Genomic DNA, 57,671 nt, shown 5'->3' on the forward strand with positions numbered 1-57,671 from the left:
ATTCAGGGAGCGCCCATTTGCCTTCCCATTCAGCAAAATGCCGCGCTTTTTCCTCTTTGTCGCTCAGCAACTGCTTGACTATAGCAAGCAGCCGGTCCGGCGTAATCGGCTTGACCAAATATTCTTTGGCGCCAAAACGGATCGCCTTCTGCGCATATTCAAATTCCCCGTGCGCCGATAGGATTACAACCGGAATCGACGGGTCTTCCATGAAAATGTTCTCGATCAGCTCGATGCCGTTCATTTTCTCCATTTGAATATCGGTGAATACGAGATCAATCTTCTCCAAATGAATAAAGTCCAACGCTTCGAATCCATTATAAGCGATAAATACCTCAGAGATGTTCAGGCTCGACTGGCGCAAAATCGTCGCCACACCTTTACAAATCATCGGTTCGTCATCCACAACCAAAATATTATACATGTCCTCACCCCGACAGCGGCATTTGTATACCAATTTTAGTGCATGAAGCGCCGTTTTGACAGGATGAATATTACGATAATAAAAAAAGGCACCTCCGATAGACTCATCGAAAGGGGCCGTATTTCTCATTTTGAATTTGATTAAAAGTTTTAGTCAAATCGGCATAGCGAATCTCGAACTCCGCATGTCCGCCGGCGGCATATCCGACACCAATGCTGATGCCGAGCGCTTCCTTCGTTAAATAGCTGAATGTATCCGATTGATCTTCCGTACCCATACGATCCAGATCGTCGGCGCGCTGGAACATGCGCACCAGCTCGTCTTTGGACAATTGCTCGTGCAGGCTCGCCATTAAGGGATTCAACGCTTTGAACCGGCCGCGCTTGAATTTGTGCACGAGCCTTCTGTCAATCGGCACGAGATCTTCCAGCCTCAGCCTGTTGCCCCGCACCAAATCCACATTTGTCGTATAAAACAAAGGATTTGGGTGTGCGGCGCCTTCCACGTAGCCGCTCCCTCGATATTGAACGCTCAGCAGCTTCGAACTCCGCAACGTGACAGTAAAATCAATGTCCAGCGTGTAGGGCTGCGTCGTATCCTTATCATACAGCTGCCCTTTCAGCGCCTCCGCTCGGAGCAAAGCATTGATCATTTGCTGCCGCTCCGGTGGCGCGTTCAGCTGCCTAAGCTGTGGATACCGAATGTGGATCGCGCCGTTTTCATAGTCTTCTGAAACGACCTCGTATTCTTGGACAGCCGCCTGGTTGGCCGGATTCAGCGCCTGTACAGTCACGCCGTTTGGACTGCATCCCATAAAGACAAAGGATAAGACAAGTAAGAGACCTGCTTGCTTGCAGATGCGGGTTGTGCTCATGTGGAGTCGCCATCCTTGGAACAAATTAGGATTTCTTTCGCATAGGATGTCCAATTGCGCACAAAAAAAACACCCGTCCCAACGCTGCAATTCAGCGAGAACAGGTGTTTGTATGAAGCTTGCAGCACTATTTCATTTGCTGCAGTAAATTAACGCGGTAAGCCTCGCTTTCGAGGCCTTGAATTTCTTTATATTCCTCTTCGGTTAACCGGCGTGGTGTGCCGACCGATTTGGCGATGAGGTAGATTTTGGCGCTTTCTTCCATCACTTCTGTGCGATAGTAGGCTTCGCGCAAGTTTTTGCCGGTCGTGACGAGACCGTGGTTTTTGAGCATAATGGCACTGTAACGATCCGCTTGCGCCGCAACCAGATTCGCCAGCTTATCTGTCGTCGGCACGACATAAGGAACGAAGGCGACATCGCCGACCAGCGCCGCCTGATCCGGGAACAGCATCGGTAGTTCGTCATCGACGAGCGTCAGCGCGATGCAGTACGCGGGATGCGTGTGTACGATCGCTTGCATCGCCGGGTTCACGCGATAGCAAAACAAGTGCATCAGCACTTCGGATGAAGGCCGATACGTTTGATCCAAAATATCGCCCGATGGAATGTGCACCGGTACCCATTGTTCGGGTTCGATATCCTCCAGCGCAAAACCGCTCGGCGACAAATACATCACATCCTCGAATCTGGCGCTGATGTTGCCACCGGGACCGACGACGAGCCCCTTCGCGACACTTTTGCGCGCATACTTCGTCAGCTCTTCTCTCGTTCTCTGCTCCGACATCTATGTTCAGCTCCTTACGGATTTCTTATGAATAACTTCTTTATACGTCTCAAAAGCTTCCCGCCACTGCGCGCTGTCCTCAGGCTCATAACGATCAGGCGGGAACGAGTCTATCACTACCTGACGGATTTGTTCCAAAGACTGTACCTCGCCGTGCGCTTTCGCCTGCATCATCACGTTACCGATCGCCGTCGCCTCGACTGGCCCGGCAATGACCGGACGGCCGGTCGCATTGGCCGCCAGCTGGCAGAGCAGGCGGTTCTGAATGCCGCCGCCGACGATATGGATCGCGGTGAGCTTGCGGTCCAGCAGATGCTCGATTTCATCCAGCGTCTGCCTGAACATCATCGCCAAGCTGTCGACGATGCAGCGGACTAGCTCCGCTTTCGTCTGCGGCACTTGCTGCCCGGTCTGAAAGCAGTAATGGCGAATCCGCTGCGGCATGTTGCCCGGTGCCAGGAAGGCCGCGTCCGCCGGATCGACATAGCAGGTCAGCCCGCGTTCCAGCTTTGCCATTTCCTGCATCTCGGTATACGAAAGCGCTTCGCCTTCGAGCTCCCACTGGCGCTTGCATTCCTGCAAGAGCCATAAGCCCATGATGTTTTTGAGCATGCGAATTTTGCGTTCTGCGCCGCCTTCGTTCGTAAAGCCCCAGCGTCTGGCATGCTCATTCATGATCGGCTCATCGAGCTCAACGCCCATAAGCGACCAGGTTCCACAAGAGATGTACGCATAATCGCCCTGCAGCGACGGAATCGAGACGACGGCTGACGCCGTATCGTGCGAAGCTGTCGCCACAATCGGAATGGGGCCAACCTGCAGCTCTTCGGCGATGTCTCGGCGAAGATGGCCTTCAGCCGTACCGGGCATGACGATCGGCGTGAATAAGGAGGAAGGGGCTGCAATCTGGTTCAGCAGCTCTCTGTCCCAATCTCGCGCTATCGGGTTCAGCAGGCCTGAAGTGCTGGCAATGGTATATTCCGTTGAGCGAACGCCTGACAAATAAAAGCGGAATAAATCCGGCATAAACAGCATGCGGGTATCGGCGTCTACTTGCAGCGCGTTCTCACAGGATTCCGCAACGAGTTGAAAAATGGTATTAAAAGATAAGGACTGAATGCCCGTACGGCCGTATAAGGACTCATCCGGGAGCTTGCTTAGCAGTTCTTCCATCGCCGGCACGTTGCGCGCATCGCGATAGTGATATGGATTACCCAGCAGCTTGCCTTTGCCGTCCACGAAGCCGTAATCCACGCCCCACGTATCGACAGCGATGGAAGCCGGGCTGCCTGAACCGTGCTGCTTATAGGCGTGAATGCCTCGTTTCAGCTCATGAAACAGCCGCAGGAAGTCCCAGTGCAGACTCGTTCCCAGCTGAACCGGATCGTTGGCAAAACGGTGGATGTCTTCCACCGTAAGCCGGGAGCCGTCCCAGCTGCCGAGTATCGTTCTCCCGCTGCTTGCTCCGAAATCAACGGCCAGCATATGCATATGGTTTGTTCCCAACGAAGTCACCCCGCTTTTTTCGTACGATTCCCTTTACTTATACAGCGGTCCAAAATTGCTGCATGCGCGGAAATCGGCGCCTTCCGGATCCTTCGTGCCGAAATTGCTCCATACGCGCGGACGGAACACTTTATCGCTCGGTACGTTATGCATGGAGACCGGGATGCGTAAAATAGCTGCCAATGTAATCAGATCGGCGCCAATATGGCCATAGCTGATCGAGCCGTGGTTCGATCCCCAATTGTCCATGACCGAATATACGTCGGTAAAGGAATCTTCGCCAGTCAAAATCGGCGCGAACCAAGTCGTCGGCCAAGTCGAATCCGTCCGCAGATCGAGCGTATTGTGGACGTCTTCCGGCAGGTCGACGGTGTAGCCTTCAGCCAGCTGCAGGACAGGACCTAGACCCTTGACCAAATTAATGCGTGACATCGTCACCGGCATGCCGCCTTTGGTCAGGAAGTCGGTCGAGTAGCCGCCGCCACGGAAATATTCCACGGATGCAGGGCGCCAGGACGTTGCTTCCAGACACTGCGTCACTTCTTCGTCCGTGATTTCCCAGAACGGCTTCATCACCGGCTGTCCGTCCCGCGATTGCTGGCCTGTTCCGTCCAAAGCAGCCGGACCGGAATTGATCAGATGGAGAATGCCGTCTTTAGCAGCTCCGGTTAATGTATGACCGGTCACGCGTTCAACCGCATCCGGACTCCAATACGTTCTGACATCGGCAAAAATTTGCGCTGTATTCGTCAGCAAATTGCCGAACAGCATCGCAACGCCGTTCAAACTGTCGTTCTCCGTGGCGACGAGATAAGGCGCGCGCTTGCCGTTCCAGTCAAACGATGTGTTCAATACGGCTTCCAGGAAATCCCCGTTCGGGAAATGATCCGTCCAGTGGCGCTGCCCTTGGAAGCCTGACAGAATCGCATTGTGACCAAGCGCTTCTTCGCCGAACTCCAGCTCGGCAAGCTTGGGATTCCCGACCATCAGATCGCGCACGATCAACGACATTTTCACAACCGTTTCCCAATCTTGATCTTTGCGTTCACGGGAGGTCTGGATTTGCGGCGGGTTATTGTCCGGACCTTCCTTGCAGTTCTCTTTCACCCAATTCAGAGCAAGGCGGTATTCTTCCGGATCAAAAATTTCTTCATCGATTCGGCGCACAAGCTCCGACATGTCCACATACTCATTGCGCATACCCAGGTAGTTTTGGAACAGCTCTTCGTTCACGATCGAGCCCGCGATGCCCATGGATACGGAACCGATGGACAGGTACGATTTGCCCTTCATATAGGCCGCCGCAAGTCCAGCTTTGGCGAAACGGATCAGCTTCTCCTGCACGTCCTGCGGAATATCCGTCGTGCCCGCATCCTGCACGTCTTTTCCGTAAATGCCGAATGCCGGAATGCCCTTCTGCGCATGGCCGGAAAGGACAGCTGCCAAGTACACCGCACCAGGACGCTCCGTCCCGTTGAAGCCCCAGATCGCCTTCGGCGTCGTTGGATCCATGTCCATCGTCTCTGTGCCGTAACACCAGCATGGTGTCACTGTAATTGAGACGCCTACGCCCGACTTGGCAAATTTCTCCGCTGCTGCCGCTGATTCAGCCACACCCCCGATACAAGTGTCGGCTATGACGCATTCCACCGGCTCACCGTTCGGATATTTCAGCGTTTCGCTAAGCAAGGCGGCAACCGCTTTGGCCATGTTCATCGTCTGCTCTTCAAGCGACTCGCGCACCCCTTTTCTTCTGCCGTCTATCGTCGGCCGAATACCGATTTTCGGAAAACCTTGTTTCCATCTGTTGTCATTGTTTGCCATATTTATTAGCCTCCTTCGTCTATTAACCGCTTGATAGGGTAGAGTTATCGATAAATCAATAGGTAAAATAAAAAGGCTTCCTTTCGCTATGTTCACACCTAGCTGATTACGCCTTTTTTCAAAATGATGTTCGCATATAGCGCTTTTTCGCTCGTGGCCACAATGGCATAAGCTTGCTTCGCCCGCTCGTAAAATGCAAACCGCTCCATATGTTCGGTGGCCGGTTTCATGTGCCGGCTGATCAGTTCTTCATAGGTGCGCCAAATCGGCGTCTCCACCTGATCGCCTGGCACGACCGCCATGAGCGCAACGGGCTGCTCACTATATGTATCGAGCGGGAACAGCTGTAAAACCGCTTCCAAAAGTTCCGGAACGCCATGTCCGTCACAGCGCAATAACCGGTTAGCGTGGCTGGCCGCCGGGAAATTGCCGTCTGCGATGACGATTTCATCGCCATGCCCCATCTCCATCAGCACCTTCAACAGTTCAGGTGACAGGATACTGGGTATACCTTTTAGCATACTGCTTCCTCCTTTGACGTCTTGCCGCAAAATGTCTCGTTCAATCATACGCTTGGAAAAGCTAAAATATTCGTGTTACCGATAACTCAAAATTAACAATTAACTGCCTTGCTGTCAATTGTTTTTTTCTATACAATAGACAAATAACTTACGTGGGAAGGTTACTGTACATGGTTACTATTTATGATATTGCTGAAAAAGCAGGCGTCTCCGCGATGACCGTATCGCGAGTTATCAATAACACGGGGCGAATCAGCGAAGCGACGCGCAAGCGTGTCCGCAAAGTGATGGAAGAGCTCCATTACATCCCGAATTCAATGGCCCGCAGCCTGGTGCTGCAAAAGACGAAAATACTTTCCCTGCTCATTACGGATATTACGAATCCGTTCTATACAACAATCGCGCGCGGTGCCGAGGATGCGGCGAAGCGCTCGGGATATCGCTTGCTTTTTGGCAATAGTGATGAGGATTATGTCAAAGAAAGGGATTACGTCGATATGATTTTATCGACTCGCGTGGATGGCGTGTTGTTCGCGCCGACGGGAGATCAGTCGCTTGAACATCTGCAGCAGCTGCAGAAGCATAATATCCCGTTCGTCGTACTGGATCGGGAAGTGCCGGGCATCGAGGCGGACGTCGTGCTCGGGGACAGCAAGGAAGGCGCGCGCAAGCTGGTCGAGCACCTGATCGGGCTGGGGCACAAGCGGATCGCGCTCATTAACGGCTCGCAGGATGTATCTACGGCGCGCCTGAGGTATTTGGGCTACCGCGAAGCGCATACGCTGAGCGGAATGGCGCCGGACGACACGCTGGTCGCCCACTTCAGTTACCGCGACTTCCACGACGAGTCGGCGTTAGACGCTTTGCTCGGCCTGGCTTCGCCGCCGACCGCTATTTTTGCCGCGAATAACATGCTCGCCGTCGGCGTTATTCAGGCATTGCGCAAGCGCGGCCTGCAGGTGCCGCGCGACATCTCGGTTGTATGCTTCGATGACTTCGTCCATGCCGAAGCAATCAATCCTTTTCTGACGGTGGCTGCACAGCCGGCGTATCAGTTTGGCTCGCTCGGCATGCAGCTGCTGATCGAGCGGATCGAAGGCGAAGCCGCCCGGGAGCAGCGCAAGCTCATCTTGCCGTGCGAGCTGCTGATCCGGGCGTCGACGCGCGCGGTGTGAGCGCGCACTTATGATATTCGCTCCGACACGGCAGATGGCCTCAAACCCGCTCCTCAACGCAGCATGCGCAGCACGACGGCTTCGTACCATTTCCACGGCAGCAGGCTCCGGCTCCACAGGCCGAGGCGCACGCCGCGCCCCAGCGGGTAGCGAAGCTTGGGGCGTGAACGGCCGGCGATGCTCACGATCGCGTCGGCAACTTCCTGCGGGTCCGGCGCTGAGCCGGCCGTTTGCTTGACCATCTGGAGCAGCTTGCTCAGCCGGCTCCAATAAGGCGAGGCTTCGGTGGTATATACACCAGCGAAGCCTTTGCTCCAAATATCCGTCCGGTACGCACCTGGCTCCACCAGAACGACACGGACGCCGTACGGCTTCATTTCCAGCCGCAGCGATTCACTAAAGCCCTCGATAGCGAACTTCGAGGTACTATATGGCGCAAAACCCGGGTAAGCCGTCAACCCGCTTACACTGCTTAAATTAATGATGCAGCCCGAGGCTTGAGCCCGCATATGCGGCAGCACTGCTTTGGCCGCGGCGATGACGCCGAATACGTTGGTCTCCAGCTGCTCCTTCCACGCCTCCATGGGCACATCCTCCACATATCCGCCGATGGCATAGCCGGCATTATTCACGAGAACATCGATCCGCCCGTGCTTACGAATCACTTCCCCTACTGCCCGGTCAATTGACTCGTGCACGGTCACATCCACCTGCATAATCTCCAAGCGCTGTTCAATGCCGGCGCCCTCAGCCAAAGCTAGTAATGGGCTCTGCTTCGCCGGATCACGCATGGTCGCGATCACATAATATCCATTTTTGGCCAGCGCAATGGACGTCAGCATACCAAAACCGCTCGAAGCCCCGGTCACAAGTGCGACTCTCTCGTCTCGATTCATCCTCAGGCCTCCCTCCCCGTAAACGTCCATCATATAAAGTCGATTCTGTTGTATATGCTAGCCCATGATTCCGGCACACATGACACATGGCGTTATAAAAGTTTGTGGTTCTAGCGAGGATCTACCCAATTATAATCTTCCCTTCCGGATGCCGGTACAGCTCCTTGCCCCGCTTTGTCAATAAAGCATACGCAAGTGTCACGAGACCGATACGACCGATAAACATCATGATGACGATGATCACTTTGCCGGCGGAGGTCAGATCTTGTGTCAGCCCCATGCTTAAGCCAACTGTGCCAAATGCGGATGCCGCCTCGAACAAGATCATCAGAAAATTCTGATCCTGAAAAACACAGAGCAGCAGCGTAGCCGTAATCAGCAAAATCACAGCCAGCAGGCTAAACGAGATGGCCCGGTATATATCCCCTTTGGAGATGCGCTGCTGGAACAGGACGACGTCTTCTTTGCCCCGGAGCATCGCTCCCACTGTTGCGAACAGGACGACAAATGTCGTGATTTTGATACCGCCTCCCGTTGAACCTGGCGCAGCACCGATAAACATCATCACAATCATAAACAATTGCGTACTTTCCCGCAGTCCGCCGATGTCAATCGTATTCACACCCGCAGAACGCAGGGTAACTGATTGAAAAACAGAAGCCAACAGCTTCGTGTCCCAGCTGAGTGGTCCGAGCGTTTTCGTATTCGTGTACTCGAACGCATAGATGACGACTGCGCCTAGAACTGTCAAAATGGCGGAGCCCGCTAACACGACTTTACTGTGTAAGGATAGCTTTCTTACTTTGGGATATACAATCAGATCCGAAATCACGATAAACCCCACACCGCCGAGAAAAATAAGCATAATGGACACGATATTCATGCCCACATCGTCAACGTAAGGCGTCAAGCTGCGAAACCCGCCCAGCAGTTCAAAGCCCGCATTATTAAAAATAGAAACCGAATGAAAAATGCCAAAATACAAAGCTTTGCTAAACCCTAGATCCCGCGACCAATGAATGGCAAAATAAAGAGCCGCCGCAGCTTCGATCGCAATGGAGTACAAGAAAACTTTGCGTGTCAGCGTAATAATCCCTTCCATCTTACCTTCATTCATCGACTCCGTTAAAATGAGGCGCTCTTGAAGAGAAATTTTCCTCTTCATAAAAATCGAAATCCAGGTAGCCATCGTCATGAAGCCGACTCCCCCAAGCTGGACCAGGGCTAGCACGACAATCTGGCCGAACAAAGAGAAATGTGTGCCAGTATCAACTAAAATAAGCCCCGTTACGCAGGTCGCCGACATCGACGTGAATAAAGCGTCCATAAAGCCCATGCTGTGCCCGCTGACTGATGCGAGAGGCATGTACAACAGCATGGTGCCAAAACAAATGATAAGCAAAAAGCCTCCGGCAAGCGCTCGGGGCGGCGTTATTTTGATCGCAGTTGTTGCATCGCGCATGATATCACCTCAACCACTAGAATACCATTATTTAGGTGAAAATAACATCAATCGACAAAAAAGACCCCTCTTCCAATTACATAAAGAGGAGCCTTGATGCATGAATGTTTAATAAGCGGTGTAATGTCCTATGTACAAGTTCGCCGAACTGTCCGAGCGCGTATTTCCGTGCACAATGGCCGTGCCGCCGACAGCGTTCACAACATAACCGACCCCATCGAGGTTGACATGAATTCCTCCTCTAGGTATCCATTTCATATAAGCGCTTACAAGAGAAAGTATAGCGGATGGTCCTCCTTTCATGTGCAAAGCTATTGCTATGAAGTTGCACGTTATTGCTGTCCTGAAAGCAGCTGCGAGCGGTAAGATTTGGGCGTCAGCCCCAGCATTGTTTTGAACACCCGGCAAAAATAAGAACCATTCAAAAAACCAACTTCCTGCGCAATGTAGCCGGACGTTTTGGACGTTGTTTCGAGCAGGAGACACGCCTCTTTCAATCTGCGGTTGGTAATAAATTCCGTAATAGAGCTGCCAGTGGACTGCCTGAACGTATGTGATAAATAGTAGGTCGATAAATGCAGATCGTCGGACATTTGATGCAGATCGAATTTTTCCTTGAAGTGAAGCTCGATCCATTCGATCATTTGTTCCACGGTGTGACTGTAGCGGGGTTTAAACTTATGTTCGCTGTGTGGGGCAATCCATTCTTTTTCATAAGGTTCTAGATGCTTTAAAAGAAATAATAGACAAAGCGTGAATTCCTCCTGGTGTTTGCCCGGATGAACGTCTTTGAGTTTGCGGTTCAACTTCTCAAAAAGAGGCGCCAGCTCGTGCTGGCCAGGGATGGCTTGCATCGCAAGCGGCCCTTTCCAGAGTGTGCCGAACAGTTTGCGCAAACTGCCAAAAGCATGCAATCCGTTATCCAGCAGATACGGATCAAACATCAGCACCGTGCGTATGAACGTACCCTGCATGCGGATGCGGTGCTGCTGAAACGGCTGAAAGACGAGCAGCGTACCGGGCTGAACCGGGGATTGCTGCTTATGGACTTCCACCGTCCCCCTGCCCTCGTACACATACAAAAACTCCATGCTCTGATGGGCATGATGCACTTCCCAATGCTGCTGTCTGTCCGACTTGTAATGATTCAGGTGAAACGGCTCTTTCTTCACATTCACACTTGTGCTTAATTTCATTCGCTATCCCTCCACAGATGCGGATATTTTTGGAAGCGGTTTCTTCGAGACGACTGTATCACAGATTGGCGGAAGCGGATTGTGAATTTTATAGGGAAGCTTGTATTTTCTCTATGTAAAAAGAGGACGAAAAAAAGACAGCCGATCGTGAACTGCACCCCATTGGTTATCCACAACTAACAATGGAGGTGTAGTTCATTTTCGACTGTCTTTGTATTCGCTAGCCTAAATCGGGCCGGTCGCTCAGTTCAATAACCGGTCGCTTCGTTTCGTGCAGCTCCAGCACGACGATCTCGTTTGCACCTGATCTTAAAAGCGGTGCCGGTACATACAAGGTGCGCTGCGGCCCTCTATCCCAATAGCGGCCAAGGTTAAAACCGTTGATCCAGACGACGCCTTTGGTCCACCCTTCCAGCTTGACGAAAGTATCTCCCGCCTCTTCCACATGGAAGACACCTTTGTAAAAGGCAGGTCTGTTATCACTTGTTTTTTGGATCGCATCCGGCTCTGGGGTATATTGCAGATGCGAGACTTCTTCGAGCGGGAGCGGATAGATCGTCCAGTTGAACAAAAACTGATTGTTCAACCGTACGCCTTCCGTGATGCCTTTATGATCGCGCAGTTTCGGCCCGTAATTGACGCGCCCCATATTTTCCACGACAATGTCAAGTTTAGCCCCGCCAGCCGGAATGTCCACCTGCAGTGGACGCGCATCCCAACGTTCGACAACACCTTGAAAAACGCCGTCCAAAAACACCTGTGCGCGATCATGCACATCCTGGATTGTCAGCTTTTCGGCGGTACGCGGACCGGAAACAAATGTCGAGTAGACGATAAAGCCGTAATTTTGACCCAGCTTTTCCATCGGTTCTGGGTAAACGCGCTGTACCGGCTGTGCCAAAAGTGACAGCTGTTCCAGCAAATCCGCTTTTTCGTTCAGCAAAATAGGGCCGTAGCTTTTCTTGGCTATTGGCGCCGGGAATGCCGGTAATTCTGCTGGGTTTACACCCAAATAGGCTGTCAACTTCTCACGTACCGCTCTGTATTTGTCCGTCTCATCCCCGCACTCCGACAAAGGCGCATCGTAATCGTAGCTGGTAATGGTCGCTTCATATTTGTCCTGGAAGTTAGCGCCGTTATAAAAGCCGAAGTTCGTCCCGCCGTGGAACATGTAAAAGTTCACCGAAGCGCCAGCCCGAAGCATGCGCTCGAAAACATCGGCGACATCGCCGGCATCGCGGGTGTGATGCGGCTTCAGCCAATGGTCGAACCAGCCGTTCCAATATTCCATGCAGACCAGCGGATCATCGGAGCGATATTCGCGGAAGGTGTGGAACGCTTCCTCCGGCTTAGAGCCGAAATTCACGGTCGCCAGCGTCCCCGGAACGGTTCCGCCTTGCAGCATGCCGTGCTCAGGACCGTCCGATGTGAAGAGCAGTACATCCACACCTCGTCGGACAAGACCATCGCGCAGATAAGCGAGATAGGCCTGATCATTCCCATAGCTGCCATATTCGTTCTCGATCTGCATGGCGATGATCGGGCCGCCGTTCGTGCTAAGCCGCGTTGTCAAGCGAGGGATGAGCTCGTCATAGTAGCGATCGACTTTGGCCAAATAGCTGCTGTCCAGGCAGCGAAGCCGCATGTCCGGATATTGCAGCAGCCATGCTGGCAGTCCGCCGAACTCCCACTCCGCGCAAATGTACGGACTTGGCCGCACGATGACATGCAAGCCTAAGGCGCCCGCCGTTTGGATAAAGCGTTCGACATCGGCCATACCTGCAAAGTTGAACTCCCCTTCCTTTGGCTCATGCAAATTCCACGGAATGTACGTTTCCACCGTATTGAATCCGCACGCTTTCAGCTTCAGCAGCCGGTCCTCCCAGTATTCGGGCACGATGCGAAAATAATGAATGGCGCCGGAAATGATTTGCAGCGGTTCGCCATCCCATATGAATTGTTGTTTGTTGATTTGTAATTGTGTCATAGAAGTCCCCCCATATCGTTTCGTCTAGATCTATCATCGCGGAAAGAAGGATGTGACTCAATCACCAATTTGATCATTTTCTATACCAAATGTGCCGAGCGGTGCTAAAATGGTAAAAAGGAAACGAAGGGTGTGCATGCAGATCGACCATTTATTCAGCTTCCCAAATATGACAAATACGCTGCAGGTTGTAGGCTGCCATTTCGGCGTCCAACCGCCGGGCTGGCAGTTCCCCCGGCATCATCATCATTTATTCGAGCTGCTTTGCTGTCTGGAAGGCGAAGTTGTACAGGAGATGAATCGCGAAACGATTCTGATGCAGAAAGGTGACTGGCTGCTGATCAAATCGGGGCTGCGGCATCAATCCTCCAACGCTGCTGCCGGGGATTATGGTTACTTCAACGTGCATTTTGATCTCGATGATGCCGGGATTCGCAGTCTGCTCGCCGCTTCCCCCTACCGGCACATTCGCCGGGAGGCTGCGGAGCAAAGCAAGCTGCTGTTTTATGTCAGCGAGCTGGAAGCGGTGATGCGGCGGAGCCGGTCTTCACAAGCAGGCAGCGAGGCTGGGCATCAGCGGCTGGTGCTTGGTTTTGAAGACAAGCTGCTGCTGCAATCGTATACGCTGCTTATTATTCATGACGTGCTCTCGCTGCTGCAGGAGCACGATCAGCCGAAGCGACAGCCGGAGGCTGAGGGCGCGAGTGACGTTGGACGCGGGGGCGGGACTGGCGGCGAGTCTGGCGGCGAGGTGAGGGCGGTGCATGACGGTGGCGGCAAGAAGGCCACGCTATTTGCCGCCGATGTGGCGCACGCCATCGAGGAAAAGCTCTCGCACGGGCTGTGCGAAGAGGCCTCCGTCGCCGGCGTCGCCAAAGCGCTGAACTTGAGCCGCAGCCAATGCAGCAAACTTTTTTCCAGCGTGTACGGCCTGTCACCAAGACAGTACGTCAGCCGGCAAAAGCTGAATCTGGCAAAGGAGCTGCTCGTCACGAGCAATATGCCGATCGGGGGCATCGCCGAGAAGCTCGGCTTCCACTCCGCGAGCCATTTCTCGCGGCAGTTCAGGCGCTGGACCGGCCAGTCGCCGACAGCGTTCCGACCCCGCCACCAATCTGGCGGTGCAGATGCCGAGGGGGGACTTAACGTTGTTCCACAGCGTTAAGTCCCCCCTCGGCCCGCGCTACCGTTCGTTAGCGTCGTCAAACGCGCTTATCACACTCGCTCACGACCCCACACTTACCGATGCAGGCATGTCAGCCACCGCTCACTCGCTGACCAGCACCTCGATGCCGAGCGCCTCTATGGTGTCGATCCACTCCTTCGGACAGCCCGGATCGGTGATCAGCATGGAAATTTCCTCCAGCTTGGACACTCTAGCAAACGTCGACATGCCGAATTTGGAATGGTCGGCGATCAGAATGGCCTCCTCGGCGCGCTGCATCATTTTGCGGGAAATAATCGCCTCAGCCAAGTGAAAATCCGTGATACCGTCCGTCAGCGAAATGCCGCCAGCCGTAATAAACGCTTTGTTGACCTTGAAATGGTCAAGCAGTTGCTCCGCCAACGAACCGGTCGCCGCACGGTACTCCACATTCATCTCGCCGCCGATAAAAATGATTTTGCCCTTAAACATCTCCATCGCCATATTCAAGATCGGCACAGAATGCGTGATGATCGTCAAATTCGCATGATCAAACAAATACGGCAAAATTTCCAGCGTCGTGGTGCCATTATCCAGCATGATCGTCTCCCCATCCTGAACCAATGAAGCGGCGAGCTTGCCCATCGCCGATTTTTCCCGCTTCATCATTTGCGTCCGCTTGAGAAAAGGCGGCTCCACGTGCTCCATCCGCATTTTAACCGCCCCGCCGTATACTTTGCGCAGCCGCCCTTCCTTTTCCAGCCGGTCCAAATCGCGGCGAATCGTTTCTGTCGAGACACTGAGCAGCTGCGCCAAATGATGCACTTGTACTTTTCCTTCCATTTCCAATTGGGCAAGAATCGTCGTTCTGCGATCCTCGTAAGTTAACGACATGGTGTACCTCCTATTTTTTACCCCGAAAAGCCGCTTTGCTCCTGTGCAATAAGCCGATTAATCTTCTCCCGCTTGATCACCAGCCAAGATGGATCGTGCGGATACTCGCTGAATGTGAGCGGCGACTCGAGATCCTCTTCGATCAACGCAATCGTCCGCTCGCACCCGATGAGCGTTTCGAGCAATTCAAGCGCCCGCAGATCCTGCAGAGCTTCATAAAACACTTGCATGCGAATGGACTCAATCGGTCCCGCATCGCCCGGATATACCAGGAAAGCATCCCCCGAAGGAAAAGCGCGGTCAGCATCGGTCTGCACGAACGGGTTCAACGGCTTGCGCGAATATTGTGAATGCCAGAAGTTATAGCCCCAGTGCAAAAAGCCCCGGATATTGAATTTATACAATTGAAAGCCAATCACGCGATTGCGCTCCGAGGGGAAGGCAAAAAAGCGGTTGGAAACCTGCTTATACTGCGCACAGCAGTAATACGTCCATAAATTTTGCACGCCATGCGCTAGGAAAGGCTCGATATGATCGCTGGCCACAACCGGCGTTTTCACAAGTCCATGCCCGTAAAATTCATAGTTGGATAAGGCGTCGAACGTTGGATAATCGGCTAAAAACGCCCGCAGTCGGGCGCTGGCCTGCTTGTAGCTGTCCAAATGCTGCAAGCCGGGTTCATCCGAGACGTGAAAAAACACGCGCTCCTGAATACCCGCTTCGCGAATAAACCGGTCCAGCTCCGGCAGCAGCGCCTCCAGAAACTGTCCGTATTCCGCACCCGAGGCGTCCGTCTCCCAGCCAAAAATCCGCTTCAACTCCCCACCTTCCACAGCCATCACCTTGGGAGCGAATTGCGCCCCCCACTGTGTAAACAGATGGGAGAACTCGAAATATTGCAGCCCGCAGCGCTCACCCATCGCAATCCATCTTTGCAGCAGGCTAAAATCAAACGCGTACCCTTGTGCACTGCGCGCCACGCCAATCAGCTGCACCGTCGGTCGCTCCCCGCCTATTTCCGTATCGAGCGGTGGTGTAAAGAGCGGGGTCAGCAGCATATTGATGCCCATCTTCACCGCTGTCTGCGCATATTGCTCGATGAGCTCCCAATGCCCCTCGCTGAACACATCCACGTTGTAGTACACGGCGAGGCAGTCCGTATGGAACCATTCGGTGCGAATCAGCTTTTGCTTCGGCAGCGATGCATTCAGCACTTGCAGCTCGATGCGCTGCGCCCCAAGCAACTGGCCTTCAGCTCCATGCAGCTGCACTTCAATCGGGTATACACCTGCACTGAAGCGGTCCGCCAACTCCACGGTCACCCACACCGCATTCCAGCTCCCAGGCAGAGCTGACTCTCCCTTAGGATCTAGCGGATACAGCGGATCGGGAAACAAGCCCGGCTGATCATTGATCACATAACCGTCATGATCATCATAGCAAGGAAGCTCGCTGGGCGCTAAGCCGACTCTGCGAACCGTTACTGCATCTGACAACGACGATTGGACTGTAAAACGAATTCCTTTCAAAAGCTGTTCAGCCCGATAGGCGATCTGAAAAGAAAATACCTCATTACTTAAGGCTGTCGCCTTGTCGATCCGATAACGAGAATCGGGCTCCTGGCGGCTTGCCAGCACTTTAGCCAACGAATTGAAACAGCGCAGCTCGATTAAGGGTTTAGACATATCAAAGTCTCCTTCCGCAATTTCATCTACATTTCCCTATAGTTGGGCGGTAATTCGCTCTTTTTGCTGGAAATAAACGATCTCCTTATAACCGGATTGCTTGAGCAGCTCAGCTGCTTCATCCAGCATCATCCCAATATCGTCAGGGTAGTGCGAGTCTGAGCTCAACGTGATGGGGACGCCATGCTTGCAGAGGGCCTGGAGAAACGCCGGGCTCGGGCAGGCCTCTTTGACAGGATAGCGATACGCAAGACCTGTATTTATTTCCGTAGCCACATCAGCCAATCTGAGCGCTTGCGCAACATCTTCATACATCGGGATCAGCAACTGCTCATCCGGACGATAGTTAAATACTTTGAGATTATCCAAATGCGCGATGATATCGAACAAACCGCTGGCAGCCGCCCCTTTGACTGTATCAAACAATTGCCGGTACAAGGCTAGCAAATCTTTTTGCTGAAAAAGATGCTGCGTCTCCGGATTATCGAACCCCCAGCCATCCAAAAAATGGACGGAACCGATAACGTAGTCAAACGAGTATCGGCCAAGGAGCTCGCCTAATTCTTCTTCGCCGCCAGGAAAATAATCGGCTTCCAGCCCTAACGACACCGGATGGCCGGCTGCTTGCGCTTGCCGGACAGCGTCCAAATAAGGCTCGATGGAACCTATGCATACGCGGTCGAGCCAATACCGCTGCAGCCTGCCGAGGGGCGTGTCGTCGACGATCATATGCTTCTCGTAGTAGGCGCGAAATTCCGTAAACCGGTATCCATGATCCACCATACCGAACCGCTCAATACCTTTTTGCTTGCCCCGTTCAAAATAGTGCCCGAGCCACTCTGCATGAAAGCATCCTTGATCCATGCGGCGCTTCAGCGCGGCAACCAGCTCCTCCGCCCACGCCAGCTTGTGCTTGTGACCATCATCCGCCAGCAATCCGCTGCTAACCCGTTGCAAAGCTTGTGCTGTGCGCTGCACCCAACCTGTCGAGTACGGTCCTTCCTCCAAATGAAAATGAAAATCTACCTTCATGGCAGCCTCCTGCATATGACTGTTTGTCATGATTTATGACTATTCATGTTGTTTTCTTTCAGTCTAAATTTCCTTACCAACTTCTGTCAACCTCGATTAGAGGCGGTAAAAATACTCGTTGACAGTTCCAAAAACTGGGTATACAATGTCCACGAAACAACGATGCACGCTGTAAGGAACAACAAAATTCAACAAAATTCCACTTTACGAGGGGGCTATCTCTTGCAGCATTCACTCCGTTTTCGCCAAGATCATACGTTTACGATCACGCAATTTACCGACATACATTGGAAGGATGGCGGGGAGCTCGACCAGCAATCCCAGCAGCTGATGGACATGGTTCTCGATGCGGAGAAGCCCGATCTCGTCGTGTTCACCGGCGACATCATCTATACGGGCTTCGTTTCGCCGGGCACGCCGGAATGCGAGCATCCGGCGCAAGCTTTTGAACAAGCCGTTCATGCGGCTGCATCCCGGGGCATCCCGTGGGCGTTCGTGTTCGGCAACCACGACTCGGAGAAAGGGATCACCCGGGAGGAGCTCATGAACGCTGCTTTGTCGCTGCCGCACACGGTCGCCCGGCGCGGCCCGCAGGCACTGAGCGGCGTCGGTAATTATACGCTGCAGATTAACGGTTCAGAAGGCGAGCCTGCGGCCGTTCTGTACTTTTTGGACTCCGGCGATCACGCCGCCGTGGAGCATATCCCCGGCTACGACTGGATACGCCGGGACCAAGTCAACTGGTACGCGGAGGAAGCCCGCAACCTGCGTGATCGTTTAAGCGGCAGCCTGCTGCCTGCGCTCGCTTTTTTTCATATCCCATTGCCCGAATACAATGAAGTGTGGAAACGCGAGACGTGCTACGGGCACAAATTCGAAGACGTCTGCTGTCCCCGTTTGAATTCCGGCTTATTTACCGCTATGGTCGAAGCCGGAGATGTCATCGGCACCTTTGTCGGGCACGATCATATCAATGACTACTGGGGCGAGATGCACGGCATCCGCCTCTGCTACGGCCGTGCGACCGGGTACAACACATACGGCCGGGAAGGGTTTCCGCGCGGAGCGCGCATCATTCGCTTGCGCGAAGGCGAGCGAACCTTCACAACGTGGCTTCGCCTCGCGGATGGCACCGTCGTCACCGAACAGCCCGAGCATGCGCCAAGCGTGGAATAGCACCGCCAACTAGCACGAGACAACGAACACAGGCACTCTCTGCACCTATCATGGGTGCGGGAGTGCCTTTTTGTGTCCCAAACTGAAATTTCGATTGACATCGCTAGGTCGCCGGCATAGAATAGTCAACAAACAACATGATTTCAAATAAATCAACAAGATGTCAAAACATGAAAGGAGATGATCCACTTGCTGATTTCGCTCCTGCTTGTCGTCGCCTCCGGGCTCGCCCATGCGGTTTGGAGCTTGTTCACCAAATGCAGCCGCAATAAAAGCGTGTTTCTCTGGTCTATCGTGATGGGCTCAACGATCGCACTCCTGCCTTATCTTATTCATGAGCTGTGGCGTCACCCGCTGTCTGTTTCCGCTTACTTATTGATGCTGCTCTCAGCCGCCTTTCAGGCTGTGTACGCCCTGCTGCTCACGCAAACATACAAAATGGGCGACCTCTCCCAGGTATACCCGATTATGCGGGGCACAAGCACCTTGCTTATCCCGATCGGCGGCGTTTTGTTCTTGCATGAGTCGCTATCGCTTTGCGGATGGATCGGCCTGCTCTGCATGGTGTGCGGCTTCGTCTTCCTGAGCGGCGTCTGGAATGGCCGTCAACGCCAACTGACAGCATCGGCGACACGAAAGCCGTTCCTTATGGCCTTATGCGTTGGCGTGACAACAACCTGCTATGTTTTTGTCGATAAGCTCAATCTCCAGCATATTTCCGCGATTTCCTTGCTGGAAATCACCAACATCGGCTTCATTGCGGGACTCACGCCACTCGTCATCAAATCGTGGGAAATCCGCGCGGAATGGAAGCAAAACAGGTGGATCATCCTGCTTGGCACGATCCTCAATCCGGGATCATATCTTTTATTTTTATTTGCCATACAGCATGCTCCTGTTGCGCATATTTCCCCCGTCCGGGAAATCGGCACACTCTTCGCCACTTTGCTTGGCATTGTTATACTCAAAGAAGCACAAGGCCTGCGTCGCATCACCTGCTCCATTATCATCACGGCAGGGATTATGCTCATTGGCATTTTCGGCTGAGGCGGTGACGGGGTACATATGATTTTGATATTCAACTTTATAAAAGGAGGCTGTACAACATGCACATTCATTTTCTGGGCACGGCTGCTTTCGAAGGGATTCCCTCCCTCTTCTGCGAATGCCGCACATGCGCGCAAGCCCGTGAACGAGGCGGCCGTAACATTCGTTCCCGCACCTCGGTTCTGATTGACGGAGAGCTTAAGGTCGATTTTCCGCCGGATACGTTTTATCATTCGCTGCAATACGGAATCACGCTGAACGCAATCAAAGATTTGCTGATCACTCATGCTCACTCCGATCATTTGTATGCCGAGGACATGGTGATCCGGGCCGCAGGCTATGCACAATACGGTGGTCAACCTATCCATGTGTATGCGCATGATTTACCAATTCGCCTCAGCACCCATGCACTGATTGGGGAAAAGCACGACTACCGCTTCCATCGCGTGCTCCCTTTCGAGCCCATGCAGACGCAAACGGCGACAATCGTGCCTCTGCTGGCAGCTCATGATCCCCAGGAAACATGCCTGCTCTATCTGATCGAAAAAGATGGCAAAACCGTGCTGTACGGCAACGATAGCGGCTGGTTCCCGGAGCAAACGTGGCGCTACCTAAACGATGTGAAGCTGGATGCAGCTATCCTGGAATGCACCGTAGGCCGAAGTTCGCACCGGAGCAGCCATATGAACATTGACGCCGTACTCGAAACCAAAGCCTGGATGACAGAGCACACTGTCCTCAAGCCGAACGCTCCCGTCATTGTGACGCATTTCTCGCATAATGCACACTTGCTTCACGAGGAGCTGGTTGAGATCTTTCAGCCCAACGGCATTCAGGTCGCTTACGACGGACTCATCGTTACGATTTAATGCACCCAATATGAAAAGGGCTGGCAATCAGAGACATCCCTCTGACCACTAGCCCTTCCCCCTACACCCCTCCATTACGCCTTCGCCTTCTCCATCAGCGGCTCGGCCGGCTCTTTACTGTCCGGCTGTTCGCCTTTTTCGGCAACCAGATCTCTTGCCGAATTTTTGAACTCATGCAGCGTGCGTCCGACCGCACGCCCAAGCTCAGGCAGCTTGGAAGGGCCAAAGAGCACCAGCACTACAAAGAGAATAAGCATCAGTCCAGGAAAGCCGATATTTTGAAGCATGTATCATCACTCCATTTCTTTAGTCTTGGTTATGGTGTTTCGGGTAAACCGCTACCGCCTCGATCTCGATCAGCCAATCAGCGTTAACCAGACCAGCAACGCCCACTGTCGACCGCGCCGGTTTCACAGGATTCGCCTCCGTGCCGAAAAATTGGGCGTAAGCGTCAAACCAGCCTTGATAATCAAATTTATTATCTTTACTCGGATCAGCTATCAAATACACGCGCAAATAGGTGACATCCGCAAGGGTCAATCCTTTTTCCTTCAACTGGCTTTCAATCGATTTCAAAATGCCTATGCCCTGTGTCTTCGTATCGCCATACCGTTCGTACACGGTTTTGCCTTCCTTGTTGAGCACGGGAGGGGTCGTGCCGCTCGTAAATAGATAGGACGAGCCGGACGGTACGGATACACCGCTAGAAATCGAAGATGCCGGACTTCCATAAAATTCCACTTCATTGATCGGCTCTGCCGAATATTTGTTGGATTTCTCCGCATCGTCCGCATAAGCACTGGCAGCAATTAGGCTGGAACCTACGACAGCTGCAGCGATCAGCTTCATTTTTTTCGTTATCATCATTGGGATCGCTCCTTCTCCTCTATTCCTTCATCACGCGCTCGTGCAGTTCCGTCACGACTTTCCGCGCCGACTCGATCGCACCGGCCTGCCAAGCCGTAATGTAGCTGATATGCTCCCCAGCCAAGTAAATGCGGCCATCCGGCTTGCACAGGGTCGGATAGTACGTCTTGCGATCATCTGCCGTATAGGCGACCCAGCCGCCAAGATTATATTTGATCTTTTTCCAATCCACGGAGAACGAAGCTTCAAATTCTTTGAAATATTGCGGATGAATCTTAGCCCCTTGGCTAAGGGCGTAATCCTCGCGCTGGGCAACCGTCATTTTACCGAGCTTATCGGCATTGGCGCCGAAGGCATAATACCCGAGCAGCAGCCCTTTTTTGGCAAAGTAGTCAGTCGGCGGGTAATAAATGCTGGAAATATCCATATTCGTCAAGGTGTTGCCGCCAAAAATATGCTCATCCTCTTCCCAGAACCTGCGCTTGAATTGCAGTCCGATTTTGCCGGCAGAAGCATAGCTGATTTTGGAAATCGCCGTCGCCATCTCAGCGGAGAAGTTCGCCTTAATCTCTTTTAGCACCGATAACGGGATCGTGCAGATGCAATAATCGCCAGTAACTTCTTTCAGCGCCCCGCTGTTCAAATCTTTATACTTGACACGAACGCCGTCGGTAGACTGAATGATCTCCTGCACCTCTGCGTGGAATTGGATGCGGTCGCTGACTTTTTTCTCAAATGCCTTGGCAATCATATCCATGCCGCCTACCGGGTGGAACATCATCATTTGTTGATCATACGAATATTCGCTGCTAAAAAACTGCCCAAAACCGGAATTAATGATCGCTTTCAAGCTAAACGGATCTTTTCGTACACCGGCATCCAGTTTGCCGCCGGGCTCTTCGATATATCCGGCTCTTTCCGAGCCTTTATAGAACAAATCCGCGTTCAAATCCCCTTCCGACTTCAAAAAAGCAACCAGTTTCGCCTTCTCCTCCGAAGTTAACGGAAGGTCAAGCGCTTTTTGATTGACGGCTTTCGCCAGCATCTCGGAAACATAGCCTTTCACGTCCGCTTTCGCTTGACGCTTCGGCACTTTGACGCCCGAGAGCTCCCCGACATTTTCGTTATAGTAATAGCCGCTTTCATTCACATTGTTGAACGGTTCGATAGCAACGCCGAATTTGCGGGCATATTCCAAAGTGACATGGAATTGCGGGATCCGCATCGGCCCAGCATTAAAATAAAGGCCGTTATCAAAGCGGGCTACCTGCTTCACGCCGCCGATTTCGGTGACCGTTGTGCCCCGGCGGACCGTCCAAGCTCGCCCTCCGGCACGCGCTCTGGCTTCCAGAATCGTGCAGTCATACCCGGCACCGCCCAGCTCATACGCTGCCGTCATGCCGGCAATTCCGGCGCCAAGAATGATAATCTTTTTACCGCTGCGGCCTGATAAAGTCAGATCACCGCCTGAAGGTGGCGTGTATGCTGCAGCCTTCATCGTTTCCGGAGAAAGCAAGCCCAGAGTGCCCATGACACTGAACAGCGCAGCCGATCCCCCGATTTTGCCGACAGTCGTTAGAAACTGCCTGCGCGTTATTTGCTCTTCTCTTATCAGTGTGTTCTCCATGCTCTCATCTCCCTGGTCAAGTTTGGCGAAGCTTTACCCTAAACTTACCAACCCGAGATGCATTCGTCTATATTATGTGTAAGACTATATAACATAAATTATACTTATATTAAGATTGAAATCGTTTATTTGAACAATTCGGACGTCAATGCTACAATCATTATATTGTCAATGTCATAATTATGTTATATTACCTTACATATCTGGAGGTGGGATGATGTCAATTACGACGAAAAAAGTGATTCAGATCGGGGTGGTTAGTGAGCTTACCGGGTTAACCGAGCGGCAAATCCGCTACTACGAGGACAGGAAGTTGATTTTTCCGGACCGAAGTAAAGGACGCGTGCGCAAATATTCATTTGAAGATATCCAAAAAATTATGGACATTCACACGAAATTGACTGATGGATATCAGACTGTTGAACTGAAACGCATGTTAGCCGGAACATGAAAGAGGGGGAATTCTTATGCCCAAATATGACGCAATGACGGTCGTTGAACATTTATCCGAACTGCGCACGAGGATCATCCGCATACTCATTGTGCTCATGCTCGCCATGATTGCCGGATTCTTCCTTGCCCAGCGCATCCTGATTTATTTCAAAACGGTACCACCGGCTTCCGTAATCGCCTGGCATGCTTTTTCACCCATGGACGGCCTGCGTATTTATATGATGCTTGCTTTTGTCATCGCCTTGGCTTGCACATTGCCATTCATCCTGTACCAACTGTGGGGATTCGTCAAGAACGGATTGACGCCCGATGAACAACGTGCCGCACTCACCTATATCCCGTATACGTTTCTTTGTTTCATTATCGGATTAAGCTTTGCCTACTTCGTTGTTTTCCCGATGTGCATGAAATTTACGACCGGCATCTCCGATCGCTTGGGGCTAGTTCCAACCTATGGCGTTGCCCAGTATTTCGGCTTCATGCTGAACATCATCCTGCCCTTATCGTTGGCTTTCGAGCTGCCGATCATCGTTATGTTCCTCACCAAGCTGCGGCTGCTCAATCCGCTCCTGCTCCACAAATTCCGCAGATATGCCTACCTGGTGCTCGTCATCACAGCCAGCCTCATCTCCCCGCCAGACCTCGTGTCGCATCTGATGGTGGCTATCCCCATGTTCGGTTTATATGAGATCAGCGTCGTCTTATCACGCGTCGTCCATCGCCAGCAGCTGCAAAAAGCCCACCTGACAGCACTGATTTAGGGCTTCCCACTCATTTTAAGCTGGGAATATTTGCTGTATATTGACTACAATGCCACAAGCTATTCATGACTGGTAACAGGGGGAGACGCGTGCATGCGCATTGAACAGTTGCTGTACATCGTTGAAATCAGTCAAACCGGGTCGATCTCCTTAGCAGCCGAAAGGCTGCACGTATCCCAGCCCAACATCAGTCAAGCCATTGTCAGTCTTGAGGAAGAATTGGGCGTCAAGCTGTTCAAACGCTCGCGATTTGGCGCAACGCCGACGGAGGACGGCAGCTTGATTATTCAGAAAGCCGAGGAGATTCTGAACAAGCTCGAAGAGCTGAAGGAAACGGCCAGCCTGAATGCCTCGCAGCTGTCAGGTCCGCTCTCGATCGCCTCCGACCCGAGCTTATGCCTGAGCGTGCTGCCTTCCGCTCTTGCCATATTTAATGCCAACTGCCCTTGCGTCGAGCTGGAATTGATGGAAATGGATTTCCCGCAAATTCGCCAGGAGGTGCTCGGCGGCAAAGTCGATATCGGACTGGTTGGCGTGCCCCGGCATTACCAAGAATTGAGCGGACAGCTTGCGATGGAGCCCTTATTCGAAAGCCGTCTGATGGCCTGCGTCGGGAAGGATTCCGAGTTTGCCGACCGTGGCTCCATCACCTTCGAAGAGCTCGTCCATCACCCCCTGCTCGTGAATTCCGAGCCAATCATCCAGACGCTGCACAAATACGGCAGCCCGAACATTTTATTTAAGCTGGGCAATTCTGAAGCCGCCAAGCGAGTCATTTCTGAAGGCATTGCCATCGGCTTTTACACGGAAATCGGGCTGAAATACGACCCCTATGTGATGACGGGCAGCATGATTCCGCTTGAAATTGCAGGCAACGACGTTGATGTCATCTTCTGTTCACTCCGCCTGAAAACTCGCCACCACACCTTACCCGGCAAAGAGTTTATGAAGGAGCTCAAAGCTGTAATCAACGATCTGTAAGCCGAAGCGCCTGCCTCCACAAAACGCTCTCCTTCGCAATAAAGACCCTGCCTCAGTCCTAATCGGACAAAGGCAGGGTCATTACATTGGCAAGCCGTCAAATTAAGAAGTGATAAGCGCTAATGCTTTCAAAAACTGCTCAGCAAAAGCAGCATCTATCTTTTTGCCTGCTTGCGCCTGAATTTCATTTTCCAAGGCGTTTAGTACGTTCTGGCCGGGCTTATCGCCCGCATGATTTTGCACATTGGCGATTTTCGCCAAGAGGCTGTTCACGCCCTGCTGCTGAATCCAGCCTTGCTGATAAGCGTAATTGACGGCCTCGGCCAGATGGGCAATGTCCATTTGGACCTGCAATGCATAAGAAGCGGTCGATTCATTTCCCGCTCCATCCGTCGCTTTGACCTGAACCTCATGTTGACCGACGCTAAGCGATAAAGGCTGGATCGTATAAGGATTGCTTATAGCTGTTCCATCCAGCGTGACGGATTGATTGGCTATGCCGCTCACGGGATCAGAAATAGCGAATTGCAGGCTGCTGCTGTCCGTCCAATAGACGTTCATCGTAACCGTAGGCGCTATGGAAGGACCAGCTGTATCCTTTTTGAACGTAACCGTGTGCGTTGTGCCGATGGAGCCTGCAACTTGCACTTCAAGCTTGAGCGTCGGCATCGTTTGCAGTACATGAACCGTACTATCCCCGTGGTCAAGCGTTAAACCAGGCTTATTGAGTTCCAACACGATCGCGCTCTGCTTTTGTGTAGGGTCAGAAACGGCTACTGATAGTTCGTCACTCGTTTCTTTCACCATCACGGAAGACGGATTGTACGCTGTAATGAAATCCGCTGAACCCGGGTTCCAGAAATTGGCAGCGGTAATGCCCAGCTTTTTCTCTTTGATCGCATGCACATCCACCGTATTGCTCACAATGACCACATCAGGCGACTGGCTGTAAAGCGCCGTAGCCGCCCGATCTTTGTGCGGCAGCATCACATAAGCATAAGAGGCGTTAGATGGCGTTGCTCCATGCTCGAAGGCTAAGCTGACATAATTCCGGGTCACAGGAGTCGACGGTTGACCGCTGTTGATGTCACTCCAACTGCCGGTTCTTGCTTCGCGCAGCCCATACAGGCTGGATGGCTGTGGAAAATAGTAGCCGATGTCAGTCCCAGGTGCATTCCCCGCCAAATGAGCCCACTGGACATTGTCCATCGTCTCCGACCAGCCCAGCTGACTCGGTTTGGCACTGCCGTTCACAGTCAATTCGTTCGTTCCCGCATCGTTAATCTTACGGTTGTCCACGATCGTCTCTACGGATTGCGGGCCCGCTTTTTGGCTGGAGATGCCTGCGCCCAGTGCGACAATTTCATCATCGAACATAAACCACGACTTTTTGCCCTGAAGGTCGCTCCCCGTTACTTTGTCGAGTGAAAAGTCCATTCCGGCCGCACCATACTGCCCGTCAAGCGTCGTCCCGCCCACCCAATTTTTCGTGTTCATATAGGAAGTCCATTCCCCAGGCGTTACGCCTTTGCCGGAGCCGTTGGTTGTCGTGCCCGGCAGGCGGAAAGCATCGACAGTCGGCCAAAAATCTTTGCGGTACTGCGTCAGATCCTGATCGTACAAATAAGTCATGCCGATCCCGGTGTACCAGCCTTTCAAGTTTTCGTTGTTGCCTTTTTCAAAGGCTGAAATCCGATCGGAGAACAAGCTGACGGCGAATCCGAATCCATCGCGCAGGTGAACGATTCTGTCCATGCCGGCGAACACTTGATTTTTAACCAACTCAGCTCTTGGTGATATTGCCGGGTCGTTCATAACCGCCTTGACGAGCGTTAATTCGTAAATCGGCAGTCCCTCGACATAATTAGCGTAAGTTGTATCCGCCAACATCCAGGCTTTCGCCATCTGTTTAATGGATAGCGCCACATCGCTAGGCGCTCCTTCTGCCAGGCGGAGAAGCGTCGTGATCGTACTTCGCGCACTGCCCGTCACTTGCCGGGAGATCCCCCTGCCGTTGACCATATCCATGAACAGTCCTTTGTAAATGACAGGCTCAAACGTATCCGACACCCATTTATATACATTGTTCACATTCGGATCTGTCACTGGCCATGGGGAGCCGTTCAATAAGTATGTCATATCGGCCGCCCTGCTCAGCCAAACAGCCCCGTACCCAGCCGTATAGGCAATATTGCTATGCTGTACGAGCGAGCCATCGCGATAAACACCGTCACCGTGATCGGTATAAATAAATTCCGGCCCAATGGGGTCACGGCCTTGAACAATTTTCGCACTATTTTTTCCGATAACGCCTCTCATGGTCACTACCAGCGCTTTATCAAGCAGATTGGCTCCCGTCTCGACAACGTTGTTGAGCGTCCGCTTCTTCGGATCCGGAACAAATCGGTCGACAGCCTTAAGGTTGTTCGCTAACTGCTCAGGAGTCAGGTCATCGTACATGAGCACCAGGATGTCATTTAACGCTTGCGGAGTGCCAATTTCCCAATCCCACCAGTTGTCATACTCGGCTTTGGCTTCGTTATAGCGATTGGCATACATCCAATCCAGAGCGCCCTTAATATCATCCCGCAGAGCCGAGTTCCTGTATAAACTGGAGCCTGGCAGCAAATAAGCGAGTGCCATCGACTTCAGCCTGCCGTAGGCGGTCGTCATTTGCGCCGAAACGGTCGTACTCGTCAGATCGCTCCATAAAAATGTCCGGTTGCCCGCTTTATTGAGCGTATCCCAGAATCCGGTGGCGTTGACGTTCGTGACACTATTTACCATATTGACCAAATTAGCTGCAATATCGGAATCAGCCGCATCGTAGCGATCCCCGCCAGTTAATTTACTGTACCATTTCAAACGGAGCTGGTCGTACGCCTGAAACGTTGCCGCCGACTCGACGTTCACCAGGCATTGCGCCTTGATCGAGCCATCCGTTGTTGCCACTGTAATCGTCGTGGAGCCAATGCCGACACTGGCTACAACCCCTGCCCCGTCGACCGTAGCCACGCTAGGATTACTGGAATTCCAGACGACCGTTTTGTCGGCTGCTTGGGCAGGCGTGAACACCGGTGTCAACGTGAGCGAAGTATCTTTAGCCATGGACACAGCCGTCGAATTCAACGAGATTCCGGTTAGCCCGTTGTATTCCTCCAGACTGATATCGTCAAACCAAACTTTACCTTTCCCCGTCTCTAAAAAAGGTTCTATCACCAGCTTGGTCACCCCCGCCGGAATCGTCATAAACACCTGCTGCATCGTCCAATCGTTCGTTCCCAGTAATTTGGCGGATGCCGGACCGTCCCCCACCTTGCTTGTGTTATAATACTGCGTTCGAAAATAGGCGCCTGTTCCTGTCACATTGTCCGTCTTGACCCATACTTTCAGCCTGTAGGACTTGCCTGGTACGACTGACAGCACGCTTTGGTTTACGGATACTCGGCTTGTGGCGAAGGCGTCAAACAGGATCGAGCTGTTTCCTTCATGATAAACCGTATAGTCCAAAGACACATTCACGGTCTTGTTCGGTGCCTTGCCGCTGCCGGTTGGAATCCATAATCCCCACCCGCTCGGGGCCGGCGTCGTTACTCCGCTCCAATTGGCATCGAGTGTGGTTGTCGTCTGCTCAAAGCCACCGTTAGTCATCAGATTCACAGCAGCCGCCTCCGCCCTATTGGTTGCGCTTACATAAAACGGCGGCGATGCAGGAACCAAACTTAACAGCAAATTCGCCAGCACCAGCATACTTACTTTCTTGTTCATCCTCACATGAAATCCATCCTTTCATTTGGGAAGTTGGGAAGCACTTGTCTGATACGAATTCATCATAGTTAGTCAACCATAAGGACGACAATACCCAATTCTTGCAAAAGGCATGAACAAGAATTGGGTATTTCGCTTGTTTAAAATAAATGCATGAAGCTTAATAAACGGCTATTGAGCGTATAATCGGTTGATCAAGGCTCGCGAGCACGCGAAACCTAATCTTCTTGGCCACGACCTGATCGAGGCGGTCGATCTTTTTATGACCGATTGCACTGCCGGCTGCGACCTGCACCCAGCTCCCTTGATGCTCTGCTTCAACCACATACTCGCGAACGCGTTCGCCATGTGCGATATCTTCCATAAGCACAATATGGTTTAGGCTCAACTCGGCTGCAAATTCCAGCTCCAGCATGTCCCCATGCCCCGAGGTGTATGCATGTGGCTGTCCCAATCTTCGCCGGATCTCCGCACCGAATTCCAGCACACGGCTGACATCCGCTTCTGGCAGAAGTCCGCGATCGTCCGGCGCCACATTGAGGAGCAGGTTGCACCCGTGTCCGACGGAACGATAGTAGATATCCATCAGCTCATCGAGCGAAAGTAAACGCGACACCTGATGCGGATGCCAGAACCACTGCTCCTTGCGGATCGGCACATCGCATTCAGCGGGCACCCAGGCGGAGGTGCCGGATAGCCAATCCAAGGTGTCATCGCTAAACATGCTCACCTTGGCGGTTTCAGCGGTGTTCCAGCACGGATACGGGGCAACACCGTCTTCGTTGCCGACCCAACGGATCGTCGGCGCCCCCATATTGAAGATCATCGCCTCCGGCTGATACTTCTTCACCAGGCTAATGATGGCTGGCCAATCATAGGCTCTGCCTTCCGAGCCCGCTCCGTCGAACCATACCTCGACCAGCGGACCATACCCCGTCAACAATTCTGACAATTGCCGGAGATAAAAGCGGTCATACGCCTCTTTATCCGCATAGCAAGGCTCGTGGCGATCCCATGGCGACAAGTAGATACCGAAGCCGATCCCCTCAGCCTGGCAGGCATCAGCGCACTCTCGAACCACATCCCCCTGTCCATCGTTCCACGGACTGGATTTCACCGAGTAGTCGGTCGTTGCTGTCGGCCATAAACAAAAACCGTCATGATGCTTCGCCGTCAAAATGAAATACTTGAAGCCTGCTTGCTTTGCCGTTCGCACCCACTCAAAGGCATCCAATGCAGTCGGGCGGAATAAGGACGGGGAATCCGTCCCCGCCCCCCACTCCTGATCGCAAAATGTATTGATCCCAAAGTGGCAAAACATCCCCATCTCCAAATCCTGCCAAGCGTACTGCTGCTTCGTCGGCCTCGCCAGCTTGATGGCATTCATCGTGATCTCATCACTCCAATGCTATTTCTTGATTTTCTCTTTGTACAAATCATTCGTTTCTTTCACATGCTGCTGGAAGCTCGGGTCAGCTTTATATTGCGCGACAAACTTATCCCAATCGTCAAGGGAGTTCTTACCGATGATCACGTTAACGAGCATGTCGTTAAGCTTTTTATCCCAGTCGGCGCCTTTTTCTTTATACGTAGCAGACTTGGCCAAGCCGTATGTCGGATCCGGAATGGAATTGATCGAATCGATTAATTTCTTATTCAGCTCCAGCACGTCATTCGGCATGCCCGGCACTTTAGCTCGTGTATATTTATCAAAATATCCCGTAACCCACTGTCCGGTTGTGTCGCCGGAGTACCCTTTTTTCTTTCCTTCCTCGGTTTGCTCCACACTGCCGTCAGACTTCACTTTAAAGTCAACGTCTTGCATGCCGTAAGTCGCCAGATTATACCCCTCAACAGAAGCTGTGTAATCGTAGACTTCGAGAATTTTTTTCAGCTTCGCTTCGTCAACCGTTTTCTTATTGATCAAAAACTGACCGTAATAACCGCTCGCCTGCTCGTAATACGCTTTGCCATCCGGCGCCTTCGGCAGCTCAAAGGCCATAAGGTTCGCTTGTGGATTCGTCTTTTGCAGCTCTACGTTGTACTTGTAGGCGTCATAAACGTTGGCGATCGCCGCCCCCGCTTTGCCTTGCACCAGCATATCCTTGAACTGTGCCGTCTTGATGACCGGGAAGTCCGGCAGAACGCCGCCCGCTTGGTACGTTTTATTCCAAAAAGCCAGCGATTCCCTTGCCTGCGCCGTCCACCAGTACGGGACTAAACTGCCGCCTTCTTCCTTCCATTTATTCCCTGTCCCGAACATCGTGAGCAAATAGCTGGCTGGTCCAGGCGAGCCTGCAAGCACAGCGCCATACGTGTCCGCTTTGCCGTTACCATCAGGATCTTTCTTGTTGAACGCTTCCAGGACCGCGAACAGTTCATCCATTGTTTTCGGCGGCTGCATGCCAAGCTTATCGAGCCAGTCCTTGCGCAGCAGCAGCGCTTCATGACCGTCCAGCGGTCTGACGCGAGGAAGCGAGTAGAGCTTCCCTTTCAGCGAAGCGTTGGCATACACATTCTCCGGATATTTCGCCAAATTCGGATAATTTTTAATATAAGGAGCCAGATCCCAGAATGCCCCTTGATCCACAGCATTCAAGAACGCAGGCGTGTAGTTAAAATCTTCCAGGAAGAGCACGTCCGGGATATCACGCGCTGCGAGCAGCGCATTCAGCTTTTCCGTAATTTGTGCGGACGGAATCCAGCTGAGCTTCAAATTTACGTTAAATTTTTCATTCAGCTTTTTCACCGCCTCAAGCTCACCGGTCGGTGCTGCCGCAAAGGCCAGCGTTGTGACCGAGATATCCGTCGGCGCTGCAGCTTTGCCGCTATTTCCGCCAGCTGCCGGTTTCGAGCCGTTCGCACTGCTGCCACATGCCGCCATCGTAGCCGTCATACCGGCTACCGTCATCAGAACTGTCATTTTCTTTACCATCGGATTCATGTCATGACCTCCCATAATCTATCATACATCAGATTTAGCCTTTCACAGAGCCGACCATCATACCTTTGACGAAATATTTTTGCAGGAATGGATACACAATAACGATCGGCAGCGAGGATACGACGACAGCAGCCATCTTGATCACCTCAGGCGGTACCGTCCGCTCGCTATCCAGCATTGCAGCGACGGATGGGTCAGCCATTTGCGTTGCGGAGATGAGCATCATCTGCAGCAGCACCTGCAGCGGTCTAAGCGCATCCGAATTGATGTAGAGGACACCGCTGAAATACGTATTCCAATAAGCAACGGCGTAAAATAAGCCGAAAGCTGCAAGTGCCGAGACCGAAACGGGCAGCATAATGCGAATGAACACGCCGACGTCCGAACAGCCGTCGATTTTGGCCGCCTCCTCCAATTCATCCGGAATTTCCTGGTAGAAATTGCGCATTAAAAACACATACCAGGCACTGGTTAAAGCCGGCAAAATCAGCGCCCAGACGGAATCCATCAGCCCCAGGCTGTCAACCAGCAAATAGTTCGGGATCATGCCCGGGTTGAACAGCATCGTCAGCAAAATGGTGATCAGGAAAAACTTCTTGCCTTTCAGCCTTTTGCGGGAAAGCACATACGCGAGCGCGCTAGTCACAATCAGCGAACAGACCGTTCCGAACACAGCAAGAAATCCGCTAACCCCCATCGCTTTCAAGAAAGCGTCAGTGGAGAAAATGTATTTGTACGCTGTGAGACTCCAATGTTCAGGAATCAAGAGTAGCGGTTTGGCTAAATATTCAGACGGATCGGTGAAGGAAATAATGACCACATAAATGAACGGAAGCAAGGTCACTAAGGCAAAAAGCGTCAACATCGCGTAGTTCAACGCATTAAACAATTTGGAGGCTAAGCTTGTTCGCATGCTAGTAAAGTCCCTCCTCTCCGAACTTTTTCGCCAAGCGGTTGGACATCACAACGAGAACCAGCCCGACTACGGACTTAAAGAGCCCGGCAACCGTCGCATAACTGAATCTTCCCTGCTGGATACCGACCCGGTAGGCATACGTATCAAAAACATCCGCCAGATGGGCCACAGGTCCGCTTGTCATCAGATAGATTTGCTCGAATCCGACATCCATCACTTGCCCCAGACGCAGAATAAGCAATACAATGATCGTGCTTCGAATCCCCGGAAGTGTCACATGCAGCATTTGCTTCCATCTGCTCGCACCGTCGATTTGCGCCGCCTCATAAAGCTCTGAATGGATACCTGCCAGCGCAGCGAGAAAAATAATTGTGCCCCAGCCGGCTTCCTTCCAGACGCTTTGTGCTGTCAACATGCCCCAGAACAAGTCCGGATTCGTCAGGAATTCAATTTTGCGGCCCCCGAACTCAACAATGAGCTGATTGATGACACCGCTGCCTTGCCCGAAGATTAGAAAACAAATACCGACGATGATCACCCACGATAAAAAGTGCGGTAAATAAATGACCGTTTGCACCAGCTTCTTAAATGCGAGCTTCCGTACCTCATTCAGCAGCAGTGCTACAATGATCGGAATCGGAAAGAAGAACACAATGTTCAGCAAGCTGATCGCCATCGTATTGCGGAACAGCAGCACAAAGTCGGGATTCGCGAAAAATTCGCGAAAATATTTGAACCCCACCCATTCGCTATCCCAAAACCCCAAATACGGCGAGTAATTTTTGAAGGCTAACAGCAGCCCCCACAGCGGAACATACTTGAAAATGAGAAAAAACATTAATCCCGGCGCAGCCATTAAATAAAGATATTTATCCCGTCTGAGCGCAACCGCCCATTCCTGTTTCCTGTCTGCCTGGAATGCGCGCACTTCTTTGGCCCCCTTTGCCGGCTCAACTTGCAGTCGTTCTACTCGGTTATGCAACAACGTCTTCACCTCGTTTCTGTAATTTGCATCGTGCTGCCTTGCACATTTCCGATGCTACATGAGCGGCATCCGCCAAACAATGACCAATTCTTGCGCCGGCTCCAGATCAGGACAAAAAAAGAGAAACCCTTATCAGAAAGGGCTTCTCTTTCGCTTCATTCTCATTTTTTAATGTGAAAAGCAGCAGGAAGACAAAAGATGAGCATTACATTTCACTTTCCGTTCCCCGGTACTGGCCCGGCGTGACGCCAACATGCTTTTTAAACACGCGAATGAAATTTTTCGTCTGATAACCGACACGCTCGGCAATTTCTGATACCGATTGATCGGTCGAACGCAGCAGCTCGATGGACTTCTCAATTCTGAATTTGGTCAAATATTCTATAAAGGAAACGTTCATCGTTTTTTTAAACAGCTTACTCAAATAATGCGGACTCAAGCCGCAAATTTGCGCACACTGGTCGAGCGACAGATCGAAGTGATAATTATCCTCCATATAGCGCACGACTTTCTGAATAAGCTGCTCATGCTCCTGGTTCTGTTTGCCATGCACATAGTCCACGATCGGCTGGACGAGCTGATCATGGATCCACCTATTTAATTCGACGACGGTATGGATCTGGCGAATTTGCGCATAGGGGTCCGCATCTGCTTCGCCGAATAAATGCTTATTATCCAGTCCTAATGCATATGCCGTTCGAAGGGCAGAGGTCAGCAGGCGATAATAGGACATATGAATCCATTCCGGTTTGCTTACTGTGTCTTTCATCGAATTAGCAAATTCATCCAACATCCGCTCCGCTTCGGTAAGATCGCCAATTTGCAGCGACTGCTCGAAATGGGCCTCGATTTCGATCGGATACCGGTAATGCAGATCAGCTTCACTGCTGCCGCCAGCGTACACAATGACTTGATTGCCACCGACAATCATCCTTGAACGCAAGGATAACGACGCCTCCTCGTAGAGCTCCGGCAGTTCCGCGATCCGGTCGCTTTGCCCGCTAAGACCGATTGTCACCGGAAAGCGCAAATAATCGGAGATCAACAACCGCAGCCGTTCAGCGAACGACTTGACGTCTGGCCTGCTTTCGTGGACGCTGCCCGTCTCGACATCGATGAACAACCATACCGCAATCTGATCATTCATCAGGTTGATAGCGATGCCGTCCAAGGCCTGCGAGCGCAGCAGGTCGCTAGTAATGTTTTTCACCGCAAAAACGATGAGTTCCCGATCGTGCTCCTGTTGAAAGCGTACGCCACCATCCGGCTGCGGATCGCTGGCAATGACAAAGACGTGATGCTCCCGGCTGGACGGCACGTCATACCTGCGCAGCATGTGCTCCAACTGCTCGCTGGTATAATGGACAAAGCGGCCCTGGAGCAGCTGCAGAGCAAAGATCTCGCGCATCAGCGGCATTTGATCGCTCAGCTGTTCCTGCAGCTGGTTCGCCGTGCTGCTCAGCTCAAGCCAACGCTTTCGAACGAAACCGACCTCGTCCGTTTCCAGCTCCACTGCTTGTCCGCCTTTGACCTGCGCGACCAAGTGTTTAATCGGCTGATAGACACGCCTTGTGCCCCATAGAGCGAACACGACACCCAGCATGAGGCAGCCGGCAAGGATGGCCAAGGTAATCAGTGCAATCCCCTTGGATTTGGCATTTAATTGACTTACAGGCACCATATCGATGTACTTCCATTTGTTGAAAGATGAAACTATGGGAGTCACCATGTATTCCGTTTCCTGATACGTGAAGGCAAAACGTTGATTTTTGCCCTGCTGCTCTGCCAAGCCGATCAGGCCGGGAGGAACTTGATCCCCGCCTGTCGAGGACACCAGCTCGCCTTGTTCGTTCAAAATGAAAATTTGCTCCCCTTTATAGCTGACAAACCGATCCATAATGCTCTTGAATAGCGAGGCGTCGATTCGTATCAGTAATAGCCCTACGGGCTTATTGGATAAAATCGGCGCTTTGCTAATAAAGGTGACACCTTGCGTCTTATAGGCAGGGATCGGAGCATATGGCCCTGTCATCCATTTCATTTGCTCCTCCGCATCCAGCTCCCGTTGCAGCGCTTCGCGCTCCGGGCTGCCCTCAATTCGCTGACCGCCAAAAAGCGGTGAGATTAAATATGCCTCTTCAGGCACATACATCGAGATATCGCTGACTTCCCGGTTGCTGCTTTGCAGCGCTGCCAATTCCCTCGAAATCCCAGAATAGAACCCTGTATAGTTGGTATTCTTCAAATCGGTTAAGTTCGAGCTAAAAAACGTGCCAAGCAGCATTTGAATCGCGTTGTTTTGAATTCGCTCCAACGACGCATCAATATTGGCAGATACATTGTTCAATATGCGCACGTTCGACTGATTAACTTCGCTCTGTACAGCGGAAGCCGAAAAGAAGTAGCTGCTGATGCCGACAGCCAGCACCGGTATCATAGCGGCAAATAAAGCTAAGGTTACCATATTGCGAAAAATTGTTTTGCGCAGGAAAAAGCGCTTCCATTTACTTTCAAGCATGATGCGCATTACGAACACCTCGTCCATGGAGTTGAATGCATTGTAATCTATTTTAGAGCGGTTTCGCAACACAAAAAACAACGGTTGAAAAGAAAAAAGGCATCTCTCCATCGTAAACACCGCCTGAAGAGAGCCTATTTTTATACAGCGCTATTTTGCTGCAGCGACGCCTTTTTCAATTTCGCTTGTATCCATCCCCCGGCGATAACCAACACTGCACCGCCAACAGCGGCGAGCCAAGCATACCCCTCTGGAATCAAATATTGCTCTACCAGCGCATCGCCGGCAAACATATCGCCTGCCGAGTAACCAAGGATGGCTGCACCAAGATATACCAAGACAGGAAATTTCGTTAACAGCTTGGACACCAGAGTACTGCCCCAAATAATAATCGGCATGCTCATGACGATTCCCAAAATCATCATCACCTGATTGTCCCCAGCCGCTGCGGCGATCGCCAGCACATTATCCAGGCTCATAATCAGATCAGCTACGATAATCGACCATATGGCCTGAAGCAGGGTCGTCGTCTTTTTCATCTGCGTCTCATCGCCGTCATCCACAAGCAGCTTGACCGCAATCCAGCATAGCAAAATAGCCCCAGCCGCTTCAATCAATGGAATCCGCAAAATGTAAGCCGCTGCTACAGTGAGGATCAGTCTAAGCACGATGGCCCCTAGCGTGCCGATCCATATCGCTTTCGAACGCTGATGCGGCGGCAAATTCCGGCTGGCTAACGCAATGACAACGGAATTATCGCCACTCAGCAAAATATTGATTAGCATGATCTGCAAAAATATAATTACACTTTCCATCATTCTCCCAAATCCTTAATGTAAAATTGTTATGCGAATCGCACATTGCTTAAAGCAGGATAGCACTGTTTCTCGCTAGGATCAAGACCGGAATCAGGATTGAACCTGACAATAAGCTTCTGCGCTTTCTCTGCGCATATTCATCAGCATCACTCTTCTACTGCCAGCTCGGATAAATAAGGAATGGAATGCTGTGCACCCAATCGGGTGACCGAGATCGACGAGGCATGCTGGGCGATATTCACCGCTTCATCGATCGTTTTGCCCGCGACGATCATCGCCGCCAGCGTACCGGAGAACGTATCTCCGGCAGCGGTCGTATCGATGGCGTTGACTTTACGGCCTTCGCGGTACACATTTTCCGTACCGTTGTAGTATACAATGCCTTTTTCACCTAATGTGATCAAGGGATAACGAATACCCTTGGCTCGCAACACGTCCAGCGCTGCGAAAGAATCTTCCACGCTCTTGATCTCGATGCCCGTATAAAGGCGGCACTCAATTTCATTCGGCGTAAAATAATCCAAGCCTTGCAAAATCTCATCGTCCAACGGAACGGCAGGCGCCGGATTCAAGAAAATCGGCACTTTACCTTTTGTTAATTGAATGGCCGCATAGACTGATTCACGGGGAATTTCCAGTTGCAGCATAATGGCTGAAGCGGAGAGAAGCTCATCTTCGTATTGATGAATGTATTCTGGTGTCACTAAGTTATTCGCACCGCCATCCAAAATGATGGCATTGTTCCCATTGCAGACTGTAATCGCGGCAACACCCGTCGTTATGTCAGGCTCAACCGTCATATAATCAGTGTTGACACCGAACTCCTTGAGGCTGCTGATTAACGATTGACCAAATATATCATCACCAACTTTTGCCACAAACCAGGTATCGGCCCCCATCTTTGCACTTGCCACCGCTTGGTTCGCTCCTTTGCCGCCAGCTGACAGTAAGAAGCCCTCGCCACGCATCGTCTCGCCCATTTCCGGAATACGAATCGTCCGCATGACCAAATCCATATTTGCACTGCCAATTACGATATTTTTCATAACTTTCCCCGCTTCTCACAAAAGTTCTATTTTCAGTCTGTATCTCGACCTACCTCTTACATGGAACGAATTAATATATCGCGAACGGTTTCAGGCGTCATCGGCTTGTAGGAACCGACTTTGTCCTTCATGAACGATTTTTGCACCAGCTCATCGAGACGAGATGAATCGATGCCGTAATCCTTGAGCCGGCTTGGTGCGCCTAGCTCGGTCCAGAACGTGCGCAGCGCAGCAGCCGATTCCCTGGCCAGCTCAAGATCGCTTTTCCCGGAAGGATCGAGGCCGAATACGTTTACGGCCAGCTTAGTCATCCGGGACGGATCCTCCTCGGCGCAATGCAGCATCCAGTTTGGGAACACGATCGCCAGCCCCCCGCCGTGCGGAATATCGTAGATCGCGGACAGTCCATGCTCGATCTGATGCGACGCCCAGTCGCCGCCGTCCGTCCCGCTGGACAGTAGTCCGTTGAACGCCATCGTGCCGGCGTACATGATCGTTTCGCGAAGCTTGAAGTTATGCAAATCCTTCACCAGCTTCGGCGCTGCTTCCATGATCGTCAAGAGGACCGACTCCATGAAGCGGTCGATCATCGGCGCATTTTCCGTACGGTGAAAATATTGCTCCAACACGTGCGACATCATATCGACAATGCCGTAAACGGTCTGATCCAGCGGCACCGAGAACGTGTACGCCGGATCCAGTATCGAGAACACAGGGTACGCGAGCGGACTTCCCCAGCCTCTTTTCTCATTCAGCTCCCAGTTGGTAATAACCGAGAGATTGTTCATTTCCGAGCCAGTGGCGGCAAGCGTAAGCACCGTGCCAAATGGCAGTGCTTTTTGCGCGGCAGCCTTTCTCGTGATGATGTCCCAAACGTCGCCATCATAATAAACGCCAATGGATATAGCTTTCACACAATCGATGACACTGCCACCGCCAACGGCGAGAATGAAATCGATATGCTTTTCCCGGCAAATTTCAATCCCTTTATGTACAGTGGTAAGCCGCGGATTCGGCTCCACACCGGATAGCTCAGTGACTTCCGCTTTCATCTGCGAGAGCTGCTCGCAAACCGCATCGTACACGCCGTTTTTCTTAATGCTGCCGCCGCCGTAGACAAGCAGGACACGCTTCCCTTCGGAGCCTAGATCTTGCTTTAACTTCTCAATTTGATCTTTGCCAAACCACAATCGTGTCGGATTATACTGCAAAAAAGCTTCCATAACCGTTTCTCCTTTGATGACTGAATTCTCACGTAGTATATCATAGGTACGGTTTATTTCCGAAGCGAGCGATCTTGCCCGCTTGTTAAAATACACCTTTGCGGTGGAGAACGGTCAAAATCCGATGAAAATCGTAGCTACCGCCATTCGGCGTGTCAACAAGCCCTTTTTCCACCGTTACTTGTACAGAAGCTTTGGCCCAGTCCGGCTGCGTACGTTCCACTGCCGCTAGCCGGTGCTTTCAATGCCGCCACTTCGGCTTGCAAATCGTCAATCGCCTGCAAGGCACTTACACCTCCTGATAGAGCCTATATTATTCAGTGGAAATGTTTGGACAAGAACTATGCTCCTGCAAAATGAGTAAATCGCTGACACGAGATCCCAGTTAAAGCGCATATGATATCCGGGGGTGATTCACCTATGCCGCAGTACCGCATTATCGTCGATCTTACAGATTTTCGGCTATATCTCCTAGACGTGAATAGAGTAATACGTGCTTTTCCCGTTGCAATTGGCAAAATGCTGACTAAAACTCCGACCGGTGAGTATTTCATCATTAACAAACAACCTAACCCGGGCGGTCCTTTTGGTGTATTATGGATGGGACTTAACAAGCCGCACTACGGCATCCATGGTACCAACGATCCCTCATCCATCGGTAAAAGCGTCTCGCACGGTTGCATCCGCATGTATAACGAGGACGTCTTGCAGCTGTCCGATTATGTCCCCATCCATACGCGTGTGACGATCCGTTCATAGACACATCAAAGACCCCTGCAAACTGCAGGGGTCGATTATATAGGGGCTATAGGGGCTTCCAGCGATTATTCCCCGGATGAGGACAACGCCGCTCCTTTAACTTCGCGGCAATACGAACGATACAACCGCATAGAGCGCATGTCGTTCCGCTCATAAGCTTGGCACAGCTTTTGCACGCTTCAAGCCGCCGATCATACTCAGCATCCGTAACACTATGCTCCTCCGATTGAAACATGGGGGATGCCAGCACGCGTGTGATCTGTTCTTCCGTTACTTCAAAGCGCCCCTGACAGCTTTTGCACTGGCGGTTTTCAATCATGCTGTTGCGATTTCGATCACCGTAACGGATTTAGGCGATAACCGAAGCTGTATAGAGTCACCTTCCCGGCTATAGGCCTTAAACTCACGTGGACAAACCACATCCGGCTGTTCAAATCTATTATGACCGTTCATAACAGCTGACGTTAATTCCGAGCCGTGGATATGGAACTCTTTTCCTAGTAATCCTCGAAGTTCGACGCGCACCTCTGCCTGCGAATGAGGATCGAGATTGCATAAGCTGATGTGAATCCGCCCTGCATCATCCTTCGATGCGGAAACAGACGTCATCTGCTGTTTTCGTCCGTTAAACTCATACCAATCGCCCTCTGTATGTGTGCTAAGCAAAGCCGCATCTTGATGCACTTTGAACATATCAAAGACATGGTAGGTAGCAGCATCCGCTCACCTTCTGTCAAAATGACGGATTGCAGCACGTTAACCACCTGTGCCATATTCGCCATCTCAACACGATCACAATGCTCGTGAAAAATATGAAAATGAATCCCCGCTGAAACCGCATCGCGCATTGTGTTCTGTTGATAGAGGAACCCGGGATTCGTGCCCGGCTCCACATCGTGCCAGGTGCCCCACTCATCCACGATTAGGCCAACTCTTTTTTCTGGATCATATTGATGCCAATCAGCCATCGGAGAAACCCCGTCAAAAGTCATATATTCTACCCATTCCGACATCTCCTGAACCGTACCGCTGCCTACATTCCCGCAAATATACGGCTCACACTCCAATAGCTCACATAGCAAGAGAAACTCATGCGTCCCGAAATGATTATTTTCCAATACTCCGCCCCAGTGCGTATTAATCTTTGTTTTGCGCGACTCTAGCGGTCCTACCCCATCCTTCCAATGGTACTCATCAGCAAAACATCCGCCTGGCCAGCGAAGCACCGGCACCCGTATTTGTTTGAGCGCAGCGAGTACATCGTTTCGGATGCCTCGCGTATTCGGGATAGGTGAATCCTCACCGACCCATATGCCTTCATAAATACAACGCCCTAAATGTTCAGAAAAATGCCCATAGATGTTCCGGTTAATTCTCCCTTTCTCTATGTTCGTTTGAATCGTTACATGAGTTGCCATCCACAATCTTGGCCCCTTCTTCTGCTCACGTCCCTTTATCACTACTATCCCGTTGACTCAGGAAAAACCTCTTCGCACTCTCCGAAAGCACCTCGCAGTCTGCACTCGGCTTCTACTCGCTCTTCATTGCACGATGCCGTACCCTATCTCCTTGCCATCCTTCCACAATCCTGGCCCTCACTTCTGCTCGCGCCGCTTTATCATCACTATCCCGTTGACTCAGGAAAACCCTCTTCGCACTCTCCGAAAAGTACCTCACAGCTTGCACTCAGCTTCTACTCGATCTTCCATTTCACGATGCCGTACCCTAACTCCTTGCCAACCATCCACAATCCTCGTCCCTAATTCTGCTCGCGCCCCTTTATCGTCACTATCCCGTTGACTCAGAAACTCACTTCGCACTCTCCGAGAGCACCTCGCATCTTGCACTTAGCTTCTACTCGCTCTTCCATTGCACGATGCCGAATCCTATCTCCTTGCCAACCTTCCTCAATCCTGGCCCCTACTTCTGCTCGCGTCCCTTTATCATCACTATCCCTTTGTCTCAGAAACACTATCGCGTCTTCTTCTGCTTTCACATATGTCTAATCCCCAACAGCGTTCCAGACTTTCCACCCACCTTAAATTAAATTCACAAACTATTTTGGAAAATTTTATAAAATAATCTTGAAATTAGAACACATGTTCGTTACAATAATAACAAGAACTAATGTTCGTATTTAACCATTGGAAAGGGAGGGATACGAATGGATTTTGATAATATGACTTTGGATCAGTTCCAAAGACAATTCAATACAGAGGATGCTTGCGCAGAACTTATTTACCGTTTCAAATGGCCCACTGGCTATTTTTGCCCACGCTGTAACCATAAGTATGCTTATCTTACCCAGACACGAAGACTCCCGCTTTACGAATGCATGAGCTGCCGCCACCAAACCTCTCTTACCACCGGAACAATGCTTGAAGGTAGCCGGACTCCGCTTCGTAAATGGCTTTTAGCCATCTTTTTGCTCTCTCGGACAGATCAAGGGACAAATGCAGTTCAATTGGCTAGAGTTATCCAAGTGACTTATAAAACTGCCTGGCTAATGCTGCATAAAATCCGCCAATCCTTGCATACAGCAGACAAACAAAACAAACTGACAGGAACTGTTCAAGTTAATTCAGCCGTCTATGGCCGTCCATACAATCCATCCGTACGCAAACATCCAAAAGAACACTTCCTGATTGTTGGTTCTAGTATCAACGAAATCGGCAATGCCAACATCTTAAAAATTCAATTAGTCCAATCAGACAATATTCAGTACCGTCGAATTACCCGCTTGGACATACTTACTTTTAATCAACTGCACATTGATTCTCAAGCAGCGAATATCGCATGTAACGTAGGTCTGTACAGCCCTAAACGTAAGCGTCCCCTAATGAAATATGCCTCCTTAGCAAGTAAATGGCTTAATCAAACCTTCCATGGCATCGGATTCAAGCATTTACAAATCTACCTTGACGAATTCTGTTATCGTTTTAACCTCACTCAGCTCCATCAACCTATTTTCAGAAATTTATTGAACCTGATTTTTTCACACACCAAAATCTATACTTCTCACCCATTAAGCATGACCTCTTAATAGAGCACAAGTTTTTACTCGAACATTACTTTATCGCAGAACACTTTTTCAAGTTTGTAACCTTTTCCTGACACTTTATGGCTTACTCTTTGCTCCTTTACGCTTTTTTCATTGCATCGAACAAGTAGCTTCATTATGTTCCAACAATCGAGTACAAGTTTTGGAACATTAGAGTTAAATCTTGAGTGAAATTGAGGGATTCTTTTGGAACCATTTTGAGATGCTGTTTGAGATGCCTCTTTCTGAGATCTTTCTGAGGTTCTTTCTGAGGTTCTTTCTGAGGATCATTGGACGTCTTTGATGGTTCTTTTGGAGGTTCTGTTGGTGGTTCTGTTGGTAGTTCTGTTATCGGTTCATCGATTGACCTTCTGATGGTTCTTGTGATGATTCTTTCGGTGGTTCTTTCGGTGGTTCTTTCGGTGTTCTTTCTGTGTTCTTTCGGTGGTTCTTTCGGTGTTCTTTCTGTGTTCTTTCTGTGGTTCTTTCTGAGGATCATTGGACGTCTTTGATGGTTCTGTTGATGGTTCTGTTGGTGGTTCTGTTGGTGGTTCAGTTGGTAGTTCTGTTGGTAGTTCTGTTGGTAGTTCTGTTGGTAGTTCTGTTGGTAGTTCTGTTATCGGTTCATCGATTGTCCTTCTGATGGTTCTTGTGATGGTTCTTGTGATGGTTCTTGTGATGGTTCTTCTGATGGTTCTTGTGATGATTCTTTCGGTGGTTCATCCGGTGGTTCTTTCGGTGGTTCTTTCGGTGGTTCTTTCGGTGGTTCTTTTGACAGTTCTTTTGGTGATTCTCTTTGTGGTTCCTGCTTTTTATATTTTTTTATTAATCCATAACAGCTTTCTTTTGAACCATTTTCTGAGTCAAGGGGATAGTGGTGATAAGAGAATGAGGAAGATACAACTGTTCAATCAGATGGGATGCAAACTCATTATAAATACATTAACATAAGTACACTTGAACTTATAACGAAATTACTGTTAACTGGACAATACAATCTCAATCTCAATCTCAGGTAACCGGGGCCTACTACAAACAAATAAAAAGAGAGGCATTATGCCTCTCCTATAAGTGAATTTCGACCTCGCGCTTAAGCAGGGATGAGCGAAGGATGCCATCAATAACAGCTTGGTTGCGGACAATAAGCTCACCTGGAATAGGTGCCGGTTTACCATCACGCACTGCTTCGACGAAATCGCGAATTTTTTCGTGGAACAAATTTTTGTTGTGAGCGATTAAAGGTATCGCGCTTTCGGTATGATGGCCTTTAATATCGTGATACATCGTAATGGATCCAACTTTTCCATCAAAGACCCCGCTCCATGGCCCTGTACCGGCAGGAGTTACTTTCAATCCGGCATCCGTGCCCAGGAATAATGTCGGCCCGAGAGTATCCATATGCATGGCCCAAGAAATTTTAAAGTTTAGCACCAGATCACCCTCAAATCGAACCATAGCGACGCCAAAATCTTCAACGTCAAATCGGTTTGCCTCGGGATGGAATTTGGCATTCGTTCCAAAATGATTGGAACTGTATGCTGATACAGTAAGCGGTTTCGGATATCCCAGCGCGTTCAAAGCCATATCCAGCGAATAACAGCCAATATCGGCAATGGCGCCTGCGCCGGCAATCTCTTTACGGATAAAAGTGCCCCCTGGCATTCCGCGACGACGGCCTCCACCTGTTTCCACATAATACACTTTGCCCAGCTCGCCAGATTGTACCAAATCCTGGATGAGCTTCATATTCGGATCATACCTGGGCTGAAAGCCGACATTGAGCATGTAGCCTGTTTTCTCCGCTGTTTGCGCCATCTCTACAGCTTCTTCCAGCGTAACTGACATCGGCTTCTCCAGCATTACATTCTTCCCTGCACGAAGGGCATCAATCGTGACCTGATAATGTGCTACATTCGGCGTACAAATGCTTACGCCGTCAAGTTCAAGCTCAAGCAATTGCCGGTAATCATCAAATGCACGTGCACCACTAAGTTCCCAATGATTGATAAATTGAGCCGCTTTACCCGGCACTGCATCAGCTACTGCTACAATCTCAACATCATTCAATTCGCGATAAGCTCTGACATGCGCGCCGGCAATTCCGCCGCCCCCGATAATACCAATTTTCAATTGCTTGCTCATATCGGTTCCCTCTTTCCTGTATAACATTCGGACAACTGTCCTAACTGTAGCACAGGATTAGCTAATATTTTAGTCCAACATCAGGACAGTCGGTATCTAAAAATACGACATCACCAAAAAAAGGCGGTCAGGACACGCCTGACCGACCGTTTTTGAAATTGGCTTATATCTGATGCAGAGGCAGAGAGAATGAAATGCTGCAACCTTGGCCCAAACGGCTCTCCGCCCAAATTTGGCCGCCGTGATATTGCACGATTTCTTTGGCGATGGCCAGGCCTAGGCCGCTTCCCTCTTTGGTGCTTCGGGATTTGGAAGCTTTGTAGAAGCGTTCGAAAATATGAGGCAAGTCCTCCTCGCTTATCCCGACACCCGAATCGGTAACACGGATAATAAGTTCGCTGGGAACGCCGGCGATTCGCACATTTACGTCAATGCTGCCACCTTTAGGCGTATATTTGATGGCATTGTAGACGAGATTGGCATAGACCTGTTCTATGCGGTCTGAATCGATAGTCAGCAGCATATTTTCGCCTTCCTCGATCTCCATATTCAACGTATAAGTGATGCCAGCATTTGCTGTATCCAGCTCATACTTGGCAAAAAGCTGGCGTACCATCGCTCCGCAAGTTGTAGATGTAAGTTGAAAATGAAACTGCTTCGTTTCCATTCTGCTGAGCTGATATAAGTCCGTAATTAAGCGCTGAATGCCCACGATCCGCATATGCACAACGGACAAATATTTTCTCTGATCCTCTGGCTTATTAATAACGCCGTCTAGAATAGCTTCAACATAGCCCTGAATCGATGTCAATGGCGTTCCAAGGTCGTGCGAGATGTTGGAAAGCAAGTCGCGTCGCGACGTCTCCATCAGTGTCAGCTCATTGGTGCGTTCCCTGACCTTGGACTCCAGATCGTTATACAAGCGCGCATTTTCGATGGAAATGGCCGCCTGGGCAGACAGCAGCTTGATGACATCGAGCCTTTCTGAAGTAAAGGCGTTGCGGATCAAATTATTTTCCAGATAAAGCACGCCGACCAAATTCCCTTGATGCAAAATCGGTTCACAGAAGATCGACTTGCTCTCCTGCTGACGGATATATGGATCATGAGTGAAGAAACCCTTGTTGGACGCATCATCGAGTACGACACCTTCCTTCATGCGCGCCACATACTGAATGACCGGCACAGGAAGGTCCACTCTTTTTTCCAATGGAATGGACTTCACGATACAGACCTGTTTGCCGTCGCGGACGAGGGATTCTGTCCGCATTTCCGCCTCGACAAACAGACTGTCCTTGTCTTTAAGAACCAGAATACAACGTTCAGCTCCGGATGAGAAAGTCACAATTTCCAGGAGACGTTTCAACAGTTGCTCCAGATTGACCTCACCGGACAGGGAGCGCGATGTGTTCATGATAGTCATGAAATCCAGCGCTTGTAGCGAATAATCGCTGATTTTAGTCGTGGTCCATTCCTGCGCTTCTTTGAGCGATGACAAGTAATGCGGGTATCTCAGCTTGAGCTCCTCTGCTTTGCCCTTCGCACCCCAACTTACATAGCCATAGTAGGCGTCGGTCAAATAAGTTTTGGCAATCTTATCTCGCAGGGCATCACTATACAGCTTGGCCGCAAGTTCGCAAGCCAGCGCTTCATGTTGGATAAAGCCATTTAACCGTGCCTGGCGGATGGATGCCTCATAGTTCTGCTCCGCTTTCTGGAAATGGCCGTTTGCCCGATTCCAATCAGCGTGCAGCAGAAGGCTGAGATGCAAGTAGTTCTCTGGGCAATTGGCAGCCCACTTGTCCATTTTGCGCAACATTTTCAACATGATCTTGCGGTATTGCATTTGCTCGGCCGATGCTGCTTGTTTATAAAGCGCAGAAATGGAGAGCCCGTAAAATAAATATTGCTCAGGGATATGCAAAAGTCCAAACGAGACATCTTTCATCGCGTCAGCTTTTCGTCCCATTTCCAAGGCTTCGGCGTATTGGCCGAACATGAAATATAGCATCATTTTTTTGATGTAATACACATGCAAAATAACTTGGTTGGAGTGAACTTCCAGCTTTTTGAGGAAACGTTCCTCTTCTTCTTCGTCTTTACCGATAACGAGCAAGTTGGAGGATTGCCCTTCCATATTATGCACAACCATCCGAAGCAGCTCCAGCATCAGAAGCGTATCATGATGGTTCGTCTGCTCCAAAATCCTGTAGTGCTTGTTCAAATCTTCATAAACTTCGGTCAATGGAGCTCCTTGGAAATCTTTGACCAAAACCTGGTATGTCAGTGCGTAGCCAGCGAAGACGATATCTCCATCCTCAATCCCGCTTCGGAACGAATTGCGGAGATGCTCCATGCACACTTGCATTGGCTTTACCCACGAACTGACAAAGAGTCCGAAGGAGAAGTGGCTTTTGCTGCGGTATTGATGCGACTGGAAGCGCTGATTCATGCGATCCCCCAGCAATCCATACTGGTAGCCTCGCTTATAATCGCCGAAACCGGAGCCGAGAATTAGCCCGTAAGAGCCGTAGACGTAAGACATTACCGCTGAGTTTCCATATTTTAACGAATACTGGGTCATGATGAACATAAACAGTACAAAAAGATTCGTATTCGTAAAATAGCTGGCGACAGCCGAGCTCATCATAAGGCCCATCAATTTAAGCTTATATTCGTCTTCCATCAGCGGCATCTCGTAGAGATTGTCTGTTGTTTTGCGGCCAATCAACATTTTTACTTTTAGAAACTCTTTTAAAATATGAAAGCTGGTCGGGGCAAGCGGAAGTCGAAAGCCATGCTCGGCGAGAGCTGCCAGCCCCACTTCGACCGCTTTATTCTGCTTCCCTACATTTGTATACAAAACGACTTGCAAATTGTAGATCTCCAGCTTCCACGCATTCGTCGTCGCGTCTTCCAGCAATAGCTGGTAAGCATTTTCCGCTTCATCCGCTTGACCATTTAAATAGAGCACCTCAGCCTTCTCCAAACGTACGGTGAAACTGAGGTCACTGTTCTCCAGCTTATCGGTTTCTTCTAAAATTTTCTCCGCATAATCGTAATATTCCAAAGCGGAGTGATAAGCGTTCGAAGCCTTCGCTTTTCGGCCGGCGGCCAAATTGAGCTCCATTTGCTGCATCAATTGCTCTTGCTCTGTCAGCAATTCTGAGCCGATATTCAAATGGTAAACGATCTCGAACAGACGTTGCCCGACCTGGTAATCGGATAATTGCTGCAGAAGCTTATGTGCAATGTTCAAGTGCATTTGCGGCAGGCTCGCTAAGTCCAAAGCGGCATATATCGATTCTTGGATCGAATCGTGGGCGAACACGAAACGGATGTCTTGTGCAGCCGAATCCTCAGGCATACCGCTAAAAAATTTGTAGCCGGAGCCTTGCGGATAAATAAGCCCCGTCTGAATCGGCGCCTCCAAATTCTGTAAAATATCCACAAATGGCATACCGGACACCATGCCCAGCATTTCCAAATCAAACGAGACACCTAAGCATGCAGCCAATCTTAATACAGTTTGCGATTGCGCAGGCAGGCGGCTGAGCTTTTCTGCCAAGAGAAACATCAGATTGCCGGTAATCCGCAGCTTTTGAATTTCCTCTGTGTCCCATTTCCAACGCTTTTCTTCGTAGCTGAAGGAAACAAGGCTTTGCTCATGCAAGGCAGAGAGAAACTGCTTGACAAAAAACGGGTTGCCGTTCGTTTTATCCAAAACAAGCGCAGACAACTCTTCGACATGGTCGGTCTCCATTTTTAAGGCATCGGCGATGAGCCGCTGTGCAGCATCTATCGGCAAGGGGCTCAAGCGGATACTTTCCGCCGTGAGTCTGGCCGGCAGTCTCTCCATCATGAGCCAAGGAGCCGCATACGAGCTCTGTTCATTACGGTTGCGCGAGGCGCCGATGAACAAGAAACGCTGCATATGTGTGTCCCCAAGCAGCACTTCCAGGAAATGCAGCGTCCCGGAGTCCGCCCACTGCAGGTCATCCAAGAACAGAACGATCGGCCGCCCTTTGACGGCAAAGACGATCAGAAATTGTTGCAGCAAATAGTGCAGCCGGTTCTGTGTCTCTTGCGGCGGCAGCGCCTTCGCCTCCGGCTGCTCGCCGATCAGCAGCTGCAGCTCGGGAATGAGATCGCTCAGTACCCGGCCGCTCGTGCCTAGAACCTGAAGCAGCTGTTCGCGATACTTCGCGACCTGCTCGTCCTTCTCCGTCAGCAGCTGACGGACCAGCTGCCCGAGTGCCCGGGAGAGCGCATGATAAGAAATATGCTGCTTGTTCGGCTCAAAGCGAGCGGATAAATACCATCCGTTATCGTTCATGATGGTTTTCATCGCTTCAGCGATCAAGAACGACTTGCCCGAACCGGACTCTCCGGTCACCCAAACCGCTTCCAGCGAGCCTTGCACGGTGCGCTGGTACACTTGTAGCATCCTTTCAATCTCGCGCTCCCGCCCGTACAAGCCCTGCGGAATCTGGAACATGTCCGTCATATCTGACTGTCCGATCAGGAACGGCTCCATTTGGCCGTTATGTTCCAGCATAGACAAACAGCGCTCCAAATCCTGAATGATCCCATAGGCGCTCTGGTAGCGATCCTCGGCATTTTTGGCCAGCAGCTTCATGACGATGTCGGATAAAGGCTTAGGAATCCCCATCCGCAAACTTTCCGGCGGTGCCGGTGTGACCGCAAAATGGCAGTGAATCAACTCGACGGAGTCCTCAGTCGGGAAGGGAAGCCGGCCGGTAAGCATTTCGTAAAAAGTAACGCCCAACGAATAGTAATCCGTCCGATAATCAATCATCCGATTCATCCGGCCCGTCTGCTCCGGTGACATGTAGCTCAGCGTTCCCTCAAGCATCGAGGGATCCAACATCTCCTGCCGCTCCCGGGTGAACGAGGAAATACTGAAATCGGCGATCTTCATAATATTTTTTTCCGGATTAATAATGATGTTGCTCGGTTTAATATCTTTATGGATGACAAAACGTTGATGAATATCGCCGATTACTTTGACCAACTGGATTGCAGCGATTAAAAACGTATGCAGAGACTGGCGGAATACTGGAAAATACGCCGATAAAGTTTCCCCATCGAAGTCCTCCAACACCAGCGCTACACCGTTCTGATGCTTTAAAATCTCTATCGGGCGCACGATTCCATGAATTTCCAGAAGCTTGCCGATTTCATATTCCCGCTTCAGTCTGGAGACATCCGAAGGAATCGGAAATTCGGAGCGGAGCATCTTAATAATGACTTTTTCCTTCGTTCGCCGATGCGCAGCACGGTAGAGCACATTTCGCTCGCCCTGATAAATTTGTCGGATCACATCGTAGTCGGGCAATGAAAACATGTTGTTCCTCCTAAAAAGTTGCTAGCCGTGTCCTCTATAACAGTTTTCCGTCCCAAGGCAGCCCTTTATCATAGCGGTGCTGGTCATGCTTGCGCCATGGACTAAGGACATCGAAGCCAGCCAGATCGAATTTGTACATCTCCCAAATTTCACACATGTCGTTGGCCGAAAAACCGTCCTTCTGCAAAATGGCGTTAACAGCCCGGCGCGCAGCTTCATTCGCGCCTTCCATCGTCGCCAAATTCGTATTTGTGCGCACATAGTCGGAGGCCAGGAACAGGTTCGGAATCGCTGTGTACGCTTCCGGGCGCAGCTCCCATGTGCCAACCTTATTAATCAGTAACGGCTCCATGTTGACTACGCTGTGCGGGTTCTCAAAATGAATGTCGGGATCCAGGAACCAGGAATGCAGCACATCGTCTTCCAAAATAACCTCGCCATCAACGTTCAAGCTTTTTTTCATTTGTGCCCAAACTTCTTCTTTAATTTCTTCAGCGGTACACTCCATAGCCGGCTTCCCGTACAGAATACCCGGCGATTCCCAATCGGAGATATCCACAGAGAGAATGCCCTTCACTTCGCCGTCGCCATAATCGCTCAAGTTGACACCTGGCCAGAACTGTTTTTGCGATACGGAAGTTAGCGACCAAGGCGCGTCCAGATAGATGACATGACCGTGGGTCATGGTGACATCCTCTTTCAAATAATACTGGATTCCGTTCATCCAAGCGACACAATCTTTAAGCTTTACAATACCTTCCAACGATGGATCGGCTTGAATCATCGGCTCGCTGACGAAGCCCGCCATCACTTCAACCGGGAATGCCGCGATAAAATAGTCAGCTTCTGCCTGATATGTGTGGCCATTCTCGGAAATGGTCGCACTTCGAATCACACCGTCCTCACAGTCGATGCTTTCCACCTTGGCCGTCAAGCGATACTCCAATCCTTTGTCTTGCAGGTACGTCAGCCACGGATAAATCCAGCGGTCGTTAGTCGGACCGTTCAACAGGCGAACAAAGCTTGTTCCAGGTGTTGTGATATCGAGTGTCATTTGGACGGCAACCGGACCTACAGTCATCGTGTTTGCAACTTTAGATTGACAGGCAACGAGTGTTTTCGTGAATCCTGCAAAAATCTTTTGGAACGCCTCCGATTGCTCCTGCGCCTGAATGAACGTCCACCAGTCAATAAGGTTGTACTCTTCTTGAATCCGCTGCTCGCAGCTAGTCATCACTTGCCACAACTTATCGGCGTATTGCTCCATATCCGCCATACTTAAGCCCAGCCGGCTGTCAAACAAGTCTTTTAGCACCACTTTGAAATCCGCGAGTGTAAACTGAATCTTCGCCAGCAGCGGCAATAAAGGCGCGGTATAAGTGGCAAGATCCAAACGCGTTACTTCTTCCAAATTATCGTAAACGGTCCCCTCACCATAAGGGATGCGCTTTAACGTATCAATCACATGTCTGTAAAAACGTGGAAACAAGCGGAATCCGTGCTCTCCCGGAAGATCCCGTCTTCCGTCCTTGCCGCTTCCGGCAAAAGGCATACTTCTCGCTTTACCCCCAGGAATATTTTTGTACTCATAGACAGTAACTTGATAACCTCTCTCAATTAATTCGTGGGCAGCGCTTAATCCAGCGACACCGCCACCCAAAATTGCGACTTTTTTCATCATATTTCCCCTCTCATTTTGTGCCCATATGTAGAATTGTCAGATAAAACCATCATAGCATCTAGGACATTTGAAGCATAGACCCTAGTTCATAAGAAACATAAAAAAAGCAGACCAGATGAGCTGGTTGACCAGACTTTCCAATTCGGTATACTTAATCCAAGGCACTTGGACCTAAAGCTCGCAGTGCCTCCGAATAGTATGAAGATGTGCTTAACAAAAAAGAGGGGTTGGATATTATGATCGAAAGAAGAATTGGAAGGCGCTATGTATCCAAATCGCGAATCATCTCTCTGCCTCATGGAACGCTGCATTATGGTGAAGATTTGTATTTGAATCGAAACGTAATTTTTTATTTGGCTGAGCTGGAGGCAGGACAATCTGGTGCAGCTTATTTGCAAAATCTGGGACGTATAGCGGCCTTTCATCATGACCATTTTTTTCATATACTCGATACTTCCATAGAAGAAAATACAGTACTAATCGTTCTTCAAGCCAAACCGGGCAAACCGTTTCGCGACGTATGGACTTTACAAAAGTGGACGTTCACAGAATTAATTGACATGATGGCGGATCTAGGGGTATCCATGCTGGATGCGATGGAGGAGCAGATTACCGGATTTTCGGTAGACCTCCATCATTTGTGGCTAGGGGAGGATCACCGGCTCGCCGTAATCAATTATTGGGACTCCGGCAACGCGCAAGCGCAAGGCGCGATCGGGCTGTGCCGGCTCCTGATTATGCTGCTAACGGGCAGCAGTGATATTCCAGGGCCTTTCGAATCTTTACATACGCATCTGGAACGGGCGACGCTGAAGGGCGCGTCCTTGGAACAGAAGGATGCTGTCGTCAAGCTGGTGAAGCTCGTAGGCGAAGGCAAAGCTTCTCTATCGTCATTTGTCTTCGGCTTAAGGAACTTGCCTGTAGAAGCCAGAACGGGGCTTAGCGGAGCGCCTACTGCGGCGGAGCAAGTGCCACTTGCGGCTCCGCCGAGGCCGAAGCCCGAGCAGCCGGCTGCATCGCCAATTAGGCCTGCCGCAGATAAGCCGAAGCCAATGCCGGCTCCTGCGCCAAAAGTTGTGGCAAAGCCTGTGCCTGAGGAGCCTGATGAAGCGGACACAGAAGAAAAAGAAGGCTCGCGCTTGTTCAGCTGGAAAATCACCGGCTCCATCGGCGGCGGGCTGCTCCTTGCTTTTATCATCGTCGTATGGAGTTTGTGGCCTTCGGGTAAACCCGACAAGCACGCCGTTGTCACGCCGAGCCCATCCGCCACGGCAGTCGCTGAACTGCCCACTCCCAGCCCGACCCCGGTGCAGAAGGAATCTACAGCGCCGAACGCCGGAGCCAGCAAAGAAGTGCTCATCCCTAACCTCATCGGCTCGAAGCTCGAGGATGCTGAGCAACAGGCGCTAGCCGCCGGCTTGCACTACAACTACTTGCTCGAGGCGAATCCTGGTGCGAAGGGTACTGTCATTCGCCAGGAGCCGTCTGCCGGAACGAAAGGCATGACAGGCGATAATGTAACTTTTTGGGTCAGCAAAGGCGCTCAATAAGGCATGCAGCTGCGGATGTAACATACAATGTAACTTCTCTGAAGAATCATTTCGGCAAGATTTGACAGTCTCCTGCCGTTTTTGCACAAATAAAAAACAGCTCTTCCCCTTGACAGGAAGAGCTGTTGTCCTATTCGCTCTGCAGCTTCACAATCGCGCGCAGCGCCGTCTCGATTTCCCGCTCAACCGCTCGCGCAACGGCATCCGTATGCGGGTTGTACACTTCCCGCAGATCGGCGTCCGCGTAGCCGTCGACGGCAACGATCGCGCCCGCCCGTACGCCTCGCAAGGAGGCGATGACGTAGAGTGCGGCGATCTCCATCTCAACGGCCAGCGCGCCGGCCTGCTTGTACTTGCGGTGGGGGAACTCCTCCACCCCTTGGAAGAAGGCGTCCAGCGTGACGGTGATGCCCTTGCGGACGACGCCGTCCGTCTCGCCCGCCGCCTCGTACAGCGCACGCACCACATCGGCATCAGCGACAGCCGGGAAGCCGTGCGGCACGAGCTGGCGCGTCAAGCCCTCCTCGCGGACCGCAGCCGTGCTGACGACGAGGCTGCCCGGCGGCACGTCCGCCGAGTAGGAGCCGGCGGTGCCGACACGGATCAGCGTCTGCACGCCGCCCTTGATCAGCTCCTCGAAGCAGACGGCTGCGCCTGGCGAACCGACGCCATGGCTGACGACGGCGACCGGCACGCCTTCATACGTGCCGACGAACGTGCGATACTCCCGGCTGAACGCGAGCTCTCTGGCTCCCTCCAGCTTGCGGGAGATCGCCTCCGCTCGGAACGGGTCGCCGCAGACGATGGCGTAAGGCGCAAGGTCCTCGGCTTGTACTTGCAAAATAGGCAGCAGCATCTTAATCGAACTCCTTTCGCACCCATTCGTCTTCCGGAATCGGCAGCGCTTCGCCGGAGAAGCGCTGCTCCTCGAACGGGTCAGCCGTATTGTGAAAACCGTTGCGCTCCCAGAAGCCTTCACGGTCTTCCTTCATAAACTCAATGCCCCGGATCCATTTTGGGCTTTTCCAGAAATACAAGTGCGGGACAATGAGTCTGAGCGGCCAGCCGTGCTTCGGAGTCAGCGGGACACCATCGTACTTCATCGCCAGCAAAATATCATCGCCCAGCAAATCTTCCAACGGGACGTTCGTTTCATAATCGCTATCAGCATGCAGCATGACATACTTGCCCTGCGGCCGAATGTTCAGCGCCTGCAGCAAATCGCGGAAGCGGACGCCTTCCCAGGCGGTGTCCAACTTAGACCAGCGAGTCACGCAGTGAATATCGCACACGACTTCCGTCATCGGCAGCGCCAGCAGCTCGTCATAGCGGATTGTCTTCTCTTCTTCGATCTCTCCGAAGATGCGTAAGGTCCATGCGGACATATCATATTCCGGCACTTCCCCCTCATGCAGAATAGGAAAACGCTCCGTCAATACTTGTCCAGGCGGGACGCGGTCAGCTAAGGCAGCGTCCACTGCAGGCACCTTCATCCGTTTAATACGGTCAGCTTTATTGTCTACACCCATCGTAACCTTCTCCTCCTCCGTTTAGCGCGAGCTTCCGTTCGCTTTTTGGGCATCCGCCATGTAACTGCTTTTACGGAAAAACAACATCGCCAGCAGCGTGACGACATAAGGCAGCATTTGCGTAAAATGCGTCGGCAGCGAGAAGCCTTGCAGCCTGATACTCAGCGCATCCATCAGACCGAACAAGAGGCTCGACGCCATGACGCCAAGCGGGTTAGCCTGCCCGAGCATCGTTGCCACGAGCGCAATAAACCCACGTCCGGCGGTCATCCCTTCGGTAAACATCGTCACTTGGCCGAGAGACAGCTGCGCACCGGCAAGTCCGCACAGCACGCCGCAAATCAGCACCGCCAAGTATTGCATCCCGTTTACTTTGATCCCGATGCTCTTCGCTGCGACCGGGTTTTCCCCGACGGCTAACAGCCGGAAGCCCAGCACAGATTTAAACAAGAAATACTGCAGCACGAGCACGAGTACAAAAGCCAAATAAATCAGTGGTGAATGTCCAGAGACGATACCCCCGATCACTGGAATATCTTTGATGAACGGGATATCCCATTTCGGCAAGCCGACCATATTTTTATCATAAAAAGCGCCTTTGACATGGAAAATCGCCTTCAGACAAAAGGCTGTCAAGCCGAGTGCGAGAAAATTGAAAGATATCCCGACAATAATGACATTGGCCTGTAAATGAATGCTGATATAAGCAAATATGAGTGAAAAGAGGACCGTAACCGCAACCGCAATCAGCACAGCGATATATGCATTGCCAACCAGATGGTTGCCTACGATCGCCGAGAACGCGCCGACTAATACAAAACCTTCCAAACCGACATTGAACAGCCCTACTCGCGAGCATATCGCGCCGCCAAGCGCAGCGAGGAGAATGGGCGCGACCATGCGAATCATGGTGTTGAATAAAGAGACATCAAGAAGATGCTGCATCGCTGTTCCCCCCTTTTCTGCGCTTCCAAAGACCTAAACCAAACTTCGCCGTAATAAACAAAATAAGCAGCGATTGAATCACGCTGGAAATTTCCAGCGGGATGCTCGTATTCCGCTCAACCCCCATGCCGCCGGTCTGCAAAGCAGCCAGCAGGACGGACGCCACCGCCGTTCCGAGCGGGTGCGCGCCAGAGAGCAGCGTCGCCATGATGCCGGACCAGGCGTAGCCTGGATTCGTCACCATGCCGTCGGTATAGCGGTACTGCATGCCGAGCACTTCCACCGCTCCGGCCAATCCCGCAAACCCGCCACTGGCGAACATGCTGTACAGCATGAGCTTGCCCCGGTTGACACCGCCATAAGCGGCGAACAACGGGTTGTAACCAAGCATGCGAATTTCATAGCCAGCCGAGCTGTATTTAATGTACAAAAACAAAGCAACTGCCAGCACAATCGCGATAATAAAGCCGGCGTGAATGCTCATGCCGGGAAACAGCTTGGGCAGCCACACGCTTTTATCCACCATCATCGTTTGCGCCAGCGCCGCCGAACCTGTCTTATCCTTGAGCGGATAAGCAACCATATATCCGGCGAACAAGGAGGCGATATAGTTAAGCAGCAAGGTGGTGATGATGAGATTCATGCGGAAGCGCGCATCGAGCCAGCCGGCGAAAGCGGACCATAATCCGCCGACGATAATTCCGCCGAGCATGGCGGCCAGCAGCTTGAATAGCGGCGGTCCCGGGAAATAGAGGGCGATCAGCGCGCTGGTGAAAGCGCCGAGAATCATCTGCCCTTCCGAGCCCATATTGAAAAATCCGGCGCGAAACGCAATCGATACGCCCAAACCGACCAACAGCAGCGGAGTCGCCCTAGTCAGCGTATTGGTAAAGAAATAAAAATTACCAAACGCACCTTTCCACATTTGTGCATACGTATCGAAGACCGAGCCGCCAATGAGCACAATGGCGATCGCCCCTCCGATTAAACCGATCAAGATCGCAAGCAAGGGCTGCAGCCAAGCGCTGATCGTTGCCTTTCCTTTAAGCACGTGCCTCGCCTCCTGCCATCCATAAACTGATTTGTTCCTCGGTTGCCTCGCTCGCTGACAGCTCGCCGACAATGCGTCCTTCGTACATGACAAGAATCCGGTCCGACAGCTTCAATATTTCTGTCAACTCCGAAGAAACGAGCAGAATCGCTCCTTGTTCGTCGCGCTTCTTCAACAGCTCGTCATGAATCAGCTCCATG

47 protein-coding genes and 2 pseudogenes (2 of these 49 only partly in view) are annotated in these 57,671 nt (G+C 51.2%); 12 read left to right on the forward strand and 37 right to left on the reverse strand.

All coding sequences use genetic code 11. The features are described 5' to 3' along the window. From O9139_RS31185 to fucU, 6 genes are all read right to left on the reverse strand, one after another. Window positions 1-424: the start of a response regulator gene (locus tag O9139_RS31185; protein WP_270885637.1), read on the reverse strand. 905 nt of this gene lie to the left of the window's left edge; 424 of the gene's 1,329 nt are visible here — the first part of the coding sequence; the start codon lies at window positions 422-424; its stop codon lies beyond the left edge, outside the window. 103 nt (window positions 425-527) lie between these two features. Further along, on the reverse strand, window positions 528-1,298 hold the full coding sequence (locus O9139_RS31190; protein ID WP_270885638.1) for a polysaccharide deacetylase family protein: 771 nt from the start codon (window positions 1,296-1,298) through the stop codon (window positions 528-530). 127 nt (window positions 1,299-1,425) lie between these two features. Further along, entirely contained in the window at window positions 1,426-2,085 is a 660-nt protein-coding gene (locus O9139_RS31195; RefSeq protein ID WP_270885639.1) for a class II aldolase/adducin family protein, read from the reverse strand. 6 nt (window positions 2,086-2,091) lie between these two features. Then, complete coding sequence (locus tag O9139_RS31200) at window positions 2,092-3,591, reverse strand: rhamnulokinase (RefSeq protein WP_270885640.1); 1,500 nt, start codon at window positions 3,589-3,591, stop codon at window positions 2,092-2,094. A 33-nt stretch (window positions 3,592-3,624) separates the two neighbouring features. Next, a complete protein-coding gene (locus O9139_RS31205; protein ID WP_270885641.1) occupies window positions 3,625-5,415 on the reverse strand; it encodes an L-fucose isomerase in 1,791 nt (596 codons plus the stop codon). 98 nt (window positions 5,416-5,513) lie between these two features. Beyond that, window positions 5,514-5,936: an L-fucose mutarotase gene (gene fucU / locus O9139_RS31210; protein WP_270885642.1), complete on the reverse strand. Its 423-nt coding sequence runs from the start codon at window positions 5,934-5,936 to the stop codon at window positions 5,514-5,516. A 170-nt stretch (window positions 5,937-6,106) separates the two neighbouring features. Here fucU and O9139_RS31215 point away from each other — a divergent pair, with 170 nt between their 5' ends. Further along, a complete protein-coding gene (locus O9139_RS31215; RefSeq protein ID WP_270885643.1) occupies window positions 6,107-7,111 on the forward strand; it encodes a LacI family DNA-binding transcriptional regulator in 1,005 nt (334 codons plus the stop codon). A 53-nt stretch (window positions 7,112-7,164) separates the two neighbouring features. Here O9139_RS31215 and O9139_RS31220 read toward each other — a convergent pair whose 3' ends face one another. The 4 genes from O9139_RS31220 to O9139_RS31235 all read right to left on the reverse strand — a co-directional run bounded on the left by O9139_RS31220 (window position 7,165) and on the right by O9139_RS31235 (window position 12,652). After that, window positions 7,165-8,007: an SDR family oxidoreductase gene (locus O9139_RS31220; protein WP_270885644.1), complete on the reverse strand. Its 843-nt coding sequence runs from the start codon at window positions 8,005-8,007 to the stop codon at window positions 7,165-7,167. A 121-nt stretch (window positions 8,008-8,128) separates the two neighbouring features. Beyond that, the gene (locus O9139_RS31225) at window positions 8,129-9,469 is read right to left on the reverse strand and encodes a TrkH family potassium uptake protein (RefSeq protein WP_270885645.1); all 1,341 of its coding nucleotides are present in this window, start codon (window positions 9,467-9,469) and stop codon (window positions 8,129-8,131) included. A gap of 332 nt (window positions 9,470-9,801) precedes the next feature. Beyond that, window positions 9,802-10,665: an AraC family transcriptional regulator gene (locus O9139_RS31230; protein WP_270885646.1), complete on the reverse strand. Its 864-nt coding sequence runs from the start codon at window positions 10,663-10,665 to the stop codon at window positions 9,802-9,804. A gap of 220 nt (window positions 10,666-10,885) precedes the next feature. Continuing rightward, window positions 10,886-12,652, reverse strand: coding sequence for a glycoside hydrolase family 35 protein (locus O9139_RS31235; RefSeq protein WP_270885647.1), 1,767 nt, complete (start codon window positions 12,650-12,652; stop codon window positions 10,886-10,888). A gap of 142 nt (window positions 12,653-12,794) precedes the next feature. On the opposite strand from O9139_RS31235, the gene O9139_RS31240 reads away from it, so the two are divergent. After that, complete coding sequence (locus O9139_RS31240) at window positions 12,795-13,817, forward strand: helix-turn-helix domain-containing protein (protein ID WP_377525570.1); 1,023 nt, start codon at window positions 12,795-12,797, stop codon at window positions 13,815-13,817. Between the two features lie 102 nt (window positions 13,818-13,919). Here the strand turns inward: O9139_RS31240 and O9139_RS31245 are convergent, their stop codons facing one another. From O9139_RS31245 to O9139_RS31255, 3 genes are read right to left on the reverse strand one after another with little or no spacing between them, the layout of a single operon-like run. Next, entirely contained in the window at window positions 13,920-14,690 is a 771-nt protein-coding gene (locus O9139_RS31245) for a DeoR/GlpR family DNA-binding transcription regulator (protein WP_270885649.1), read from the reverse strand. Between the two features lie 17 nt (window positions 14,691-14,707). Beyond that, entirely contained in the window at window positions 14,708-16,375 is a 1,668-nt protein-coding gene (locus tag O9139_RS31250) for a DUF4091 domain-containing protein (protein ID WP_270885650.1), read from the reverse strand. A gap of 36 nt (window positions 16,376-16,411) precedes the next feature. Continuing rightward, window positions 16,412-17,407: a PHP domain-containing protein gene (locus O9139_RS31255; protein WP_270885651.1), complete on the reverse strand. Its 996-nt coding sequence runs from the start codon at window positions 17,405-17,407 to the stop codon at window positions 16,412-16,414. A 222-nt stretch (window positions 17,408-17,629) separates the two neighbouring features. On the opposite strand from O9139_RS31255, the gene O9139_RS31260 reads away from it, so the two are divergent. The 3 genes from O9139_RS31260 to O9139_RS31270 all read left to right on the forward strand — a co-directional run bounded on the left by O9139_RS31260 (window position 17,630) and on the right by O9139_RS31270 (window position 20,499). Then, the gene (locus O9139_RS31260; RefSeq protein WP_270885652.1) at window positions 17,630-18,583 is read left to right on the forward strand and encodes a metallophosphoesterase family protein; all 954 of its coding nucleotides are present in this window, start codon (window positions 17,630-17,632) and stop codon (window positions 18,581-18,583) included. A gap of 180 nt (window positions 18,584-18,763) precedes the next feature. Continuing rightward, window positions 18,764-19,630 carry a DMT family transporter gene (locus O9139_RS31265; protein WP_270885653.1) on the forward strand — a complete coding sequence of 289 codons (867 nt, stop codon included), beginning with the start codon at window positions 18,764-18,766 and terminating at the stop codon, window positions 19,628-19,630. Window positions 19,631-19,689: 59 nt separating this feature from the next. Then, window positions 19,690-20,499, forward strand: a complete 810-nt coding sequence (locus tag O9139_RS31270; RefSeq protein ID WP_270885654.1) for an MBL fold metallo-hydrolase — start codon at window positions 19,690-19,692, stop codon at window positions 20,497-20,499. Between the two features lie 74 nt (window positions 20,500-20,573). Here the strand turns inward: O9139_RS31270 and O9139_RS31275 are convergent, their stop codons facing one another. Genes O9139_RS31275 through O9139_RS31285 form a run of 3 tightly spaced genes read right to left on the reverse strand, consistent with a single transcriptional unit; the run spans window position 20,574 to window position 22,993 of the window. Continuing rightward, window positions 20,574-20,786 (reverse strand): twin-arginine translocase TatA/TatE family subunit, encoded by a 213-nt coding sequence (locus tag O9139_RS31275; RefSeq protein ID WP_270885655.1) that lies wholly within the window; start codon window positions 20,784-20,786, stop codon window positions 20,574-20,576. A 19-nt stretch (window positions 20,787-20,805) separates the two neighbouring features. Continuing rightward, the gene (locus O9139_RS31280) at window positions 20,806-21,366 is read right to left on the reverse strand and encodes a RidA family protein (RefSeq protein WP_270885656.1); all 561 of its coding nucleotides are present in this window, start codon (window positions 21,364-21,366) and stop codon (window positions 20,806-20,808) included. Window positions 21,367-21,385: 19 nt separating this feature from the next. After that, window positions 21,386-22,993 (reverse strand): flavin monoamine oxidase family protein, encoded by a 1,608-nt coding sequence (locus O9139_RS31285; RefSeq protein WP_270885657.1) that lies wholly within the window; start codon window positions 22,991-22,993, stop codon window positions 21,386-21,388. A 217-nt stretch (window positions 22,994-23,210) separates the two neighbouring features. Here O9139_RS31285 and O9139_RS31290 point away from each other — a divergent pair, with 217 nt between their 5' ends. The 3 genes from O9139_RS31290 (at window position 23,211) to O9139_RS31300 (ending at window position 25,188) form a co-directional block, all read left to right on the forward strand. Then, window positions 23,211-23,444: a MerR family transcriptional regulator gene (locus tag O9139_RS31290; RefSeq protein WP_270885658.1), complete on the forward strand. Its 234-nt coding sequence runs from the start codon at window positions 23,211-23,213 to the stop codon at window positions 23,442-23,444. A 16-nt stretch (window positions 23,445-23,460) separates the two neighbouring features. After that, entirely contained in the window at window positions 23,461-24,207 is a 747-nt protein-coding gene (gene tatC / locus O9139_RS31295; RefSeq protein WP_270885659.1) for a twin-arginine translocase subunit TatC, read from the forward strand. 93 nt (window positions 24,208-24,300) lie between these two features. After that, window positions 24,301-25,188 carry a LysR family transcriptional regulator gene (locus O9139_RS31300; RefSeq protein WP_270885660.1) on the forward strand — a complete coding sequence of 296 codons (888 nt, stop codon included), beginning with the start codon at window positions 24,301-24,303 and terminating at the stop codon, window positions 25,186-25,188. Between the two features lie 102 nt (window positions 25,189-25,290). Here O9139_RS31300 and O9139_RS31305 read toward each other — a convergent pair whose 3' ends face one another. The 10 genes from O9139_RS31305 to O9139_RS31350 all read right to left on the reverse strand — a co-directional run bounded on the left by O9139_RS31305 (window position 25,291) and on the right by O9139_RS31350 (window position 39,690). Continuing rightward, entirely contained in the window at window positions 25,291-28,956 is a 3,666-nt protein-coding gene (locus tag O9139_RS31305) for a polysaccharide lyase family 8 super-sandwich domain-containing protein (protein ID WP_270885710.1), read from the reverse strand. 160 nt (window positions 28,957-29,116) lie between these two features. Beyond that, a complete protein-coding gene (locus O9139_RS31310; protein ID WP_270885661.1) occupies window positions 29,117-30,343 on the reverse strand; it encodes an alpha-L-fucosidase in 1,227 nt (408 codons plus the stop codon). A 21-nt stretch (window positions 30,344-30,364) separates the two neighbouring features. Continuing rightward, complete coding sequence (locus O9139_RS31315) at window positions 30,365-31,900, reverse strand: extracellular solute-binding protein (RefSeq protein WP_270885662.1); 1,536 nt, start codon at window positions 31,898-31,900, stop codon at window positions 30,365-30,367. Window positions 31,901-31,934: 34 nt separating this feature from the next. After that, window positions 31,935-32,813 (reverse strand): carbohydrate ABC transporter permease, encoded by an 879-nt coding sequence (locus O9139_RS31320; RefSeq protein ID WP_270885663.1) that lies wholly within the window; start codon window positions 32,811-32,813, stop codon window positions 31,935-31,937. A 1-nt stretch (window position 32,814) separates the two neighbouring features. Continuing rightward, entirely contained in the window at window positions 32,815-33,801 is a 987-nt protein-coding gene (locus tag O9139_RS31325; RefSeq protein WP_377525532.1) for an ABC transporter permease, read from the reverse strand. 205 nt (window positions 33,802-34,006) lie between these two features. Next, window positions 34,007-36,328, reverse strand: coding sequence for an AraC family transcriptional regulator (locus tag O9139_RS31330; protein WP_270885664.1), 2,322 nt, complete (start codon window positions 36,326-36,328; stop codon window positions 34,007-34,009). A 131-nt stretch (window positions 36,329-36,459) separates the two neighbouring features. Further along, the gene (locus tag O9139_RS31335) at window positions 36,460-37,137 is read right to left on the reverse strand and encodes a TerC family protein (RefSeq protein WP_270885665.1); all 678 of its coding nucleotides are present in this window, start codon (window positions 37,135-37,137) and stop codon (window positions 36,460-36,462) included. A 146-nt stretch (window positions 37,138-37,283) separates the two neighbouring features. Then, entirely contained in the window at window positions 37,284-38,183 is a 900-nt protein-coding gene (rbsK, locus tag O9139_RS31340) for a ribokinase (RefSeq protein WP_270885666.1), read from the reverse strand. 56 nt (window positions 38,184-38,239) lie between these two features. Next, window positions 38,240-39,406, reverse strand: coding sequence for an iron-containing alcohol dehydrogenase (locus O9139_RS31345; RefSeq protein WP_270885667.1), 1,167 nt, complete (start codon window positions 39,404-39,406; stop codon window positions 38,240-38,242). A gap of 155 nt (window positions 39,407-39,561) precedes the next feature. Further along, a complete protein-coding gene (locus O9139_RS31350) occupies window positions 39,562-39,690 on the reverse strand; it encodes a hypothetical protein (protein WP_270885668.1) in 129 nt (42 codons plus the stop codon). A gap of 136 nt (window positions 39,691-39,826) precedes the next feature. Between O9139_RS31350 and O9139_RS31355 the strand changes: the two genes are divergently transcribed. Then, window positions 39,827-40,165 (forward strand): L,D-transpeptidase, encoded by a 339-nt coding sequence (locus O9139_RS31355; RefSeq protein ID WP_270885669.1) that lies wholly within the window; start codon window positions 39,827-39,829, stop codon window positions 40,163-40,165. A gap of 46 nt (window positions 40,166-40,211) precedes the next feature. Here O9139_RS31355 and O9139_RS31360 read toward each other — a convergent pair whose 3' ends face one another. Both O9139_RS31360 and O9139_RS31365 read right to left on the reverse strand, forming a co-directional pair. Beyond that, window positions 40,212-40,484 carry a DUF6171 family protein gene (locus O9139_RS31360; RefSeq protein ID WP_270885670.1) on the reverse strand — a complete coding sequence of 91 codons (273 nt, stop codon included), beginning with the start codon at window positions 40,482-40,484 and terminating at the stop codon, window positions 40,212-40,214. Beyond that, window positions 40,481-41,583, reverse strand: a pseudogene (locus tag O9139_RS31365) (alpha-N-arabinofuranosidase). Before O9139_RS31365 ends, O9139_RS31360 begins: the two are co-directional and overlap by 4 nt. 746 nt (window positions 41,584-42,329) lie before the next feature. On the opposite strand from O9139_RS31365, the gene O9139_RS31370 reads away from it, so the two are divergent. Beyond that, window positions 42,330-43,208 (forward strand): transposase, encoded by an 879-nt coding sequence (locus tag O9139_RS31370; protein ID WP_270885671.1) that lies wholly within the window; start codon window positions 42,330-42,332, stop codon window positions 43,206-43,208. A 495-nt stretch (window positions 43,209-43,703) separates the two neighbouring features. Beyond that, on the forward strand, window positions 43,704-44,156 hold the full coding sequence (locus O9139_RS31375; RefSeq protein ID WP_270885672.1) for a hypothetical protein: 453 nt from the start codon (window positions 43,704-43,706) through the stop codon (window positions 44,154-44,156). Window positions 44,157-44,270: 114 nt separating this feature from the next. On the opposite strand, the gene O9139_RS31380 is transcribed toward O9139_RS31375, so the two are convergent. The 4 genes and pseudogenes from O9139_RS31380 to O9139_RS31390 form a co-directional block, all read right to left on the reverse strand. Beyond that, window positions 44,271-45,347, reverse strand: coding sequence for a Gfo/Idh/MocA family protein (locus tag O9139_RS31380; protein WP_270885673.1), 1,077 nt, complete (start codon window positions 45,345-45,347; stop codon window positions 44,271-44,273). 163 nt (window positions 45,348-45,510) lie between these two features. Next, a complete protein-coding gene (locus O9139_RS33510; RefSeq protein ID WP_408638376.1) occupies window positions 45,511-46,014 on the reverse strand; it encodes a sensor histidine kinase in 504 nt (167 codons plus the stop codon). 3 nt (window positions 46,015-46,017) lie between these two features. Beyond that, window positions 46,018-50,715: pseudogene (locus tag O9139_RS31385) on the reverse strand (AAA family ATPase); the annotation flags it as partial. Between the two features lie 34 nt (window positions 50,716-50,749). After that, a complete protein-coding gene (locus O9139_RS31390) occupies window positions 50,750-52,396 on the reverse strand; it encodes a hydroxysqualene dehydroxylase (RefSeq protein WP_270885675.1) in 1,647 nt (548 codons plus the stop codon). Between the two features lie 236 nt (window positions 52,397-52,632). Here O9139_RS31390 and O9139_RS31395 point away from each other — a divergent pair, with 236 nt between their 5' ends. Next, window positions 52,633-53,946, forward strand: coding sequence for a PASTA domain-containing protein (locus O9139_RS31395; RefSeq protein WP_270885676.1), 1,314 nt, complete (start codon window positions 52,633-52,635; stop codon window positions 53,944-53,946). A gap of 130 nt (window positions 53,947-54,076) precedes the next feature. Here the strand turns inward: O9139_RS31395 and O9139_RS31400 are convergent, their stop codons facing one another. The 5 genes in view from O9139_RS31400 to O9139_RS31420 are tightly spaced (at most 21 nt apart) and all read right to left on the reverse strand, a layout consistent with a single transcriptional unit that may run on beyond the window. Then, window positions 54,077-54,802: a nucleoside phosphorylase gene (locus O9139_RS31400; RefSeq protein ID WP_270885677.1), complete on the reverse strand. Its 726-nt coding sequence runs from the start codon at window positions 54,800-54,802 to the stop codon at window positions 54,077-54,079. A gap of 1 nt (window position 54,803) precedes the next feature. After that, window positions 54,804-55,475: a sulfite oxidase-like oxidoreductase gene (locus O9139_RS31405; protein ID WP_270885678.1), complete on the reverse strand. Its 672-nt coding sequence runs from the start codon at window positions 55,473-55,475 to the stop codon at window positions 54,804-54,806. Between the two features lie 21 nt (window positions 55,476-55,496). Beyond that, window positions 55,497-56,420 (reverse strand): ABC transporter permease, encoded by a 924-nt coding sequence (locus O9139_RS31410; protein WP_270885679.1) that lies wholly within the window; start codon window positions 56,418-56,420, stop codon window positions 55,497-55,499. Continuing rightward, on the reverse strand, window positions 56,404-57,471 hold the full coding sequence (locus O9139_RS31415; RefSeq protein WP_270885680.1) for an ABC transporter permease: 1,068 nt from the start codon (window positions 57,469-57,471) through the stop codon (window positions 56,404-56,406). The genes O9139_RS31410 and O9139_RS31415 overlap by 17 nt, the downstream gene beginning before the upstream one ends. Then, window positions 57,464-57,671, reverse strand: partial view of an ABC transporter ATP-binding protein gene (locus O9139_RS31420; RefSeq protein ID WP_270885681.1) — the 3' end only. 1,292 nt of this gene lie beyond the right edge of the window; the window shows 208 of its 1,500 coding nt (coding positions 1,293-1,500); its start codon lies off the right edge, out of view — the gene reads right to left on this strand; the stop codon is at window positions 57,464-57,466. Before O9139_RS31420 ends, O9139_RS31415 begins: the two co-directional genes overlap by 8 nt.

The sequence above is a fragment of the Paenibacillus aestuarii genome, assembly GCF_027789125.1.
Taxonomy (GTDB): Bacteria; Bacillota; Bacilli; order Paenibacillales; family NBRC-103111; genus Paenibacillus_E; species Paenibacillus_E aestuarii.

Excerpts from the sequence above, each read along its gene's own strand:
- O9139_RS31370 (WP_270885671.1), top strand. The coding sequence starts at position 42,330 with ATGGATTTTGATAATATGACTTTGGATCAGTTCCAAAGACAATTCAAT.
- tatC (WP_270885659.1), top strand. The coding sequence starts at position 23,461 with ATGCCCAAATATGACGCAATGACGGTCGTTGAACATTTATCCGAACTG.
- O9139_RS31380 (WP_270885673.1), bottom strand. The coding sequence starts at position 45,347 with ATGAGCAAGCAATTGAAAATTGGTATTATCGGGGGCGGCGGAATTGCC.
- O9139_RS31310 (WP_270885661.1), bottom strand. The coding sequence starts at position 30,343 with ATGAATGCCATCAAGCTGGCGAGGCCGACGAAGCAGCAGTACGCTTGG.
- fucU (WP_270885642.1), bottom strand. The coding sequence starts at position 5,936 with ATGCTAAAAGGTATACCCAGTATCCTGTCACCTGAACTGTTGAAGGTG.
- O9139_RS31390 (WP_270885675.1), bottom strand. The coding sequence starts at position 52,396 with ATGATGAAAAAAGTCGCAATTTTGGGTGGCGGTGTCGCTGGATTAAGC.
- O9139_RS31275 (WP_270885655.1), bottom strand. The coding sequence starts at position 20,786 with ATGCTTCAAAATATCGGCTTTCCTGGACTGATGCTTATTCTCTTTGTA.
- O9139_RS31245 (WP_270885649.1), bottom strand. The coding sequence starts at position 14,690 with ATGTCGTTAACTTACGAGGATCGCAGAACGACGATTCTTGCCCAATTG.
- O9139_RS31320 (WP_270885663.1), bottom strand. The coding sequence starts at position 32,813 with ATGCGAACAAGCTTAGCCTCCAAATTGTTTAATGCGTTGAACTACGCG.
- O9139_RS31270 (WP_270885654.1), top strand. The coding sequence starts at position 19,690 with ATGCACATTCATTTTCTGGGCACGGCTGCTTTCGAAGGGATTCCCTCC.
- O9139_RS31265 (WP_270885653.1), top strand. The coding sequence starts at position 18,764 with ATGATCCACTTGCTGATTTCGCTCCTGCTTGTCGTCGCCTCCGGGCTC.
- O9139_RS31345 (WP_270885667.1), bottom strand. The coding sequence starts at position 39,406 with ATGGAAGCTTTTTTGCAGTATAATCCGACACGATTGTGGTTTGGCAAA.
- O9139_RS31215 (WP_270885643.1), top strand. The coding sequence starts at position 6,107 with ATGGTTACTATTTATGATATTGCTGAAAAAGCAGGCGTCTCCGCGATG.
- O9139_RS31400 (WP_270885677.1), bottom strand. The coding sequence starts at position 54,802 with ATGCTGCTGCCTATTTTGCAAGTACAAGCCGAGGACCTTGCGCCTTAC.
- O9139_RS31395 (WP_270885676.1), top strand. The coding sequence starts at position 52,633 with ATGATCGAAAGAAGAATTGGAAGGCGCTATGTATCCAAATCGCGAATC.
- O9139_RS31300 (WP_270885660.1), top strand. The coding sequence starts at position 24,301 with ATGCGCATTGAACAGTTGCTGTACATCGTTGAAATCAGTCAAACCGGG.
- O9139_RS31250 (WP_270885650.1), bottom strand. The coding sequence starts at position 16,375 with ATGTCTAAACCCTTAATCGAGCTGCGCTGTTTCAATTCGTTGGCTAAA.
- O9139_RS31255 (WP_270885651.1), bottom strand. The coding sequence starts at position 17,407 with ATGAAGGTAGATTTTCATTTTCATTTGGAGGAAGGACCGTACTCGACA.
- O9139_RS31235 (WP_270885647.1), bottom strand. The coding sequence starts at position 12,652 with ATGACACAATTACAAATCAACAAACAACAATTCATATGGGATGGCGAA.
- O9139_RS31405 (WP_270885678.1), bottom strand. The coding sequence starts at position 55,475 with ATGGGTGTAGACAATAAAGCTGACCGTATTAAACGGATGAAGGTGCCT.
- O9139_RS33510 (WP_408638376.1), bottom strand. The coding sequence starts at position 46,014 with ATGGAAACGAAGCAGTTTCATTTTCAACTTACATCTACAACTTGCGGA.
- rbsK (WP_270885666.1), bottom strand. The coding sequence starts at position 38,183 with ATGAAAAATATCGTAATTGGCAGTGCAAATATGGATTTGGTCATGCGG.
- O9139_RS31195 (WP_270885639.1), bottom strand. The coding sequence starts at position 2,085 with ATGTCGGAGCAGAGAACGAGAGAAGAGCTGACGAAGTATGCGCGCAAA.
- O9139_RS31205 (WP_270885641.1), bottom strand. The coding sequence starts at position 5,415 with ATGGCAAACAATGACAACAGATGGAAACAAGGTTTTCCGAAAATCGGT.
- O9139_RS31230 (WP_270885646.1), bottom strand. The coding sequence starts at position 10,665 with ATGAAATTAAGCACAAGTGTGAATGTGAAGAAAGAGCCGTTTCACCTG.
- O9139_RS31290 (WP_270885658.1), top strand. The coding sequence starts at position 23,211 with ATGTCAATTACGACGAAAAAAGTGATTCAGATCGGGGTGGTTAGTGAG.
- O9139_RS31355 (WP_270885669.1), top strand. The coding sequence starts at position 39,827 with ATGCCGCAGTACCGCATTATCGTCGATCTTACAGATTTTCGGCTATAT.
- O9139_RS31315 (WP_270885662.1), bottom strand. The coding sequence starts at position 31,900 with ATGAATCCGATGGTAAAGAAAATGACAGTTCTGATGACGGTAGCCGGT.
- O9139_RS31190 (WP_270885638.1), bottom strand. The coding sequence starts at position 1,298 with ATGAGCACAACCCGCATCTGCAAGCAAGCAGGTCTCTTACTTGTCTTA.
- O9139_RS31410 (WP_270885679.1), bottom strand. The coding sequence starts at position 56,420 with ATGCAGCATCTTCTTGATGTCTCTTTATTCAACACCATGATTCGCATG.
- O9139_RS31330 (WP_270885664.1), bottom strand. The coding sequence starts at position 36,328 with ATGCGCATCATGCTTGAAAGTAAATGGAAGCGCTTTTTCCTGCGCAAA.
- O9139_RS31225 (WP_270885645.1), bottom strand. The coding sequence starts at position 9,469 with ATGCGCGATGCAACAACTGCGATCAAAATAACGCCGCCCCGAGCGCTT.
- O9139_RS31305 (WP_270885710.1), bottom strand. The coding sequence starts at position 28,956 with ATGAACAAGAAAGTAAGTATGCTGGTGCTGGCGAATTTGCTGTTAAGT.
- O9139_RS31220 (WP_270885644.1), bottom strand. The coding sequence starts at position 8,007 with ATGAATCGAGACGAGAGAGTCGCACTTGTGACCGGGGCTTCGAGCGGT.
- O9139_RS31360 (WP_270885670.1), bottom strand. The coding sequence starts at position 40,484 with ATGATTGAAAACCGCCAGTGCAAAAGCTGTCAGGGGCGCTTTGAAGTA.
- O9139_RS31280 (WP_270885656.1), bottom strand. The coding sequence starts at position 21,366 with ATGATGATAACGAAAAAAATGAAGCTGATCGCTGCAGCTGTCGTAGGT.
- O9139_RS31335 (WP_270885665.1), bottom strand. The coding sequence starts at position 37,137 with ATGATGGAAAGTGTAATTATATTTTTGCAGATCATGCTAATCAATATT.
- O9139_RS31285 (WP_270885657.1), bottom strand. The coding sequence starts at position 22,993 with ATGGAGAACACACTGATAAGAGAAGAGCAAATAACGCGCAGGCAGTTT.